This is a genomic window from Serratia sp. NPDC078593 (assembly GCF_050268245.1).
Lineage (GTDB): Bacteria > Pseudomonadota > Gammaproteobacteria > Enterobacterales > Enterobacteriaceae > JBNNGK01.
This window is the reverse complement of record NZ_JBNNGK010000013.1, coordinates 55,494-113,164: the sequence shown is the minus strand read 5'-3', so window position 1 is coordinate 113,164 and position 57,671 is coordinate 55,494. Positions and strand designations below refer to the sequence as shown.

Here is a 57,671-nt window from a genome sequence, read left to right as displayed (position 1 = left end):
TGCTATTTATGGGCGACGAAGAAGAAAACCGCACGGTCACTGCTGGCCAGCCGATGCTGCATTGATCTTTCAGAGCTGATGCATGCCGCTCTAGCCGCGGTATGCTACTACGATTTCCTTCCACCACCACTTATTCTGCTTTTCCCCGTCACCACCAGATAATTCTCGCTGTTTATGTCATTAATGGTCGATCAATAGCGACATAACTGCATAAAAAATCGATAAAAGGCGTTTTTTACTCTGGCGTATGGTGCGAATCATTTACAGCGACTATGCTGCTGACTCAGCCAAACGTGCGTGACTTCCCACATAAGTACGCAGCTTGGTCGAGAAAAAGTGTATTACATCAATCGCATGGCCATGCAAATTAACTCGCGACGATCGCGCTCAGACAACAACGGTTTTGTATCATGTGAAGATACAAATGCACTCCCCTTTATTTTGGAGGACGTTACGGATGGTTACCCAACGTAAAAAATGGTTATCGGGTGTGGTTGCAGGTTTATTGATGGCAGCCAGCGTCACCGCATCGGCGGATGAAAAAACGCTGCACGTCTATAACTGGTCCGACTATATTGCGCCGGATACCTTAGCCAAATTCCAAAAAGAAACCGGCATTAAGGTGGTGTACGACGTTTTCGATTCCAACGAAGTGTTGGAAGGGAAGTTAATGGCAGGCAGCACCGGTTTTGATCTGGTGGTGCCATCGGCCAGCTTCCTTGAACGCCAATTGTCAGCGGGGGTGTTCCAGCCGCTCGATAAAAGCCAACTCCCTAACGTTAAAAACCTCGATCCGGCGCTGTTGAAACTGGTTGCCAAGCACGACCCGGAAAATAAATACGCTATCCCTTACCTGTGGGCGACCACCGGCATTGGGTATAACGTCGATAAGGTCAAGGCCGCGTTGGGCAGCGATGCTCCCGTCAACAGTTGGGATTTGGTGTTAAAACCGGAAAACCTCGAGAAGTTGAAAAGCTGTGGTGTGTCTTTCCTGGATGCACCGAGTGAAATTTTTGCGACCGTGCTGAACTACCTTGGTAAGGATCCGAACAGCACTGACGCCAAAGATTACACGGGTTCGGCGACGGACTTACTTTTGACGTTGCGCCCGAACATTCGTTATTTCCACTCTTCGCAATACATCAACGATTTGGCTAACGGCGACATTTGTGTTGTGGTCGGTTGGGCAGGGGATGTGATGCAGGCGGCCAACCGTGCGACAGAGGCCAAGAATGGCGTACACGTGGCTTACAGTATTCCCAAAGAGGGGGCGTTGGCCTTTTTCGACGTGTTCGCCATGCCAGCCGATGCAAAAAACAGGGAGGAAGCTTACCAATTTCTAAACTTCCTGATGAAACCTGAAATTATTGCTGACATCAGCAACCACGTGTATTACGCCAACGGCAATGCTGCCGCTACGCCGCTAGTCAATGCCGATGTGCGCGACAACCCGGGTATTTATCCGCCCGCAGAGGTACGTGCCAAGATGTTTACGCTTAAGGTACAGGAGCCGAAGATTGACCGCGTCATAACGCGCGCTTGGACTAGAGTTAAAAGCGGAAAGTGATGAGGGAGCGGTTTCCTATCGACAATAGAGTGTGATTAGCAGGCGGTTGGCTCCGCCTGCATCACCCTTTTCGTTCCATGGCGACTGCTGTGGTTATGCGTTAATCCTGGCACCGGAGAACTTCGCGATTGAACGACGCGCTCACTCGACCTCAAGCTAAAGTGCAGAAGGTTTTTACCCCTTTGCTGGAAATCCGTAATTTGAGCAAAAACTTCGACGGGCAAAACGCTGTCGAAGATGTGAATTTGACCATCTACAAAGGCGAGATTTTTGCGCTGCTGGGGCCTTCTGGCTGCGGGAAATCGACGCTGCTGCGTATGCTGGCCGGTTTTGAGCGGCCGACTCTGGGGCAGATTGTGCTCGATGGGCAAGATTTAGCGCTGGTGCCACCGTATCTGCGCCCCGTCAACATGATGTTTCAATCTTACGCGTTATTCCCTCATATGACGGTGGAGCAAAATATTGCGTTTGGTTTGAAGCACGACAAAATACCGCGCGCAGAGATCAATGCTCGCGTCAGCGAAATGCTCTCTCTGGTGCATATGCAGGAATATGCCAAGCGTAAACCGCATCAGCTTTCTGGCGGGCAGCGGCAGCGCGTCGCCTTGGCGCGTCGCCTGGCAAAGCGACCAAAATTGTTGTTGCTGGATGAGCCAATGGGGGCACTGGATAAAAAACTGCGCGATCGGATGCAGCTAGAAGTCGTCGATATTCTGGAGCGTGTCGGCGCTACCTGCGTGATGGTGACGCACGATCAGGAAGAAGCCATGACGATGGCGGGGCGTATCGCCATCATGAACCGTGGCAAGTTTGTACAAATCGGTGACCCAGAAGAAATTTATGAACATCCGAATAGCCGATTCAGCGCGGAATTCATTGGTTCGGTGAATCTGTTTGACTGCGTGCTACACGAACGTCAGCCAGATGCGCTGATCTTACAAAGTCCCGGCCTGCGCCATGCGCTTAAAGTTGATCCTGATGCCTCGGTACTAGAGGGTGTACCGATTCAGATCGCGCTGCGCCCAGAAAAAATCATGCTGTGCGAAGACGTGCCGCAAGACGGCTGTAACTTCGCGGTTGGCGAGGTGGTTCATATTGCTTATCTGGGCGATTTATCGATCTATCACGTAAAGCTACTGAGTGGTCAAACGATCAGCGCCCAATTGCAAAACGGCCACCGTTTTCGTAAAGGTATGCCGACCTGGGGCGATGAAGTCCGCCTATGCTGGGAAACCGATAGCTGTGTCGTGTTGACCGTGTAGCTGAGCCGCGAGGAAAAGCTGTTATGACAATGCTTCCTGATCGAAAGCCACCGGCACCTCAGGCGGTTGGTGTAGTGAGGGCGTTTATCCGTCGTCAGCAGATGGCGCATGGCCGCAAATGGGTGATTGCGCTACCGTATTTGTGGCTGGTCTTGCTGTTCTTACTGCCGTTTCTGATCGTGTTTAAGATCAGTCTGGCCGAAATGGCACGCGCCATCCCGCCGTATAGCGATCTGGTCAGTTGGGCTGATGGGCAGTTGCAGATTGCGCTTAATTTCGCTAATTATCTGCAATTAACCGACGATCCTCTGTATATCGATGCTTATTTGCAATCGTTACAGATTGCGACGGTCTCTACGTTATGTTGCCTGGCGATCGGCTATCCGTTGGCGTGGGCGGTGGCGCACAGTAAACCTTCAACCCGTAACATCCTGCTGCTGTTGGTTATCTTACCGTCTTGGACGTCATTTTTGATCCGCGTTTACGCATGGATGGGGATCTTAAAGAACAACGGTATTTTGAATAACTTTCTGCTATGGCTGGGCGTGATCGATCAACCGCTGGTGATCTTGCATACCAATCTGGCAGTGTATATCGGCATCGTCTATTCCTATCTGCCATTTATGGTTCTGCCCATTTATACCGCACTGACGAGATTAGATTATTCGCTGGTGGAGGCCTCATTGGATCTGGGCGCTCGTCCACTCAAGACCTTCTTTAGCGTGATAGTGCCTTTGACGCGAGGCGGGATTATTGCGGGTTCAATGTTGGTGTTTATTCCGGCGGTGGGGGAGTTCGTCATTCCTGAACTATTGGGTGGGCCAGACAGCATTATGATTGGCCGCGTGTTGTGGCAAGAGTTCTTTAATAACCGCGACTGGCCGGTGGCATCGGCGGTGGCTATCGTGATGTTGCTGCTGCTGATATTACCGATCCTTTGGTTCCATAAGCAGCAGAATAAAGAAATGGGAGGGCGGGTATGAATAATTTGCCGGTCGTGCGTTCGCCGTGGCGAAAGGTGATCTTGACCGTTGGTTTTACCTTTCTCTATGCGCCAATGTTGATGCTGGTGATCTACTCGTTCAATAGTTCCCGATTGGTGACCGTATGGGCTGGGTGGTCAACACGCTGGTATACCGCGTTATTCCATGATTCGGCGATGATGAGTGCGGTAGGTCTTAGCCTGACGATTGCCGCAGCATCGGCAACGGCAGCGGTCGTTCTTGGCACTCTCGCCGCGTTCGCCATGGTGCGTTTTGGCCGCTTTCGCGGTTCAACCGGTTTTGCTTTTATGTTGACGGCACCGCTGGTGATGCCGGATGTGATCATCGGGTTGTCGCTGCTGTTGCTGTTTGTCGCAATGGGGCATGCGTTTGGTTGGCCGTCGGAGCGTGGCATGCTGACGATTTGGCTGGCGCATGTGACCTTTTGTACGGCGTATGTTTCCGTGGTTGTGAGTGCTCGCCTGCGTGAACTGGATCATTCAATTGAAGAGGCGGCCATGGATTTGGGGGCCACACCGTTGAAAGTGTTCTTCGTGATTACCTTGCCGATGATCGCGCCGGCACTGCTTTCCGGCTGGCTGTTGGCATTTACACTGTCATTGGATGATCTGGTGATTGCCAGTTTTGTCTCCGGCCCCGGCTCGACCACCTTGCCTATGCTCGTTTTCTCTAGTGTGCGCATGGGGGTAAATCCGCAAATTAACGCCTTGGCCAGCTTGATTCTGTTAGTGGTAGGAATGATAGGGCTTGTCGCGTGGTGGTTGATGGCACGCTCGGAAAAACAGCGATCGCGCGATTTACAAAAGGCCGCACGTAGCTGATCGCGCATAAACCTGCTATTTTTTGCAATTATTATTATTGTGAATGGTTTTACTGACTTCAAATGCGGCCTGTTGGCGGTATTTGTCTGGAAACGCGGCTATGTCAGATAGGCTAAACAGCAGGCAGAAAACAACGGCGGGGCAACCTGCTGCGCCGGTGTCGGTGATGGTGGCTGGCACGGCAATGGTGGCGATTAAATGCATTAGCGTCCTATTACTCTTGGGCGAGCTGGGTTTTGCCGGCACACGTGAATTTGTCAGTACCAGCGCCGAGGCGTGGGATTCAACGCTGATCTTTCTCGCGGGTCTGCTGGTGTTGTGTGTACAGGTTTCCTGTGGTTTTGCCGTGATGCGAGGCCGCAACTGGGGGCGCTGGGGGTATCTTGCCTGCCAGGGCATCGTGGTCGGCTATCTATTGTTGGCGGCCATCGGCAATTTTTTACCAGAAGTTTTCATCCTTAACGGTGAAGGCCACAAACAAAAACTGCACACCTTACTGTTTGAAAGAATGCCCGATCTGGTGATTTTGACGTTACTGTTTCTGCCCGTTGCCAGCCGGCGCTACTTCGCGGCACAGCGCTGAGATTTTAGTGGGGCAGAATGCTAGAATCTGCGCCCTTCGTTGGTTTTTTTAATTTATGGTTGTTGTTATGCATTGCGCTTTGTATACGGCGGGCACCTGCCGTTCCTGTCAGTGGTTGGAAAAGCCTTACCCGCAGCAACTGGCTGACAAGCAGCAGCATCTGCAAGCGTTGCTGGCTGAGCACCCGGTTACACAGTGGTTACCGCCGGTGATGGGGGAGCAGAGCGCATTTCGCAATAAGGCTAAAATGGTCGTCAGTGGTAGCGTTGAGCGGCCGCTGTTGGGCATGTTACATCGTGATGGTACGCCAGTAGACTTATGTGATTGCCCGCTCTATCCCGCCAGTTTTGCACCGGTATTTGCCGTACTAAAAAATTTTATTGCCCGTGCGGGCTTAACCCCCTACAACGTGGCGCGCAAGCGTGGCGAGTTGAAATATCTGCTGCTGACCGAAAGCCGGTTTAATGACGGCATCATGTTACGTTTTGTTTTGCGTTCTGAAACCAAGCTGGCACAGTTACGCGCTGAGTTGCCTTGGTTGCAACAACGCTTACCGCAACTTAAGGTCATATCTGCCAATATTCAGCCTGTGCATATGGCCATTATGGAAGGAGAGCGAGAAATCCCCCTGACCGATCGGCAAGCGCTGGAGGAACGTTTTAATCAGGTGCCGCTGTACATTCGGCCGCAGAGTTTTTTCCAAACTAACCCGCAGGTCGCGGCCGATTTGTATGCAACCGCGCGCGATTGGGTGCATGAGCTGGGCATTGACAGCATGTGGGACCTATTTTGCGGCGTGGGGGGATTTGGTTTGCATTGCGCCAAGCCGTTAACCCGGCTCACCGGCATTGAAATCAGTGCTGAAGCTATCGCCTGCGCGCGCCAGTCAGCGGCGGTGCTGGGGTTGCAGCGGGTGGATTTTCGGGCGCTAGACTCCACCGATTTTGCCACCGGTGAGGGCGAGGTGCCGCAATTAGTGCTGATAAATCCGCCGCGCCGTGGTATCGGCAAACCCTTGTGTGATTACCTGCATCGCATGGCGCCGGACTTTATTCTGTATTCAAGCTGTAACGCGCAGAGTATGGCAAAAGACGTGTCTATGCTCGTAGATTATCGTATTGCGCGTGTTCAATTATTCGACATGTTCCCGCATACCGCGCACTATGAAGTGTTAACGCTGTTGGTACGGGAACCAAAATAGGCTCGGGGAGCCCGAGCCATGCCTAGTGACCCTTTGGCCACGCCGCTGCGTATTACTGCGGGAACCATTTATCATTAATGGCTTGATAGGTGTCGTCGGCCTTGATGGCATCCAACGCGGCGTTCAGCTTGGCCAGCAATGCGTCATTGCCAGGGCGTACCGCAATACCCAAACCGGTGCCGAAGTATTGCGCGTCGGTAATATGTTCCCCAACCGGTGCCAGAGTAGGATTGCTCTTTAGCCATTCGTTAACCACGGCTGTGTCACCGAATACCCCGTCCACGCGGCCGTTCTTTAACTCCAGAATGGCGTTCTGATAACTGTCGTAAGCCACGGTGTTAATCTCAGGATGTTTATCCTGCAGGTATTTTTGATGGGTAGTGCCGTTTTCCATACCGACTCTTTTGCCTTTCAACGCCTCCAGCGATCCGTATTTACCTTTTTGCGCAATAACAATGGCCGAGTTGGCGTAGTAGGGCTGGGTGAAGCTGACCTGTTTGCTGCGCTCCGGTGTGATATCCATACCGGAAATAACGGCATCATACTTTTTGAATTTCAGTGCGGCGATCAGACTATCAAAGCCTTGATTGGTAAACGTACACTCGGTTTGCATCTGTTTACACAACGCTTTCGCCAGATCGATATCAAATCCGACAATCTGGTTATTCGCATCCAGTGACTCGAAAGGCGGATAGGTAGCGGAAGAGGCGAAGCGAAGGGTGTCGGTGGCCTGTGCGTTGAAGGTGATACTGGCCAGTACCGTAGCGGCGAGCAATAGTTTTTTCATGCATAACTCCTGACTGAGTATTTGATTGTTATTATTTCGCCATCGTTTGATTTTGCAGATGAAAACCGACGACTATCCGCGGATGGTGATGCACATAACCATGCCATTGAGTGAATTAATATGCAATAAAAATGACTGGTGATTTACAGTGACTGGCGGGGGGGAGAACCCAGCCCGGCGCTGTGCCGGGGCTGGGGGAACTCGTTAGTTTCGGCGTTCAAACGCCAGTGCGCGGCGCTCTACCAGACGCATGAGCAGTGTCAGCAGGCCATTAACAACCAGATAAACCAGACCGGCAGCGCCAAATACCATCACGTCATAGGTGCGGCCATACATCAGTTGGCTGTATCCCATGACTTCCATCAGCGTAATGGTGTATGCCAGAGAGGTGCTTTTGAACACCAGTACCACTTCGTTAGAATAAGATGACAACGCGCGTTTAAAGGCGAATGGCAGCAGGATGCGCAAGGTTTGCCGGCGCGACATCCCCAAGGCTTCACAAGATTGCCATTGCCCCGCCGGAATCGCCCTTACCGCGCCATAGAACAGCTGGGTGGTGTAGGCTGCGCTGTTGAGTGCCAACGCAATCATGGCACATAACCACGGTTGCGATAACAAACTCCATAGCCACGGATAGTCGCGGATCGCCGGAAACTGGCCGGGACCGTAGTAGATCAGGAAAATCTGCACTAACAGCGGCGTACCGGTGAACAGCGTGATGTAGATTTTCACTAACGGCGTGAGCAACGGGGTTTTCAGCGTCAGGATCACCGTAAAGATCAATGACAGAATCAACGCGACCAGCAGTGCCGCGACGGTGAGCGTCAGGCTGGTGTGCAACCCTTGGGCGATCTGCGGAATATAGTCAAGCATCAGACCAGCCCCCGCTCAAAACGTGTGGTACGCAGCTCGATGCGTTTAATGATGTATTGACTGAGCAGCGTGACCAGCAGATAAATCGCGGCGGCGATGACATACCAGGTGAACGGTTCTTGCGTGCGGGTGGCAATACTCTTGGTTTGCAGCATCAGATCGTTCACGCTAATCAGTGACACCAACGCGGTATCCTTCAGCAATACCAGCCACTGATTGCCCAGACCAGGCAGCGCGTGACGCCACATCTGCGGCATGATCAAGCGGAAGAAAATCGCCGCTTGACTCAGCCCCAGTGCCTGACCGGATTCCCATTGACCTTGCGGCACCGCTTTTAGTGCGCCGCGTAGCGTTTGTGAAGCGTAAGCCGAATACAGCAAGGCTAGCGCGATCACACCGCACAGAAACGGGCTGACTTCAAAATTTTCAATCTCGATCTGAATCGGCAATTCGAACAGGCCAACATTGAGCGTGAAGCCGTCGGACAGCATCAATAACAGTTGGGATGAACCGAAATAAATAAACAGCACCACCAGAATTTCTGGCAAGCCGCGTAACAGCGTGACCCAGGCGGTGCCGAGCCAACTGACCACTTTCCAGCGCGAAGACTCCCAGACGGCAAACAGCATCGCCAAGATCAGCCCCAGTATCAGCGCGCAAACGGCAAGGCCGACGGTCATCCCGGCGGCGCTTGCTAAAGGTTGAAATTCATTCATTGGCGTTGATTACTGCTGAAACCATTTTTTGTAGATGGTTTCGTAAGTCCCATCTTGCTTGATTTTATCCAGCGCGGCGTTGAGCTTACCCTGTAGCGCGTTATTTTTCTGACGAACGGCAATGCCCAGGCCAGTGCCGAAGTAATCTTTGTCGGTCACTTTGTCGCCCACGGCGACCAGCGTATCATTCTGCTTCAGCCATTCATTGACCACCGCCGTGTCACCGAATACGGCGTTGATACGGCCACTTTTCAGATCGAGAATCGCGTTCTGATAGCTGTCGTAAGGCACGGTGGTAATTTCTGGATGCTTATCCGTCAGGAATTTTTGGTGAGTCGTGCCATTTTGCACGCCAACTTTTTGGCCTTTCAGCGCCGTAACGTCGGTGACTTTATCTTTTTGCGCAACGAACAGCGCGGAGTTGTCGTAGTAAGGCTGAGTGAACAGGACTTGTTTTTCACGCTCTGGGGTGATGTCCATACCGGCCATTACCGCATCGAAACGCTTGAATCTCAAGCCGGGGATCAGGCTGTCGAATGCCTGATTGGTAAAGGTGCAGGTCGCTTGCATCTCTTCACACATGGCGTTAGCTAAGTCGACGTCAAAGCCTTGGATTTTGTTATCCGCGCCAACGAACTCAAACGGTGGGTAAGAGGCTTCGGTAGCGAAACGAATGGTTTCGACTGCGGAGGCGGAAACGCTGATGCCTGCCAAAACGGCGGCGATTATTAGTTTTTTCATCGCAAACTCCCCTAAAAACAGCTGGTGTAAAATCAATGTGATAAATAATTGGCAAACTCGGTCGTGCGCGGCTGTGCGAAATGGCTGGCATCGCCCTGTTCGACAATCCGGCCATTTTCCATGTAGACCACTCGGCTGGCCGTTTTACGTGCGACTTCCACCTCATGCGTCACGATCACCTGGGTAATTCCGGTGTCTGCTAACTCGCGAATGATACTGACGATCTGTGCGGTGATTTCTGGATCCAGCGCGGCCGTCGGTTCATCAAATAGCAATACTTGTGGTTCCATCATCAGCGCACGGGCAATGGCCACGCGTTGTTGCTGGCCGCCGGAAAGATGCAACGGGAAACGATCGGCAAAATCGGTGAGGCGTAAACGCGTCAGTAATTTATCGGCGCGCTCCATGGCCTGCGTTTTGCTCAAGCCCAGAACGCGGCAGGGGGCTTCGATCAGATTTTGGACGACGGTGAGGTGTGGCCACAGGTTGTATTGTTGAAAGACCATGCCAACATTTTGACGCAGTTCACGAATGGCTTTTTCACCCGGAGCGTGCGTGAAGTCGAAGTTATTCCCTGCGATCTGTAACTGGCCAGAGCGCGGCATTTCGAGCAGGTTTAGCACCCGCAGCAATGAACTTTTCCCCGCGCCGCTTGGACCCAGCAGCACTAAGGTTTCCCCTGCTGGGCAATCCAGCGTGATGTTAAACAGCGCCTGGTGCGCGCCGTAAAAGCAATTTATATCTTTTAGTTGAATACTCATGCGCCGGAATTGAATAGACATAGATGCCGCGAATGTTAACTTCCACAGAATACTTATGCAATCTTTGTGAGTTAAAATTTATTACTGCGCAGCAGGATAAGAAAAGAATAGCACAACATAGCGTACTGCAAGCGAGAAGGGGGCTTTTGTCGTGTAGTGTGTGAGATGGCTAGCGAAATTTGTTTTGTTGCTTGAAAAGCAAGCGCTAACCATGATGCTGCTGGCTGCCGACGATAACGCATCGGCAGCCAAGCACAGATTAGCGATTTTCTAAAATTTGGCGCAGCGTGCCGCTGGCGGCATGTGCAGGAACATTCAGATAACGAATATCATCAACTACCCAGCAGGTGCCTTCGCGTACCATCAGCACTTCATTTTGCCAATTTTTAGCGCTGCCACCCTCTTTTTGGTAGGTCAACGTGACGCGCAGCGGGATGTTCTTGGCATCGGTATTGGGAATGGTGGACGCGCTGGCGACTTTAGCACGGGTCGCACCTTCGACATTGCCGGTCAATAAATCGCCGCTAACCGCTGGTTTGACTGGGTTTTGATTGGCATGAGCCAATTCTTGGTACAGCACTTTGCTCAGGTAAGGCTGAATCTGTGCCAGACGGTTGCTGTCTGGCAGCGTGAGGCTACCTTGGCCAATGCGCAAATCGTAAAATTTTTGCGCCACGTTGTCAGGACCACCTTCGATGCATGCGCCAGTGCGGGTGCCGATATCCTTATAGGCAGGTTCGACGGTGGTACATGCGCTCAGTGCCAAGGCCAAAGGGAGAACCGCCGCAATCGTTTTTGTTTTCATCTCATTACCTTATGTGATGTTTTTTGAAGTTCATTAGCTTACAGTTTATACGCAGAAAACTTTACCACCAAAATACGTTTTGGTTTTTATCCAATACTGCACTTTCTGTTCATCGCAGCAGCGGTTTTTTGATTGGAAAAACCACAAACGGTTTGATTTCTTTCAACACGAACATACTTTGCATCTCTTTGATATCCGGCAAGCGCCGGATAACCGACATGGCGAACTCCGCGTAGGTGTCCAGATCTCTCGATACCACTTGAAGCAGAAAGTCGGCATCGCCGCCAATGCTGTAGCAGGCTACGACGTATTCCAGTTCACTGACCTCGTGTTCGAATTTACGCGCATCGGTTTCGCTAAGGCTGTCGATACTGACCCGCACGAACACCATCACGCCGAGGCTAATCTTGCGACGATCCAGATTGTTTAAAAACGCAGGCGCCATCATGGCAGTTGCTGCATTGGGAACGGTGATGAAAGCCGCTTGAGATAGCCCGTTAAAGGGATTGAGAACATAATGCTAAACTGGTGGTCAGATAAAAGCGATAAAGGCATTATTCAAGGAGATCACCATGCAACTTTCCACCACTCCAAGCTTGGAAGGGTTCACTATTACTGAATATTGTGGCGTTGTGACAGGCGAGGCCATTTTGGGGGCTAATATTTTTCGCGATTTCTTTGCGGGCGTGCGTGATATCGTCGGCGGCCGATCTGGCGCGTATGAGAAAGAGTTGCGTAAGGCCCGGCAGATAGCCTTTCAGGAACTGGAACAGCAGGCGAAAGAATTAGGCGCTAATGCGGTTGTGGGCATCGATATTGATTATGAAACCGTAGGTAAAGACAGCAGCATGCTGATGGTGACGGTCAGCGGCACGGCGGTGAAAGTCGGTCGTTAATCCCGAGTGGCTCGGCGCAACGTCGAGCCACACGATCAACTTGGAGGACGTGTGACAAAGTGGTTATGGATTGCCTCTGTTAGCTTACTGGCGGGTTGCCAGAGCCAACAACACTCAACCGCCATCGATCGCGGTGATTACCGCATAGAAACGGCGCATCAGGCGCAAGGTGCTGACCAGCGCGTTCGATTTTTGGTGATGCACTACACCGCCGAAGACTTCCACACCTCGCTCAAAACCCTGACAGACGAACACGTCAGTGCGCATTATTTGCTGGCCGCACAACCGATGATGAAACAAGGCAAACCTCAGGCGTATCAATTGGTGCCAGAAGCAATGCGTGCTTGGCACGCCGGGGCGAGTCAATGGCGCGGTCGCAGTAATCTGAACGATACGTCAATCGGCATTGAAATTGTTAATCAGGGCTATCAGCGGCGGATGTTGCGCCAAGCGTGGCAAGCGTATACGCCACAACAAATCGCGCTGTTAATTGCTCTTAGCCGCGACATCATTGCGCGTTATGACATTAAGCCAGTGGATGTGGTAGGGCACAGTGATATCGCGCCACAGCGTAAACACGATCCCGGTCCACTGTTTCCGTGGCAGCAATTGGCGCAGGCGGGTATTGGCGCATGGCCAGATGCGGCAGATGTTCAGCGCTATCTAGCGGGACGTGAACCGCACTCACTGGTGCCGATGCCACGCTTACTGATGAAATTAGCGCGTTATGGCTATGCCGTTGATGCCCGTTGGGATCAACGGCAACAGAAAAATGTGCTGGCGGCATTTCAGATGCATTTCCGCCCCGCTGATTATCGGGGGGAACCGGATGCAGAAAGTGAGGCAATTATTGATGCATTGTTAGATAAATATGGCGCGATGCGTTAATCATAAGCCGTGCAGCTTACCGTGCTCTTTCAACCAGCGCGCGGTACGAATAATGCCCTCATCCAATGAAACGATTGGCCGATAATTCAGCTCCTGTTGCGCTCGTGTGGTATCCAAAGTCAAATCGAAATTGAGTTTGGCCACCCCGTAGTGAGTTAATACAGGCTCTTTCTCGTCCTTACTGCCGAGCTTTTCCATGCCTCGCGCCATCATGTCGAGCATCGGGTACGGGACAGAACGAATGCGGCACTTCATGCTCAATTCGTCGATCAACTGTTGTACCACCGTGCGCAGTGGCCGTGCTTGTTGGTTGGTAATGTTATAGGCACGACCAGAGGGTGTATTCTCTTTCTGTGTCGCCAGCCACATCGCATGTGCGGCATTTTCCAGATAGGTCATATCCACCAGCGCCGCGCCACCACGGGGCAGCAGCAGGTTGCCATAATGTTTGATCATGTGCAGTAAGCGCGGCAGCATCACGTTATCGTGTGGGCCAAATAAACCTTGCGGGCGTAAAATAGTGAAGCGCGTTTGCGGGTTGGACAACGCTAATTGCTCAATGACCTGTTCGCCTGCGGCTTTGCTGCGGGCAAATTCATTGGCGTAGCGTGCCGGGCGGAATTCTTCCGTGATATTGCGATGATGGTGGTAATCGAAATAAACTGCCGATGAAGAGATATGGATAAACTGCGACACCCCGTACGCCGCCGCCCATTCGCCCAAGCGACGTGTCGCACGCACGTTGGCTAATTCGAACGCTTCTTCGGTGCCCCAAGGTGAGGTGAAACTGGAGCAGTGCCACAACACGTCCACTTCTGCCAGCATCGCTTTGGCTTGTGAAGACACCAGGTTGGTGAGATCGGCTTGGATGAATTCTGCGCCCATTTTTTCCAGTAGGCGACCCATGGATGGGTTGTTGCCGGTAGCGCGTACTTTGATCCCCTGACGACGGAGATATTCAACCGCGTTGCGGCCTAATCCACTGGTTGCACCGGTGACCAATACCTTCATAACGAACTCTATTCTCACCAAAAATCAGAATGCTGGGTGTGTTTAGCCACACCCAGCAAATAAGGTGCCATTCTTCCGTGATTTCGTGCGCTATGCAATCGGAAAGGGACGATCAACGGCAGCAAACTGTGCGGTTGATCGACAATTGAACATTGTTTACGACAAATGGTGATCGTATTGCTCCGCCAGATGAGTAATGCGTTTTGCCATGCCCCGGAAAATAAATAGATGTGCGGGCATCATAACGAACCAGTACAGCAACCCGCTGAAACCGGCAGGATGCCACCAGGCTCGCACGTCAAGCGTGCGGCGATGCCCCAGATCCTTGATACTGAACGTCAGGCGACCTAAACCGGGGGCCTTCATACCGAACAGCAACGCCAATTGACGTTCTGGTTTCAGGGTGATCACTTTCCAGCCGTCAATAACGTCGCCAACCTCCAACGTTTCGCGCGGGGGTCTGCCGTATTCCACGCCGTTGCCAATCATGTCATCCATACGGGCGCGGATCTGCCAGAGGATATTGGCGTAAAAGTAACCCTCTTTACCGCCCAATTGTTGCACTACGTGCCAGAGCGCGGCGGCGGATGCCTGAGTGTCGAGCGTGCAGCCAGCCTGTTTAGGATAAAAACCGTAGCCGGGGCGCCAACGGGCGCGAGCCTCAGGATCATAGCCCCAGTCGGCGGAGTCGACCACGTCGTTTTCACGTCGCAGGGTTTCTTTGACCGCCTCGTCGAACGTTTTTAGCTGCTGTGGGATTAAGGTTTGCAACGGTTTGCCATCGGCCGGTAAATCGTGGTTCAGCCCTTGAATGAGCGCCTTGGCGATGGAGGTCGGCACCGAAGTGATCATGCTGATGAACCACACCGAAATAAAACGCGTCGGTAAGGGAATGGGGATCAGCCAGCGTTTTTTGCCACTGATCGCAATGAAACGTTCGAACAGGGTTTGATAACTGATGTACTCCGGGCCGGCCACATCAAAAATACGGTTTTCGTTGGCCGGATGCTGCAACAGCTCGACCAAGTATACCAGTAGGTTTTCTAGCGCGACCGGTGAGGATTTTGAGCGCACCCAGCGCGGTGGCGTGAGGATGGGCAGATTGTAAACCATGTCGCGCATCACTTCGAATGCCGCCGAACCCGGCCCGACAATGATGCTGGCGCGCAGCTCGGTGAGCGGAATGCCGCTTTGGCGTAAAATCTCACCGGTCAATTTACGGGCGATTAAATGCGCGGAGCTTTTACCGGCTGGCTGTAACGCGCCCAAAAAAATGACCTGCTTAACCGTAGAGTTACGCAAGGCATCACGCAAATTTTCCGCAGCCTGGCGTTCCTTTTCGATAAAGTCATCACCGTCACCCATGCCGTGAATAAGATAGTAAACGGCATCAATATCCCATAGCGCCGCCGCCAGCGTTTCAGGTCGGTACACGTCGACATATTGGCAATTGACCTGGGGCCAATGTTGCTCTTGCAGCCATTCGATACGGCGTGCCGCCGCCGTAATCTTGTGACCTTGCGCCGCTAACAGGGGAATCAGGTTTTGCCCGATATAACCGCTGGCGCCGAGAACTAATACACGTTGGGGAATCATCAGCACGACCTTATGCAATATACACGCCATACTTTAAGCAACGGGTAGCGTGGCGCTTTTCGTTGAGTGGCCGGGGTTGGCCCAGTGCTCAGCGTTGTGTTGCCAACGGCCTGTGACTTGAAATGTGGCGGGTATCGATTTCAATGAATATAGCGTAACCCTACCATGCCGACCTGATGGTATAAATGCACTTTTTGTAAGGGTAATGAAGGGTTGCAAGGTTATCTCGACGGCGTCACACTAGCGGCCGTTTGTGGGGGCAGGGTTTACCCATTTGTTATCTGCCAGCTTAACTTTCATCTCCGCGAGATTCGCCGTTAGGCGTTGCCGTAAGCCTTATTTTCCGCCTCAATGTAATTCGAATTATTCAGGGTATTTTTTATGCGACTCAACCTGGCGTGTTATTTGCTGCTGATGTTGGCGTTTGTTGCCAGTTGGTTTTTCCTACATCCGGTTTGGATGTGGTTACTGTTTGTGAACCTGCTGACGTTGGTGATCTATGGCGTGGACAAATTGGCGGCGATCAAAGCTTGGTCACGCGTGCCGGAAATCACGCTGTTGGTATTTGGGCTGGTGGGCGGTTGGCTCGGCGCGCTGTGCGGCCAGCAGGTGTTCCGGCATAAAACGCAGAAACAGCCGTTTAAAACCTGGTTTATTCTCAGTGTGGTGCTCAATTTAGCCGCGCTTATCGCCATTTGGTATGCGATATATGGTCGATTTTTATCGCTATAGTGCCGGTAAGGCAACCCCCCAACGCCATGGTTAACCCTGCGTTGGGGGCAATCGTCTCGTACGTGGTTAACCGTCGTCGAATTCTGTCAGAGCTGTCTTGTGTGCTGGCAGATCAGGGGTGTTGTTGTAAAAATGCTTGCCACAATGTCACCACTTTCTGCAAATCCTGACGGTTGACGTTCAAGTGGGTAATAATGCGTGTCAGTGGGCCGCTGCTGAGCAACACGCCATGCTCGCGCATCCACGGGCCAAGTTGGGCAGCCCGTTCAGCCGGTTGCCGCAGATAGAGCACATTGGTTTGGGCGCCGGGTTCAACGATGTCTACACCGATACCGCGTAGTTGTTGTTCCAACCATTTAGCATTGTCGTGATCTTCCTGTAAGCGTTCGACATGGTGTTCCAACGCGTACAATCCCGCAGCTGCCAGAATACCGGCTTGACGCAGGCCGCCACCGGTCATTTTGCGCCAGCGGTTGGCGCGCTGAATAAATTCGGCGCTGCCGCACAGTAACGAACCTACCGGTGCGCCCAACCCTTTAGACAGGCAGATAGTGAACGTATCGCAGAATTGAGCGATCTCTTTCAGTGGTACGCCCAGCGCTACGGCCGCATTGAAGATGCGAGCGCCGTCAATGTGTAATGCCAACTGATGCTCGCGGCTGAATTCCCATGCTTGTTGCAGATAGGACAGTGGCAATACTTTGCCGCTGATGGTGTTTTCCAGGCTGATTAACCGGGTGCGGGCAAAGTGAATATCGTCAGGCTTGATAGCCGCTTTCACTTTATCCAGTGGGAGGGTGCCGTCGTCGTTGGCCTCCACCGGTTGTGGTTGAATACTGCCTAATACCGCGGCGCCGCCCGCTTCGTATTTATAATTGTGCGCCTGTTGACCCACGATGTATTCATCACCGCGCTGGCAGTGGCTCAGCAACGCCACCAAATTGGCCTGGGTACCGCTTGGCAGGAAGAGGGCGGCTTCTTTTCCGGATAGCCGAACCGCTTCGGCCTGTAACGCGTTGACCGTCGGATCGTCACCATAAACGTCATCCCCGACCTCTGCATTGGCCATGGCGCTGCGCATTGCGGAAGTGGGCTGGGTGACGGTATCACTGCGTAAATCAATCGGCATGGGCATTCCTTACAGGAGAATTAGAGGTTTCATCATAACCGGAATGGCGAGCGGGAAAAGCGAAAAATGGGTGTGGCGGGCACCACACCCGATGGGGCGTTAACGTAGCCAGTTGGTTTTGGCTAATTCGATGACTTCATCACCGCGGCCGTTAATGATTGCGCGCAACATATACAGGCTGAAACCTTTGGCCTGTTCGAATTTGATTTGTGGCGGCATCGCTAATTCCTGTTTGGCGGTCACCACATCTAGGAGCGCAGGCCCAGGATGCGCCAGTATTTCCTGTAAAGCGGCATCGAGCTCGGAGGCTTTCTCGACGCGAATCCCTTTGATCCCGGCGGCGTTGGCGATCGCGGCGAAATCAGGATTGCGGAGATCGGTGCCATCGGTCAGGTAACCACCGGCTTTCATTTCCATGGCCACAAACCCCAACACGCTGTTATTGAAGACCACCACTTTGACCGGCAGCTTCAGTTGCGCCAGTGACAAGAAATCGCCCATCAACATGGTAAAACCGCCGTCGCCACACATCGCGATTACTTGTTTGTTCGGTTCGGTAGCCTGGGCACCGATGGCCTGCGGCATGGCGTTAGCCATCGAACCGTGGTTAAACGAGCCCAGCAGGCGGCGTTTGCCGTTCATCTTCAGATAGCGTGCGGCCCAAACTGTCGGCGTACCCACGTCGCAGGTGAATATTGCCTCATCGCTGGCGAGCTGGCTGATTTGTTGTGCCAGATATTGTGGATGAATGGGTTGCTCGTCATTGCAGGTCGCCAAACCATCGAGATCGTTGCGTGCGTTACGGTAATGTTCGAGCGCCTTATCAAGGAATTTACGATCGCTCTTCGGTTCTAATTGCGGTAACAGTGCGCTGAGCGTGGTTTTGATATCACCGACCAGCGCGGTATTGACCGCACAGTGGGCGCCAATGTGACCCGGATTAATATCGATCTGGATAATATTGGCATCAGTCGGGTAAAACGCACGGTAGGGGAATTGAGTGCCGAGCAAGATCAGTGTATCGGCGCTCATCATGGCGTGATAACCCGAAGAGAAACCAATTAGCCCGGTCATGCCGACGCTGTAAGGATTGTCCCATTCGATATGTTCTTTACCGCGCAGCGCATGCACAATCGGTGCTTGCAGCAATTCTGCCAGTTTTACCACGTCATCATGTGCACCGGCACAGCCGCTACCACACATGAGGGTGATGTTCTTAGCTTGGTTCAAGGTTTCTGCCAGCTTGTTTAACTCACTCATCGGCGGCTGAACTAACGGCAAAGCGGGCGTTTGCCAGACGATACCGGCCTCTTCTGGCGCCATGCGCAGCGCAATATCGCCCGGTAACACAATCACCGATACGCCGCGGTTAAGGATCGCGTTACGCATGGCGATTTCCAAAATCCGTGGCAGTTGTTCCGGGTTGGAAACCAGTTCGCAGTAGTGGCTACACTCGCGAAAGAGTTCTTGTGGGTGGGTTTCTTGAAAATAACCGCTGCCAATTTCGCTGGACGGAATGTGGGCGGCGATCGCCAAAACGGGCACTTGATTGCGATGGCAGTCGAATAACCCATTAATCAGATGCAAATTGCCTGGCCCGCAAGAGCCCGCGCACACCGCGAGGTTTCCGGTCAATTGCGCTTCGGCCCCGGCGGCAAAGGCGGCGACTTCTTCATGACGCGTGCCGAGCCACTCGATAGTGCCCATGCGATGCAAGCTATCGCTGAGGCCATTTAATGAGTCACCGGTGACACCCCAGATGCGTTTCACACCGGCTTGCTCCAAGGTTTTGGCGATTAACGTGGCTATCGTTTGCTTCATGGTTCCCCCAAATATGGTAAAGATTCCCTTTATCTTTCCGTCGCGGTCGGGTTGACGGCAGCGTGAAGTCCATTGGGTATCGCTTATTGAGTATTTTCAGATGAACGCAGTAACACGAATGGAACAAATAAAAGTGTAGAGGGGCATGAGCGGCGATGCTTGCTGATAAATGCCCCATCGTGATGATGGGGCGTGACGGCTTAAGCGAGAGTCACGTCGCCGTGCAGTTGGCAGCTACAGGCCAGCACGTAACCTTGTTCAATCTCGGCAGGGGTTAGCGTCATGTTGCTGGTGGTGGTGTATTGACCGGATAACACACGGGTTTTACATGAGCCGCATACGCCAGCGCGGCAGGCGGCGGTGACTGGCAGGTTATTCGCCTCGAGTGCCGCCAGCAGCGTACTGCCGACGGGCACGCGAAACTCTCGTAGTGGCTGCCCGATGCGCAGCGCCAGCGTGTTTTGGCTTGCGGCATCGGTTTCCGCTGGGGTGTGGAATTGCTCTTTGTGGAATTGTGCGGCAGGAACACCAAGCTCGCCACACAACAATTCTACCTGTGCCATATAGGGCGCGGGGCCGCAGGTCATGACGGTTCGCTGAGGGAGATCGGGCACGGTCTGCTGGAGTACCTGAGCGTTGATGCGTCCGCTGAGGAAACCGGGCGGGGCATCCTGTTCAGCCATTAGCGTAAGGTGCAGTTGTGGGTAGGTGGCGCAGAGTTGCTGCCATTGGTCGGCGAAGATGACGTCGGCCGGGCTACGCACGTTAAAAATGACCTGCACATCGCACTGGGGGCGGTTGGCGGCCAACCAACGGCTCATTGAGATAATCGGCGTCACGCCGCAGCCAGCGGCCAGCAGCAGATAACGATCGCTTGGGTGTTGCACGCAGCTAAACTTACCTTGAGCATCGGACAGCCAAAGTGTGTTACCGGGTTTAACCTCCTGCGTCAGCCAGCGCGAACCGATACCGTCCGGCAGGCAACGCACGCTGATGCTGATAAAACGGCTCAGGCCGGGTGAGGACGACAGCGTGTAGGCGCGCAGCGTGTCTTCGCTATTGTGGATGCTCACCAGCGCGAACTGGCCGGGCTGATAGGGATAAAAATCAGCGTTAATCAGGTTCAGCGTCCAGACGTCGGCGGTTTCTTGCTGGATCGAATGCACCTGCATGCGGTTCGGGCATAATGGGCTGGGTTGGGTCATAAGGCACCTCAATACAAACGGGGCTGCGCCAGGCAGCCCCGAAAAAATGCGGAATTAGCCGAGAATGGCGTGCAGATCCTGCTCAACGTCGGTAATCGGGCGCATACCGAATTTTTCGTTAAGGATCGCCAGCAGGTTATCGGTCAGGAATGCTGGTGCGGTTGGGCCGGTAAAGATATTCTTCACACCCAGCGACAGCAGCGTCAGCAGAATGACAATCGCCTTTTGCTCAAACCACGACAGCACCAGACTCAACGGTAAATCATTCACCGTACAACCCAGTTTCTCGGACAGTTTCACTGCCAGCATGATGGCCGCATAGGCATCGTTACATTGGCCGACGTCCAGCAGACGTGGCAAGCCTTCCAAGGTGCCGAAGTCTAATTTATTAAAGCGGTATTTACCGCAAGCCAGCGTCATGATCAGGCAATCTTGCGGTACGGCACGGGCGAAATCGGTGTAGTAACTGCGTTCGCCACGGCTACCGTCACAGCCACCCACCAAGAATACGTGGCGCAGTTTTTTCTGGCTGACCAGATCGATCACCGTATCGGCCGCGTTGAGCAACGTTTGACGGCCAAAACCAACGGTGATCAGATGTTCAATTTCGCTGTAGGGGAAACCCATCATATCTTGAGCTTGTTGAATAATGGCGGAGAAATCGTCCCCCTCCAGATGGTTTACGCCCGGCCAACCGACGATGCTGCGCGTCCAGATGCGGTCGCCGTAGTTGCCAACGTTTGGATCGATGATACAGTTAGAGGTCATCACGATCGGACCGGGGAACTTGGCAAACTCAACCTGTTGGTTCTGCCAGCCGCTGCCGTAGTTACCTACCAAATGTTTAAATTTTTTCAGTTCCGGGTAGCCGTGTGCGGGCAACATCTCACCGTGGGTATACACGTTGATGTCTTGGCCTTCGGTTTGCTCAAGCAGCATACGCAGGTCTTTCAAGTCGTGGCCGGAGATCAGAATCGCTTTACCTGCCACCGGACGAACGTTAACCGAGCTTGGCTGAGGGTCACCGTAAGCCTGCGTTTCGCCCCGATCCAAAATCGCCATGATGTTGAAGTTCATTTTGCCGATAGCCATGGCATTGTTCAGCAGCGTATCCACGTCACGTGGCTGGGTGCCGAGCCAAGCCATTAATGCGTGGTAGTCGGCGTAGATTTGTTCGTCGAACTGGCCCAAGACATGCGCGTGTTCCATGTATGCGGCGGCACCTTTCAGGCCATAGAGACACAACATGCGCAGACCGTGAACATCGTCGCCGACTTCAGCTTGGTCGCTGTTCAACGCGAACTGAGCGGCCTGTTGCACTAACGTATCGATGTCGTCACCGGCCAATTGCAGCGCTGCAAGGGGATGATCAACCTGAACGGATGCGTCCAGCAATCGGCAACGCGCCGCCAGTGATTCGCGCAGGGCAATGGTTTCACGCGCGTAGCCAATAATGCGTTCGGAGTCGAAGTTAACGTTCGTCAGGGTTGAGAAGAAGGCGCGTGGAGCAAAGCTATCAATATCATGATCGATAATGCCCAAGGCGCGCGCCTGCAACGCCCAAGCGGAGAGCCCTTGTAAGGCGGCGACCAACAGATCTTGCAGGTCGGAGGTTTCCGCTGTTTTTCCGCACATTCCCTGCGCATAGGCGCAACCGTTACCGGCTGGGGTGCGGATAGTTTGTTCACATTGCACACAGAACATAATCGCTTCCTTTTTAAAGTTGCATTTAAAATGCTTGTTTAAAAGCATAGATCGGCAACCGCAGTTGAAAAAGCATTTTGTCGGGTAATGTGGGGTAACTTTGATTTAGCGCAACATTGGCTGCGGATGCGAATTATTTCGGGGGCTAACCCCCGAAAATGATCATGAGAACAGGGCGATGAATATCGGGGCGAGCAGGCTCAGTAAGAAGCCGTGGACGATGGCCGGCGGCACGATTTCCAGCCCGCCGCTACGTTGCAGAACCGGCAGGGTAAAATCCATTGAGGTTGCGCCGCACAGCCCTAATGCGGATGAGCGGCTACGGCGTACCAGCGTTGGGATCAGCATGATGGCGACCAGTTCGCGCGCTAAATCGTTAAAGAAGGCCGAACTGCCGAGAACCGGGCCATAGGCATCGGTAATCAGGATGCCTGAAAGTGAATACCAGCCGAAGCCTGAGGCCATTGCCAGCCCGGTTTTGAGCGGCAGCCCAAGGATCAGCGCCGCCAGCGCGCCACCGGCCAATGCACTAAGCCCCACCACAATGCCGACCATCATTCCGCGGCGGTTAATGACGATTTGTCTTAACGTCATGCCGCTATTACGCAATTGAATACCGACTAACAGCAGCAAAAATATCAATGCATATTCGCTGCCGAGTGCGGCATGTTTGAGTGGCGGCCATTGTGTTAGCCCCAAGGCAAAACCCCCCAACACCACGCCGCAAAGCTTAAGCGATTCGAGCGCCATATGTAGGCGTGACGGGAGTCTTTCCTGTTTATGGCTGTTGCGCCACGGTTTTTTGCGTTCCAGCAGAGACAGTGCCAGCAGGTTGGCAAAAAAAATACACAGGAAGAAGACGACGGAGTACTGGAAAATCAGCAATAAATTGCTGCTGAGATCGTCAATGAACGCCAGGCTAATGCCCATAAAGAACAAAATGACATACACCATCCAGCTGAGTAAGCGATTGATAGTTTGGAGCAGCGTTTTACTGCGTAGCGGGATGAGATAGCCGATAATCAACGGCAAGAGGATAATCAGCAGACCTGAATACATGGCGAAATCTATTTCCTTGAATTGAGTGCCGGCTCCAAGGCTGGCGAGGGCAATACGCTAACCAAAACCTGGGCTGGAGTAAAGCAGCAGATTTAAGCGTGTTCGCTTGACCTGTAAGGGGTTTTTTGACCATGCTCTGGAGGTCACCTCATTCAGGATGGTGATGGTTCGCACGGGAGGCGACAGATGTACTTAGAACGCGTTGAGATTGTAGGTTTCCGCGGCATTAATCGGCTGTCGCTAACGCTGGATGACAATACGGTGCTGCTGGGTGAAAACGCCTGGGGTAAGTCGAGTCTGTTAGATGCGTTGACGTTGTTGTTGGCACCGGAGCAACCGTTATACCGTTTTGAAACGCACGATTTCCATTTTCCGCCGGGTGACGAAGCGGCCAAAGAGCGGCATTTACAGATCATTTTCACCTTTTGCGAAAAAGACATCGGGCATGCCCATTTACCACGTTATCGCCATTTATCGCCGTTATGGATCAAAGGCGAGGACGGCCTCAGTCGCATTCACTATCGCTGTGAAGGGGAATTAGCCGATGATGGTACGGTGTGTACCTGGCGAGGATTTCTCGATGCCGATGGCAATCCGTTGCAATTGCATCATATTGATCAACTGGTGCAGGCCATAATTCGTATTCACCCGGTGTTGAGATTGCGCGATGCACGCTTTATCCGCCGTTTGCGTCCCAGCAGCCTGAGCGATCGGTTGCCGGTAGATAATCAGGCAATGGTGCAGCAGTTGAACCAACTGACACGCGAGTTGGTGCGCAATCCGCAAAAATTGACCAATGGTGAGTTGCGCCAAGGGTTGTCGGCGATGCAACAATTGCTGGAACACTATTTTGCTGAGCAAGGATCGCAGATTGCCGGGGCACCGCGTCGCCGCCGTTTGCAGCAGGAACAGCAGGCATGGCGTTCGCTTGACAGTATTAACCGGATGATCGCAGAACCCAATAGTCGCAGTATGCGGCTGATTTTATTGGGCATGTTTTCCACGCTGTTACAGGCTAAAGGCAATGTTACGCTCGATCCGCACGCGCGCCCGCTGTTGCTGGTTGAAGACCCGGAAACGCGTTTGCATCCTATCATGCTATCGGTAGCGTGGGGGCTGCTCAACCAACTACCGTTACAGCGGATCACCACGACTAACTCCAGCGAACTGGTTTCGCTGGTGCCTGTTGCGCACGTGTGCCGATTGGTGCGTGAGTCCAGCCGGGTTGCGGCCTATCGATTGGGCGTGCGCGGGATGGGGCAAGAAGATGCGCGCCGAATCGCGTTTCATATTCGTTTTAACCGCCCCTCCTCGTTATTTGCTCGCTGTTGGTTATTGGTGGAAGGGGAAACGGAAGTTTGGTTGCTCAATGAGCTGGCGCAGCAATGTGGTTACCACTTTGAAACCGAAGGCGTGCGGGTGATTGAGTTTGCGCAGTGCGGCCTCAAGCCGTTGTTAAAGTTTGCCCGTCGGATGGGGATCCAATGGCATGTCTTGGTTGACGGGGACGAAGCCGGTAAGAAATACGCCAATACGGTGCGCAGTATGCTCGATAATCATGACGATACCGAACGCGATCGTTTGACTGCGTTGCCAGCCATGGATATGGAACAGTTTATGTATAAGGAAGGTTTTAGTTCGGTCTATCATCGCGTGGCATCGGTACCGGCGAATGCACCGATGCCAATACGTAAAGTGATACTGAAAGCGGTGCATCATTCGTCAAAGCCGGATTTAGCGATTGAGGTGGCCATGCAGGCTGGGGAGTGGGGCACGGATTCCGTGCCGCCCCTGTTGAAAAAAATGTTTTCACGCGTGCTTTGGTTGGCTCGCGGCCGGGCGGATTAGTCTCTGCCCCGTTATCTATTGTGGGAAGTGAGCGGTGAAGCCCTGTTCCAGCTCATCGAGCAGTTGGTAGCGGCGGCGGTATTCCGCACGTTTCTTACTGGCGATCTCTTCCAACGGTTTGCGTGCAATACGCTGTGACAGCAGGAAATAGCCGCTAGCCAAAGGCGTGCCACCGATCGATAGCCAAAATTGATCGTAATCTGCGTGTAGTTTGTCCTGTTTCTTCGCTTTATAACGCCAATTTTGGTAGATATGAGTGCCGTTACCCACCGCGACTAAACGATTGATACCCAGATGGCGCGCCAAATGGCCGACCCCCTCCAGCACCAGCCGTTTCGGGAATAAACCGTGGCAGGCTTTGGTCGTCTGCTGTATTTCCGCATGCGGTACGCCGTGCTCTGCCCCTTGCAGTCCGCCGATAAACAGCGTTGGTTGTTGCTGATAGTGCATCAGCGTAAAGGTAATCTCCGCTAGCATCACGCCGTGGGCGTTACGCAGCAGCAGCGTGGCTTCACCTTCTTTATTCAGTTTGTCGATCGCCGCCAGTTCCAGTGTGATGCGCTCTCCGTTTTTGTCTGTTGCCTGGCTGAGTACCAATGGTGTTTGGCTCCAATGCGCAATGCGCATCTTTAACGGCATACGTTGCGTAATCAGATCATAGTGATCGCGGAGTGCAAACAGGCAATCGAGCTTGTTCATGTTGGCGGCCAGATAAGGACGATGCAGCTTGCAGGGAAGGTTCGGCTGGGCGCGCAAAATCTCTTCTAACAGGGGATTGCTGGCTAACGTGTTCATCAGCCCGTGAGTGGTGCGCCAATGTAACAACGAGCGGCTCAGAAACTTCAGGCGAAAAGCGGTTTTACGCCAGGCTTTGCTGGGCGTCATGTCGCCGTTAAGCAGCGCCGCCATCAGGTGTAAGCCACTTGGTGGCTGAGTCGAAACGAACGGGTAGCTGAGCTGTGACATGATGAAATCCTTGGCTGATATCGAATGCGCTTATTTCATCAATGCGTCACTAAACGAGAGTTCAATACTGTAGTCTGAAAAGGGTGAAGCTTGCATAATGTTTAGCTTAGGTTTAGTTATTCCGCCGTTGGCATGATAATTTAGCCGCCGCTGCCAGCGTTGGCAGTGTCATTTGGTATAGGTAGGAACAAACATTGACGTGGTTTAAAGGACATAAACGGCGCTGGGTTTTCATCATGGCAATCTTCGCGATAGTGGCGATATTGGCCTATCAGCATGTTAGTCATCCAGCGACGACAAACTTCAAAACGGTCAGCGTAGCCAAACGAGATTTGCAGCAGACGGTGCTCGCTACGGGGCAATTGGATGCTGTGCGCAAAGTTGACGTTGGCGCGCAGGTCAGCGGTCAGCTAGAAAGCCTGACCGTTGAGATTGGCGACAAAGTGAAGAAAGGCCAACTGTTAGGCGTGATTGATCCGCAACAGGCGCAAAACAACATTCGTGAAAGCGAGGCGACGCTGCGTGAACTGCATGCACAATTGCAACAGGCGCAGTCTGAACGGCAGTTAGCGGCAGTGACGCTGCAGCGCAACCGCCAGTTGTCCAAGGTTCAGGCCGTGTCTCGGCAGGATTTAGACAAGGCGACGACTGAGCTGGCGGTAAAAAAAGCGCAGATAGAGAGCATTCGCGCACAAATCGCCAGGAATCAGGCCAGTTTGGATACTGCCAAAACGAATCTGACGTATACGCGCATTGAAGCACCCATGGACGGTGATGTGGTACAAATCACCACGCTACAAGGCCAAACGGTGATTGCGGCGCAGCAGGCGCCAAATATTCTGACGCTGGCCGATCTCAGCACCATGCTGGTGAAAGCACAAGTCTCAGAAGCCGATGTGATCCATTTAAAACCGGGGCAGAAGGCGTGGTTCACCGTGCTGGGCGATCCGACAAAACGTTTTGACGGCGTGCTGAAAGACATTCAACCGACGCCTGAAAAAGTGAACAACGCTATTTTCTATTATGCGCGCTTTGAAGTGCCTAACCCTGATGGATTGCTGCGTTTGCAGATGACGGCGCAGGTGCATATCCAGCTTGGCGGCGTCAACCAAGCCACGGTGATCCCACTGGCGGCGTTGGGTGAGCAGATTGCCGATAATCGGTATCAGGTCGCGGTCGTCGTGCAGGGGAAAGAAGAAAAGCGCGAAGTCACGATTGGCATGCGCAATAACGTCGATGTGCAAATTCTCAGCGGACTTAACCTCGGCGATGAGGTGATCCTCAGCCGTGGCGGCGTGGAGACCCACTGATGGCGGCGCTGTTAGAGCTTAACGGTATTCGTCGCAGTTATCAGTCGGGTGAACAGACGGTAGACGTACTGAAAGACGTGACGCTAACGATCAATGCCGGTGAGATGGTGGCGATAATGGGCGCGTCCGGCTCGGGTAAATCGACGCTGATGAATATTCTCGGCTGTTTGGATATACCGAATTCGGGTACCTACCGGGTGGCCGGGCAGGATGTGGCAACGCTGAATAGTGATGCCTTAGCGGCACTGCGGCGCGAGCATTTCGGTTTTATCTTTCAGCGTTACCATCTGTTACCGCATCTTAGTGCTGCACATAATGTTGAAGTGCCAGCCGTGTACGCCGGTCTGGGCAAGGCGGCGCGCCGTGAACGGGCCGAGTCGTTATTACAGCGGCTTGGGTTAGGCGAGCGCGTTAACTACCGCCCCAGCCAGCTTTCTGGTGGGCAACAGCAGCGCGTCAGTATCGCACGTGCGCTGATGAACGGTGGGCAAGTGATCTTAGCGGATGAGCCGACCGGTGCGCTTGATAGTCATTCTGGCGAAGAGGTGATGGCGATCCTCAAGCAACTGCGTGAGCAGGGGCATACGGTGATCATTGTTACCCACGATCCGCTGGTGGCGCAGCAGGCTGAGCGCATTATCGAAATCCGCGACGGCGAAATTATTGCCGATTCCCGGCCGTCGCAAACGCATAATCCGCGGGCGAAGTCGCTGGAGCTGGCGACACCCGTCGCGTCATGGCGGCAAATGGGTGGGCGTTTTCGTGAGGCGCTGGTAATGGCCTGGCGTGCGATGGTGGCCAATAAAATGCGCACGGCGTTGACCATGCTCGGCATTATTATCGGTATTGCATCGGTCGTCTCGATCCTGGTGATTGGCGACGCGGCCAAACAGATGGTGTTGGCCGATATTAAATCCATCGGCACCAATACGGTGGATGTCTTCCCGGGTAAGGATTTTGGCGATGACGATCCCATTTATCGCCAGTCGCTAAAATATGACGATCTGGACGCGCTGCATGAACAGGCTTATGTGAGTGCGCTGTCACCGACGATTGGCAGCAACATGCGTTTGCGGTTGGGCAACGTCGATGTGGCCGCTAACGTGACCGGCGTCAGTGAGCAGTATTTTCGCGTCTATGGTATGAATTTCAGTGAGGGAGCGGGGATTGATCCGATCCAGGTGCAATCGCAGGCGCAGATCGTGGTGATCGATGCCAATACCCGTCGCCGTTTATTCCCGCATCAGAAAAGCGTGGTCGGCGAGGTGATTTTGGTGGGCAATATGCCTGCGACGGTGGTGGGGGTGGCGCAAGAGAAGCAGTCAATGTTCGGCAGTAGTAAAACGCTCAATGTCTGGGTACCGTACACCACCATGGCGAATAGGTTGATGGGCAATGCCTATTTTGATTCGATCACCGTGCGTATTCGTGACGGCTATAACAGTCAGGAGGCCGAACAGCAACTCTCGCGTCTGTTGACGTTACGCCATGGTAAGAAGGATTTCTTCACCTACAACATGGATAGCTTGGTGCAAACGGCCGAGAAAACCACGCGCACATTGCAGTTGTTTCTGACGCTGGTCGCAGTGATTTCGCTGGTGGTAGGCGGTATTGGCGTAATGAATATTATGCTGGTTTCGGTAACGGAGCGCACCCGCGAGATCGGTATTCGTATGGCGGTCGGTGCCCGCTCAGCTGACGTGCTACAGCAATTTCTGATTGAGGCGGTGCTGGTGTGTCTGGTGGGGGGCGCGTTGGGGATCACACTGTCGTTCGCCATCGGGCTATTAGTGCAGCTGATACTTCCAGGCTGGCAAATCAGCTTCCCTCCGGCCGCATTGGTGAGTGCTTTCCTGTGTTCAACCGGCATTGGTGTGGTGTTTGGCTATTTGCCTGCGCGTAACGCGGCGCGTTTGAACCCGATTGACGCCTTGGCGCGGGAATAATCAATAACCTGATGAAATGCCAGTCAAACTGCGGCTGGCATGATTAACTAGGTTGTGCGGATTTGACTGACTTAGTGTGAATGGTTTAGGCCAGCGCTTCGTTTTCCAGCGGCACAATAAGGCTGGCATGATTCCCTTTTGGGCCTTGATGCACGTCAAACCTGACATATTGGCCTGCCTTTAGCGTCCTGTAGCCATCCATCTTAATTGTTGAATAATGGGCGAAAATATCTTCGCCACCGCCCTCAGGACAGATAAAACCGAAACCTTTGGCGTTATTGAACCATTTAACAGTACCCGTCTCCATGCTTCTACATCCCTCGCGACACTATTATAAGTGAGATGAATAACTGAACTTTGGTGAGCGCGGAGTGGTTAAAAGACCAACAGCCCACGAATTTACACTCTAGAGCAAATGATCATCACGTCAAGCGATCGGCTTTTGTCTGGCGAAAGCAGTTCGTCAAAGTTTGAAGCAGGTAACGCTATTGACATAGTTTGGTAACAAATAGCCGAGGCTATCTTCAACCGTTTCGCTGCGGCGTAACCGAGCCGAAGATGATAAAATAGTAACAGTCCTTGTTTGAATAACCTGAATACGACCCCATATCTGGGGGTACACAAGAGAAGATAAGCAGCGATGGGCAATAGCAACGACTGGCTAAACTTTGAACACTTAGCCGAAGAAAAACAAATCGATGAGGTAAAACCGCCGTCAATGTATAAAGTTATACTTAACAACGACGATTACACACCGATGGAATTTGTGATTGACGTTCTGCAAAAGTTCTTTTCTTATGACATTGAACGTGCAACGCAATTGATGCTCACGGTTCACTATCAAGGCAAGGCGATTTGTGGTGTTTTCACCGCCGAGGTGGCGGAAACCAAAGTTGTCCATGTGAACCGCTACGCAAAGGAGAACGAGCATCCGTTGCTTTGTACGCTGGAAAAAGCCTGAACAGGCGATTTATTGGGGAGGTGCCTATGCTCAATCAAGAACTGGAACTCAGTCTCAACATGGCTTTCGCCAGGGCGCGTGAGCACAGACACGAGTTTATGACCGTGGAGCACCTGTTGCTGGCATTACTCAGCAACCCTGCCGCGCGAGAAGCGCTTGAGGCATGCACGGTGGATCTGGCGGCATTACGTCAGGAACTGGAAGCCTTTATCGAACAAACCACACCCACGCTGCCCGTCAGCGAAGAAGAGCGTGACACACAGCCTACGCTCAGCTTCCAGCGCGTGCTGCAACGTGCGGTATTTCATGTGCAATCCTCCGGCCGCAGTGAGGTTTCCGGCGCTAACGTGTTAGTGGCGATCTTCAGCGAGCAGGAGTCACAGGCGGCTTATCTGCTACGCAAGCATGACGTGAGCCGTCTCGATGTTGTGAACTTCATTTCGCACGGTACACGCAAAGACGAGCCGGGCCAGGAACCGAATTCGGAAACCCCGGTAAACGAAGAGCAGTCTGGAGGGGAAGACCGTATGGAAAACTTCACCACCAATCTCAATCAGTTGGCCCGGGTAGGCGGTATCGATCCTTTGATCGGCCGCGACCGAGAGCTGGAACGTGCTATCCAGGTACTGTGCCGCCGCCGTAAGAATAACCCGCTGTTGGTGGGGGAATCGGGTGTGGGTAAAACCGCGATCGCGGAGGGGCTTGCCTGGCGTATCGTACAGGGTAGCGTCCCTGATGTGATGGCGGATTGTACACTGTACTCTTTGGATATTGGTTCACTGCTGGCGGGTACCAAATACCGCGGCGATTTCGAGAAGCGCTTTAAAGCGCTGTTAAAACAGTTGGAACAGGATCAGAACAGCATTCTGTTCATTGATGAAATCCATACCATTATCGGTGCTGGCGCCGCTTCCGGTGGGCAAGTTGATGCCGCCAACCTGATAAAACCGCTGCTTTCCAGTGGCAAAATTCGGGTAATGGGCTCGACGACCTATCAGGAATTCAGCAGTATTTTTGAGAAAGATCGCGCGTTAGCGCGTCGCTTCCAGAAAATTGATATTACTGAGCCGACGCCGGAAGAAACCGTACAAATTATTAATGGTTTGAAGACCAAGTACGAAGCGCACCACGACGTCCGTTACACCGCCAAAGCGGTGCGGGCGGCGGTTGATCTGTCAGTGAAATATATCAACGATCGCCACTTGCCGGATAAGGCAATTGATGTGATTGATGAGGCGGGCGCACGCAGCCGTTTGGTACCGGTGAGCAAGCGTAAAAAAACCGTTAATGTGGCGGATATTGAATCTGTCGTTGCGCGTATCGCGCGGATCCCAGAAAAAACCGTCTCCGCCAGCGATCGCGACGTGTTGAAAAACTTGGGCGATCGCCTGAAGATGCTGGTATTCGGCCAGGATCAGGCGATTGAAGCGTTGACCGAGGCAATCAAGATGAGCCGTGCCGGTTTGGGGCATGAGCGCAAACCGGTCGGTTCATTCCTGTTTGCTGGCCCAACCGGCGTGGGTAAAACGGAAGTGACCGTGCAGTTGGCGAAGGCGATGGATATCGAGCTGTTGCGTTTTGATATGTCCGAATACATGGAACGCCATACCGTTAGCCGCTTGATTGGTGCCCCTCCGGGTTACGTGGGTTACGACCAAGGTGGGTTATTGACCGATGCGGTGATCAAGCATCCACACGCGGTGGTGTTGCTGGATGAAATTGAGAAGGCGCACCCGGATGTGTTCAATTTACTGTTACAGGTGATGGATAACGGGACGCTGACCGATAACAACGGCCGTAAAGCAGACTTCCGCAATGTGATCTTAGTGATGACCACTAACGCCGGGGTGCGCGAGACTGAACGTAAGTCGATCGGTTTGATAGAGCAAGACAACAGCACTGACGCGATGGAAGAAATCAAGAAAGTGTTCACGCCGGAATTCCGCAACCGTCTGGACAATATTCTTTGGTTCAACCACTTGTCTACTGCTGTTATCCAGCAGGTTGTTGATAAATTTATCGTCGAACTGCAGGCCCAGCTTGATGCGAAAGGCGTATCGCTTGAAGTGAGTGATGAAGCGCGCGATTGGTTGTCGATAAAAGGCTATGACCGTGCGATGGGCGCGCGGCCGATGGCGCGTGTTATGCAGGAAAACTTGAAGAAACCGCTGGCTAATGAACTGCTGTTCGGTTCACTGGTTAATGGCGGCTCGGTCAAAGTTGAACTGGACAACGATACTCAGAAATTGACGTATCATTTCCTCAGCGCATCGATGCGTAAAGCGGATGAGGGCGTGCATTAAGCCGTACGCCACTCGCAATGCTTTAGCATTGCTTCAGACAGCTGACAAACGTTATTAGGGAAAGCGTGGCGGTGGGGTCGTAGTGGCATAAGCCACCGGAGCGCCCCTCGCTACGCTATGCCCGAGTATATCGGGTTATCAGGCGACTTCGTCATCAAGCTCAAGCGATGCTCAAGCATCGCTTTTTTTGCGCCCAAAATGAGTGAGCCCTCTCAGTTTACCTACGCACTTGCAACTCAATGTTGAACGCTGCGGCGGGGGTAAACGGAAAGGGCTCTGGAGGGATTTACATCCTCAATGTCGCCAGTGGCTGGCGACGGGTTAGCCGATTAACGGCTACGGAAGACAATGCGGCCTTTGCTCAGGTCGTACGGGGTCAGCTCTACAGTGACTTTGTCGCCCGTCAGGATGCGGATATAGTTTTTACGCATTTTACCGGAGATATGAGCGGTTACCACGTGCCCGTTTTCCAATTCTACGCGGAACATGGTGTTCGGCAGCGTATCAAGAACGGTGCCCTGCATTTCAATATTGTCTTCTTTGGCCATCGAATCCTCTAGGTGTAACTACCTTAGTTTTTAACCGGCAAGATAATGCCGAAAAACCCACATTATGTAAAGATGTGTCGGTGAACATTGCACCGTTTCCGCAAAATTAGTTTGTTGGGGAGGGTGGTTCAGCCTGCTGTGGGGGTATGACTTGTGGCACCCAGCATTCTGTCGCTAATGGTCGACGTTGAAGCTGGCTAAGGTGCTGCAAAAATTGGCGGCGGGGTATTTCACGCGCACCAAGGCGGGAAGTGTGCGCGTTAAGCACCTGACAGTCAATCAATTCACCGCCAAAAGCGGCAAAATGCTGGCAAAAAGCCATCAATGCGCATTTTGAGGCGTTGGTGGTGCGGCTAAACATGGATTCACCACAAAATAATGCGCCTTGCGCTACGCCATACATCCCGCCTACCAGTTGTTCATCGTGCCAAACCTCGACCGAGTGGGCGTAACCGAGTGTATGCAACTGGAGATAGGCTCGCTGTACGTCGGGGCCAATCCACGTGCCTTCCTCTGGTCGATCGGCACAGGCGGCAATGACCGACGCAAAGTCATGGTTTAACGTAATGCGAAACGGGTGAGTACGTAAGAAACGCTTAAGGCTGCGACTGATGTGGCGTTCTGCCGGGAATAGTACCGCGCGTGGGTCCGGTGACCACCATAGAATCGGTTCTCCGGGTGAGAACCACGGGAAGATACCGTGCTCATAAGCCGCTAACAATCGCTGTGCACTTAGGTCGCCACCGATAGCCAACAGGCCATTAGGATCGCGCAAGGCGCCCTCAGGTGACGGGAACGCTAATGAGTGCGGTGAAAGCTTAATAATGCGCATAAAACTCCTTAGCGGCCTTTACAGCGCGGATTACGGCAGCTTATGGCTGATGCGTTGACAGAACTGAGCGTATCGCCCTTGCTGATTGAGCAGGGTGGTGTGATCGCCTTGTTCAACAATCTGACCGCCATCCATCACGCAGATACGATCCATATGTTCAAGCCCATGCAGCCGATGGGTAACGACAATTAACGTCTTATCTCGGCAGTGCTCACGCAATAACGTCAGAATCTGCTGCTCGGTTTCTGCATCCAACCCTTCGGTTGGTTCATCTAACAGCATCAGCGGTGCCGGGTGCAGCAGCGCACGAGCGATGCCCAGACGACGTTGCTCACCGCCGGAGAGCTGCCTGCCACCGTCACCCAGCCAAGCGTTCAACCCTTCATTTTCCAGTAGCTTATCCAAGCCGACGCGTTGCAATACGCTTTTTAGTGCGTCGTCATTCGCGGTTGGCGCCGCCAGCAACAGGTTTTCGCGCAGTGTGCTGCTAAAGATATGCACACGTTGGCTAACGACCACGGTCATGGCACGTAATGTACTTTCATCATAATTCGCCAGCGGTATGCCGTTGAGGTGGATTTCGCCACTGTCGGCATTCCAAGCGCGGGTCAATAATTGCAACAGAGTCGATTTACCACAACCGGTACGCCCTAACAGCGCAATGTGTTGGCCTGCGGCGATGTCCAGCGTTACGTCACGTAGCACGGGTTGCGGTTGTCCTGGATAGGTAAAACTGACGTGTTGCAAGCGCAGTGCCGCGTGGGGAGCGCTCGCAGGGCCAGCCGCAGGGAAGGTGACTTCTGGTTGCTGTTGAATCAATTGATTAACGCGTGTGGCGGAGGCGATCACTTGGCCAAGATGCTGGAAGGCACCGGCCACGGGCATTAATGCTTCAAAAGACGCAAGCGTCGCGAAAGCGAATAGCGCAATCAGCGCGCCGGGTTGGCTGTTTTCCCCGACGCCGTTGGCGGCCAGCCATAGCAGCAGTGTTACCGTTAAACCGCTTGAGAGGATCATCAAAGCCTGCGCCATGCCGCCCAGCGAAGCCTGTTGCCATTGGCGACGTTGCCAATGCTGTTCGGTAGTGACAAGTGCGGCGCGGTAACGGTTGACCGCGCCGAAGACCACCAGCTCTGCTTGCCCTTGCAGCCAGGCGGTAAGATCGGTGCGATAGTGGCTGCGTAAAGCAGTCAGTTCACCCCCGATGGGCTTACCGGCGTAATAAAATACCGGCGGCACCAGCAACAGCAATAACAGCAGAATTCCGCCTAAGGTCAGAGCCAAGGTACTGTCGAGGAAGCTTAAACCGAACGTCACCACGGCGATAACCACCGCAGCGCTAACCAGTGGTGAAATGACCCGCAGATACAGATGATCCAACGTATCGACATCCGCAACCAGTCGGTTTAGCAACTCTGCCTGGCGGAAGCGTGCTATGCCGCCCGGGGATAGCGGTAGGATTTTTTGGAAGGTAAAAACGCGCAGATGCGATAACACGCGGAACGTTGCATCGTGGCTGACCACACGCTCAGCATAGCGTCCGGCGGTGCGAAAAATTGCTGCACCGCGTACGCCCGCGGCTGGCAACATGTAGTTGAAGGTATACAGCCCCGCTAGCCCGGCCAGCGATGATGCAGCGAGGAACCAGCCAGACAGAGTCAATAGCCCAATGCTGGCTAGCAGTGTCACAATGGCCAGTAGGATACCCAAGGAAATGAGCAATGAGTGGCGACGATACAACGCCAAAAACGGTAGCAAAACGCGCATGATTAGAGCTCCCCACTGCGGTGTGCGATCAGAGTGGCAAACAGCCCAGGCTGGCTACTCAGCGTTGCGTAATCGCCTTGTTGGACGATCTGCCCGTTATCCATCACCCAAATCTGATCAAAATCTTCGGTATCTTCCAATTGGTGAGTCACCAATAGCGTAGTTTGTTGATGAGAGGCAACATTCAACGCTTGCATAACCCGTTGCTCGCTGTGCGCGTCCAGACTGGCGGCAGGCTCATCCAGCAATAACAATTGACGTGGGCTGATGAGCGCCCGGGCGACGGCTACCCGCTGGGCCTGCCCAACCGACAGGCGTGCTGCGTTGTCGCCCAATACGGTATCCACCCCTTCGGGTAGCTGAGCAAGAAATTCGCTGATGTAGGCCTGTTCTACCGCCTGTTGCAACTGTTGTTCATCGGCCTGAGGATGACCAAGCAGAATGTTGTCACGCAGGGTCTGCGCCGGTAAATGCGGGTTTTGCCCGACCCAGCCCAGCCGTTGCCGCCAATGTTCTGCATCGAGCTCACGCAGTTCGATACCGTTAATCTGTAAAGAACCACGATAAGGTAGAAAACCGAGCAGCAGGTTTAGCAGTGAACTTTTCCCCGCCCCGCTTAAGCCGACTAGGGCAATACGCTGATTGGCTGGCAGAGTGAAGTTCAGTGGACCGGCCAGTACAACGCCCTGTGGCGATAGGATCTCGACATCACAGGCTGCCAACGTCAGCGGGGTGGCATCGTCCAGCGTTAAGCTACCGTTGCCGATGCTTTCACCTTTAGCGTTGAGAAAGGTTTCCAATGCTTCTGCGGCACCTATCGCTTGCGCTTTAGCATGATAAAACGCGCCTAAATCGCGCAGCGGCTGGAAGAATTCCGGTGCCAGTATTAACACCAGGAAACCAGCAAACAATGTAACGCCCATGCCATAGCTGCCAAAGTTCAGCTCGCCAAGATAGGAAAAACCAAAGTAAACCGCGACCACCGCAATGGAGATTGAAGCGAAAAACTCCAGTACAGCCGAAGAGAGAAATGCCATCCGCAAGACTTCCATGGTTCGCCGGCGGAAATCTTCGGAGGATTTCGCGATATGATCGGTTTCTGCCTGACCGCGATGGAAGAGACGCAATGTCTCTAAGCCACGTAACCGATCGAGAAAATTACCGCTTAGGCGAGCCAGCGCGACGAAGTTACGCCGGTTGGCATCGGCAGCCCCCATGCCGACCAACGCCATAAACAGCGGAATAAGCGGCGCGGTGGCCAACAAAATCACGCCGGCAGCCCAGTTAATTGGGAATACGGTGATTAATATCAACAGGGGAATAAAGACCGCCAGATACATTTGCGGCAGGTAGCGCGAGTAATAATCCTGCATATCTTCGATCTGCTCAATAATGATCGAGGCCCAACTGCCGGCCGGTTTACCCTGAACCCACGCAGGGCCAAGCTGTTGTAGCTTATCCAGCACCTGACGGCGCATCTGCTGACGAATAACTTTGCCGCAGATAAAACCCACGTATTCGCGCAACCAGCTCAGCAGCGCGCGTAACGCAAACGTGGCGGCCAGCCAGAGAAACGCAGAGATAAGTTCTTCGCGAGGTGTCTGTTCAATGATCAGTGCATGGAGCAGGGCGGCCAACAGCCAAGCCTGCGTCACAATCAAAATGCCGCTGAACAATCCTAATAACATTGAAAGGCGTAGCCAACGTTTCGCAAGAGCGCTCTGCGTTTTAAGCCACTGGGTTAACTGGTGCTGTCTGGTTTTTTTCATCAGAAGTGTCTGCGTCGCCGACGCCTGTCGCAACAGGCCAAGTTAACATACTGTTAAAAAAAGTGTTTGCCCCATCCGGAAGCGCACAAGTGAGGGGTAATGTTACCTCGTGACTGCGCCGGCTGAAAAGAAATAAGGCGGCGATTTGGCTTGAGTTAAAGATATTTTCTCAGTTCTACGGATGTTTCGGGACGTTATCAATACGGCAAGACGCCAAAGCGTCGATCCGTATAACTACGGCGTGACGGTGCGGGAGGCGATGGCATTAAGAAGGACACAGCTGAGGTGCTCCGGTCACGGCACCGAGAGTTGGCCTGAGCGGTCGCAAGGGGAGTCAGACTTCGCGGAATATTCTGATGAGGTTGGCGTCGTAGAAGCGAAAATGCCGCTCAGATTTAACTGGACGGCATTCGGTTTTAGGATGTTTTATTTGTCAGTGGAGGACAGCACAGAATGGTTTATCGCGCTGTCGCCTGAGCAATACCGTCGAGGTAGCGCTCAGCATCCAGTGCCGCCATGCAGCCTGTACCGGCTGAGGTGATGGCTTGACGATAGATGTGATCCATAACGTCACCCGCAGCAAATACGCCAGGAATACTGGTTTGGGTCGCATTACCTTGGATGCCGGATTGCACTTTGATGTAGCCGTTCTCCAGCGCCAGTTGATCACCGAAGATCTGGGTGTTAGGGCTGTGGCCGATGGCGATAAACACGCCAGCAACCGCCAGATCGGTGGTTTCACTCTCGTTTTTAGTGCTGCGCATGCGAACGCCGGTAACGCCCATCTCGTCGCCCAGCACTTCATCCAAGGTACGATCGGTGTGCAGAACGATGTTGCCATTTTTCACCTTGTCCATCAGCCGATCGATCAGGATTTTTTCTGAGCGGAAGCTGTCACGGCGGTGAATCAAATGCACTTCAGCGGCGATATTAGACAAATACAGCGCTTCTTCAACCGCGGTGTTACCGCCGCCGACGACGGCAACTTTTTGGTTACGGTAGAAGAAACCATCGCAAGTGGCACAGGCGGAAACGCCTTTACCTTTGAACTCCTCTTCGCTCGGTAAGCCGAGATAGCGTGCGGATGCGCCGGTAGCGATGATCAATGCGTCGCAGGTATATTCGCCGCTGTCGCCAAACAGACGAAACGGACGATTTTGCAAGTCAACGCTGTTGATATGATCGAAAACGATTTTCGTTTGGAATTTCTCTGCGTGTTCATGCATGCGTTCCATGAGCCGCGGGCCCGTCAGGCCCTCCGCATCACCCGGCCAGTTTTCCACTTCGGTGGTGGTGGTCAACTGACCGCCTTGTTCGATACCGGTAATCAACACCGGGTTCAGGTTTGCACGCGCGGCATAAACCGCAGCGGTGTAGCCAGCCGGACCGGAGCCCAGAATCAATAACTTGCTATGTTTAGCCGTGCCCATGAATGACCTCTTTTCCCACAATGGCGGACAATGGCATCGATTGTAGGGAAAATAGCGCAGTAAAAAAAGCGCCAGCGCGTGTTGTTAACGATTTGTTTGATAGCTATCGCCGATTAATCGATGCGTGACGGAGTGTGATGGCGAAAAATGTCGCAGTAATGATGAGAGGGTAAGAGCACGTTCGGTCGCTCAAGATACATGAGCGTGGCACAGCGCGAGGGCTAGGACGGATTGGCGTGAGTCTGAATTGTGTTGAGACGGATAATCGGAGAAAGAATAAACGGTAATGAATGAAAACCCTCACTCTTGACGGCTTTATGCGGCTATCTGCCCGGTATTTTTACCCAGCGAATCATCATTAAAAATGCGGTGCTAACTTTTATTAACGGCACGTTCTTCTGATTTTGCTTCTTTTACTTTGACAATCCGCTACGCATTTGCGAAAACATCACAGGAAGAACAAATTATCCACGCGCGCGGGGATTAGACAGACAGACCGTGCAACGGGAAATTGGTTAGTGAAGAAGCACTAATGTCGTTAATCCCCTGTGGAAATTAGCGGCAGATAACAGGCATCGGGTCTTCGCTTGGATCGAACCCTTAAAACAGTGATGTTGGCGAGGGTGTGGCAAGTGCAAGGAAGAAAATAAGAGAGACAATAATAATGGCAGACAATAAGAAACGCCCGGGTAAAGATCTCGATCGTATCGATCGCAACATCCTGAATGAACTCCAAAAGGATGGCCGCATCTCGAACGTCGAGCTTTCGAAGCGCGTGGGTTTATCCCCAACACCTTGTTTGGAGCGTGTGCGTCGTCTTGAGCGTCAAGGTTTCATCCATGGTTATACCGCATTGTTGAATCCGCATTATCTGGATGCATCGCTGCTGGTTTTTGTAGAGATCACGCTGAACCGTGGTGCGCCAGATGTGTTTGAGCAGTTCAATACTGCGGTACAAAAACTGGAAGAAATTCAGGAGTGTCATCTGGTTTCCGGTGATTTCGACTACTTGTTGAAAACCCGCGTACCGGATATGTCGGCTTATCGTAAACTGCTGGGAGAAACGTTGCTGCGTCTTCCAGGTGTTAATGACACCCGCACTTATGTAGTGATGGAAGAAGTGAAACAGAGTAACCGTCTGGTTATCAAAACACGGTAAGGTGCAGGTGCAAAACCTGATTAAATTCGTTACACTCCTGTTTATTCATACAGTCTTGGCGCCGGGGCAACCTCTCGGCGCTGTTACGTTATCAGCTAACAGGAACCTGGAGAGCCTTTCTTGAGCCAGGAATATACAGAAGATAAAGACGTTACCTTGAAAAAACTCAGCAGTGGCCGACGGTTACTGGAAGCTGTGTTGATCGTGGTGGCGATTTTCGCCGTTTACCTCATGGCTGCTTTGATCAGTTTCAATCCGTCTGATCCTAGCTGGTCGCAAACTGCATGGCATGAGCCGATCCATAATCTAGGTGGTGGTGTGGGCGCCTGGATGGCCGACACATTACTGTTTACCTTCGGGGTGCTTGCATACGCGATCCCGCCGATCATGATTATCCTATGCTGGGCAGCCTACCGTCAGCGTGATACCGGTGATCACATCGACTATTTTGCACTCTCACTGCGCTTAATTGGTACGTTGGCGCTGGTGCTGACTTCATGTGGTTTGGCGGCACTCAATATTGATGATCTCTATTACTTTGCCTCTGGTGGTGTGATCGGCAGTTTGCTGAGTAATGCCATGCTACCGTGGTTTAATGGTATTGGTGCCACCTTGGCGTTGTTGTGCGTGTGGGCTGCTGGCCTGACGCTTTTCACCGGCTGGTCTTGGTTGGTGATTGCTGAGAAAATTGGCGCAGCCGTACTGGGCGTAGCGACGTTGATGACCAATCGTTCACGGCGTAACGAGGGTTATTACGATGATCGGTATCGTGATGAACCGGCGCTGACAGAAAAAGAGACGGCGAAAGAAGCTGCCGTTGACCCTGCAATCGATAGCGACGATGTGTTGTTCACGGCTCCTTCCGTCGGGGAGAGCACGCAACAGGCGCAAGCGACTGAAGAGGTGGCTGCTGCTGCGTCGCTCAGCAGTTTGCGAGCGACTCGCGATGAGAGTGAAGACTTAAGCCAGACTGCGGTTCAGCCGTCAGAGGAGGTTCAAGTTACTGAGCCTGTTGTGCCTGTTGAAGCGATTGCTGCGATGAAACCGGCAGCACCGGCGGTGACTACCGCACCAAGTGCGCCGACTTCTGTCAACCAGCATCCGATGAACACGCAATCTGATAACGGTGGCACGCCGCCACTGTATTCATTTGAAGTGCCAGAAGAAACGCCAACGCCAAAAACAACGCGAGTTGTCGATTCTCATCATGATGATGAACCGCAATTAGGGAATTGGCGTTCTACGACGCCGCCGCAGCGTGATCCTTCACCGTTCGATTTCTCTGCGACAACACCGCATGAGAGCAGCGAGGTTAGCGACGCCAGCGGTTTTGCAGCCGGTGATGCAGCGGCGTCGCTCAACAATGCCAGACCGTCGGCGGATACATCGGCTGCTGGCATTGCTGCCGCAACGGTTGCCAGTAATACGTTTATGCCAGCATTTAGTGCCACCAGCGAAGCTAATTCTCAAGTAAAACAAGGTATAGGCCCGGAACTACCGCGTCCAAATCCGGTGCGTATCCCTACCCGCCGTGAATTGGCCTCTTACGGTATTAAGCTGCCTTCGCAGCGCATGGCCGAACAGGAACAGCAAAGCCATAGCGGTGAGCCGCAACCTGGCGTTAGCCTCAATCCGCAGGAAGAAGATGAAGCGTTGCAAGAAGCGGCACTAGGACGGGCATTCGCCGAGCAGCAAACTCAGCGCTATGGTGAGTCGTATTCACAAGACGATGAAGATGCGTTGCAAGAGGCCGCATTGCGTCAGGCCTTTGCTGAACAACAGCAGGCGCGTTACGCGGATACCCCGTTGGCAGACACCTCGCGCGCTGTCGATACCCGCAATGCGTTTAGTTTCTCACCGATTGACGATCTGGTTGACGATGGCCCAAGTGAGCCATTATTTACCCTCTCGCCGCAACCGGAAGAGGAGACAAGCGCACCGCAACCGGTTCAGCAGCCTCAACAGCAAACACCTTCGCCGTCGGTGCAGCCGCTACATCAGCCAGTACAACCTCAGCAACCCGTGCAGCCGCAGCAACCGGCCGAACCGGCACAAGCCGCAGCGCCGCAACAGCCGGCGATGGACAGTTTGATCCATCCGTTCCTGATGCGTAACGATCAGCCGTTGCAGAAACCGACCACGCCGTTGCCGACCTTAGACTTGCTGACGGAAGCGCCGAAAGAAGTTGAGCCGATCGATTCGTTCGCGCTGGAGCAAAAAGCGCGTTTAGTGGAAGCCAGCCTGGCGGACTATCGGGTGAAAGCCGATGTTGTCGATATTTTACCCGGCCCGGTCATTACACGATTCGAACTGGATTTGGCACCCGGCGTTAAAGCCGCGCGGATTTCCAATCTATCACGCGATCTAGCACGTTCGCTTTCGACACCCGCGGTGCGGGTGGTTGAGGTTATTCCGGGCAAACCTTACGTCGGTCTTGAGTTACCGAATGCCAAGCGTCAAACGGTTTATCTGCGGGAAGTGTTGGATTGCCCGGCATTCCGTGATAATCCGTCACCGCTGTCGATCGTGTTGGGTAAAGATATCTCCGGTGAACCGGTCGTCGCGGATCTGGGTAAAATGCCACACTTGCTGGTGGCGGGTACGACCGGCTCGGGTAAATCGGTCGGCGTTAATGCCATGATCCTGAGTATTCTGTATAAAGCCACGCCGAAAGAAGTGCGCTTTATCATGATCGATCCGAAAATGCTTGAACTGTCGGTGTATGAAGGTATCCCACATCTGTTAACCGACGTGGTTACTGATATGAAAGACGCTGCCAATGCATTGCGCTGGTGCGTAGCGGAAATGGAACGCCGCTACAAACTGATGTCTGCGCTGGGGGTGCGTAATATTGCCGGTTACAACGAGCGTGTCGATCAGGCTGAAGCGATGGGCCGCCCGATTCCCGATCCGTTCTGGAAACCCTCCGACAGCATGGACATAACACCGCCGGTGTTGGAGAAAGAGCCGTATATCGTGGTGATGGTCGACGAATTCGCCGATCTGATTATGACGGTGGGTAAGAAAGTCGAAGAGTTGATTGCTCGCCTGGCGCAGAAAGCGCGTGCGGCGGGGATCCACTTGGTATTGGCAACTCAGCGTCCTTCTGTGGATGTGATTACCGGGTTGATCAAGGCTAACATCCCAACGCGTATTGCATTCACCGTATCGAGCAAGATTGATTCGCGCACCATTCTCGATCAAGGTGGTGCAGAGTCCTTACTTGGGATGGGTGATATGTTGTACTTGGCACCGAACTCTTCTATCCCAGTGCGTGTTCACGGGGCCTTTGTGCGCGATCAGGAAGTGCACGCGGTGGTCAAGGATTGGAAAGCGCGTGAGCGGCCCCAATATAAAGAGGGTATCGTTAGCGCCGGTGACGACGGTGAAGGTGGCGGCATTGACGGTGACGAAGATCTTGACCCGTTGTTCGATCAAGCCGTGGAGTTTGTGGTGGATAAGCGCAGAGCCTCCATTTCCGGTGTCCAGCGCCAGTTCCGTATTGGCTACAACCGTGCCGCGCGCATCATCGAACAGATGGAAGCGCAAGGTATCGTGAGCGAGCAAGGGCATAACGGTAACCGTGAAGTACTGGCTCCGCCGCGGCATGAATGATGGTTGTCCATTGATATGATTAATCAAGAGCCGCTTTGCGGCTCTTCAGACGGGTGAAAAAGCCTGTTATGAGGGAAAGTGCGCCAACAATGTCGTGGTGGCGGCTTGCCGCCTGAGTGTCCCTTTGTGCGTTAGGTTCGCGTATCTCGGGTTAAAGGTAACGTTGTCATTAACCATAAAGGCCGCTCTGCGGCCTTTATGCAAAGAAGCGTAAACCCGTAGCTTCTCAGAATATTGGTCGTTTTGCCTCAGTTCGGCTTCCGGTAGAGTGTGAGATGTTACGGGATAATCGATCCGCTGGCATTACTCTGCGGTAAACGCATTTCATAAGGTATTTGGAATAATGAAAAAACTGTTAGTTGCTTGTTGCCTGCTTTCAGGGTTTGCTTCTGCCTCTGTGTTGGCAAATGCAGAACGGGATCTACAAACGCGCTTGGCAAAAGTGAATACGTTCCATGCGAGTTTTACCCAGACTGTCACTGGTAGCGACGGCTCCGCGGTACAGCAAGGGGAAGGCGAGCTGTGGGTTAAGCGGCCGAACCTGTTTAACTGGCATATGACGTCACCGGATGAAAGCGTATTGGTTTCTGACGGGACAACGCTGTGGTTCTATAATCCCTTTGTAGAACAGGTGACGGCGACGTGGTTGAAAAGTGCCACCGGTAATACGCCATTCATGCTGATCACGCGTAATAACCCGAATGATTGGAAACAGTACAACATTAAACAGCAAGGCGATGATTTTGAACTGACGCCGAAATCACGCAACGGTAATCTGAAGCAGTTTGCGATTTCGGTGACCAACAGTGGCACAATCAAGAGTTTTGCAGCGGTGGAGCAAGATGGTCAACGCAGCGCTTATGCGTTAAAAAGCCAACAAAATACGGCTGTTGACGCCAGCAAATTTAAATTTACCCCGCCAGAGGGGGTGACGCTGGACGACCAGCGCCAGTGAGGTTTGCGTGAGTAATAATCTGTCTCTCGACTTTTCTCAGAATGAATTCCAACCGTTGGCCGCACGTATGCGGCCAACGACGTTGGCACAGTACATTGGTCAGCAGCATTTATTGGCGCCGGGTAAACCGTTGCCGCGCGCTATTGAGGCAGGACAGCTGCATTCGATGATTCTGTGGGGGCCGCCTGGTACCGGGAAAACGACATTGGCAGAACTGATCGCTCACTATGGCCAGGCCGACGTCGAGCGCATCTCTGCCGTGACTTCCGGGATTAAAGAAATCCGGGAGGCGATCGAGCGTGCACGTCAAAATCGTCATGCGGGTCGCCGTACCATTTTGTTTGTTGATGAGGTACACCGCTTTAATAAAAGTCAGCAGGATGCCTTCTTGCCCCATATTGAAGATGGCACCATCACTTTTATTGGGGCGACCACCGAAAACCCCTCATTTGAATTAAATTCAGCGTTACTGTCACGGGCTCGCGTCTATCTGTTGAAAGCGCTCACCACTGAGGATATCAGCCAGGTGTTGGAGCAGGCGATGCACGACAGCCATCGCGGCTTCGGTGGGCAACATATTGAGCTGCCGCAAGAAACACGGCGTATGTTGTCGGAGTTGGTCGGTGGTGATGCCCGGCGGGCGCTGAACAGTCTTGAAATGATGGCCGACATGGCGGAGATCAACGAGAAAGGCTGGCGAGTATTGACGCCAGAATTATTGAAAGAAGTCTCGGGTGAACGCAGTGCACGTTTTGATAACAAAGGCGATCGCTATTACGATTTGATCTCGGCCCTGCATAAGTCGGTTCGCGGTTCGGCACCAGATGCGGCGCTCTATTGGTATGCGCGCATTATTACCGCGGGTGGCGATCCATTGTATGTTGCTCGTCGTTTGCTGGCGATCGCCTCTGAGGATGTCGGCAATGCCGATCCTCGCGGTATGCAGGTAGCGCTCGCGGCTTGGGATTGCTTTACCCGCGTTGGTCCGGCCGAAGGCGAACGCGCGATTGCTCAAGCGATTGTTTATTTAGCCTGTGCGCCGAAAAGCAATGCCGTGTATACCGCTTTCAAAGCGGCAATGCGTGATGCGAAAGAAATGGCGGACTACGACGTGCCAGAGCATCTGCGCAATGCGCCGACGAGCTTAATGAAAGAGATGGGCCTGGGCGCAGAATACCGTTACGCGCACGATGAACCCCATGCCTATGCTGCCGGTGAGAACTACTTCCCGCCTGAAATGGCCAACACACGCTATTATCAACCGACGGCTCGTGGGTTGGAGGGTAAAATTAACGAAAAGTTGGCTTGGCTCGCTGAACAGGATCAAAATAGCCAGACAAAACGCTACCGCTAGCGTTGCCGTTGCGGTAAGGTTAGCAGCTATCACTCTTCCTTTATGCGGCTTTTCATTAGCGGCATAGAACGACAGATTTTCTTTCAATAACAACAAGCACAGGACTAGCATGCTCGATCCCAATCTGCTGCGTAATGAGCTAGACGCAGTCGCCGAAAAACTGGCTCGCAGAGGCTTTAAACTCGATCTGGATTTGTTGCGTTCACAAGAAGAACGCCGCAAAGTTCTGCAGGTAGAAACTGAACAACTGCAGGCAGAACGTAATTCCCGATCGAAATCCATCGGCGCGGCGAAAGCGCGCGGGGAGGATATTGAGCCGCTGCGTCGCGAAGTGAACGAGCTGGGTGATAAGCTGGATGCGGCTAAGGCGGAACTGGATACGTTGCTGAGTGAAATCCGCGATTACGCTCTGACACTGCCCAACCTGCCAGATGATTCTGTGCCTAACGGTAAAGATGACAGCGAGAACCAAGAGGTCAGCCGTTGGGGGGAGCCACGTACCTATGATTTCCCGGTGCGCGATCACGTTGACTTAGGCGAGATGGCGGGGGGGTTAGATTTTGCCGCCGCGGTAAAACTGACGGGCTCACGTTTTGTGGTCATGAAAGGGCAAATTGCGCGCATGCACCGTGCGCTGGCGCAATTCATGCTGGATCTGCACACCGAACAGCATGGCTATCTGGAAACCTATGTCCCGTATTTGGTTAACCATGCCACGCTTTACGGTACGGGGCAGTTACCTAAGTTTGGTGATGACCTGTTCCATACCAAGCCGCTGGAAGAAGAGTCTGAAAGCAGCCATTATGCGCTGATTCCGACGGCGGAAGTTCCGGTAACCAATCTGGTGCGCGACGAAATTCTGGAAGAAGAAGCACTGCCGCTGAAAATGACTGCGCATACGCCGTGCTTCCGTGCTGAAGCCGGTTCTTATGGGCGTGATACCCGTGGTTTGATCCGTATGCACCAGTTCGATAAAGTTGAAATGGTTCAGATCGTGCGTCCAGAAGAATCGATGAACGCGTTAGAAGAGCTCACCGGTCACGCTGAAAAAGTGTTGCAATTGCTGAATCTGCCTTATCGTAAAGTGCTGCTGTGCACCGGCGACATGGGCTTTGGCGCCTGCAAAACTTACGATTTGGAAGTGTGGCTACCGGCGCAAAATACCTACCGTGAAATTTCTTCTTGTTCCAATATGTGGGATTTCCAAGCGCGCCGTATGCAGGCTCGCAGCCGTAGCAAAACGGAGAAAAAACCGCGCTTGGTGCATACACTGAACGGTTCAGGCTTAGCGGTGGGGCGTACCTTGGTCGCGGTGTTGGAGAACTATCAGCAAGTTGATGGCCGCATTCAGGTGCCAGAGGTATTGCGTCCATACATGGGTGGCCTTGACTATATTGGCTAAATAACACCGATTCTATAAAAGCGCCTTAGGGCGCTTTTTTTGTTTGCATCGTGTCACTACAAATTTCCTCGCTTTATTGATAGCAGACAAAGTTTGCTACTCACTTATAGGTAATATCCCTCGTCATGGAGGGGTAATTCTATTCCAATAATCTCGCAGATAATTTGCGGCTCTCCTCCAGACAGGCTTTGAACTCTCGGTTATAGCCTGCCCCATGTTGGGATAAGTTTTGGAGCGAGTGTATGTCGAACATAAAATCACCATTGCTGGGCGGGGAAATCAGCCGCCGAACATGGATAAAAGCCAGTGCGGCAGTAGGACTGACGATGGCCGCCGGCGGTATCACATTACCCTTCAGTCAGCGAGCACTGGCCGATTCGGTGCGTGCCGCCAGACAAGCGGCAGCGGAAGACAAAGTTGTGTGGGGCGCCTGTTCCGTTAACTGCGGTAGCCGCTGTGCACTACGTTTGCACGTACGTGATGACGAAGTCTATTGGGTTGAGACGGATAACACCGGCGCAGACATTTATGGTAATCATCAAGTTCGTGCCTGTTTGCGTGGCCGCTCCATCCGTCGCCGCATGAATCATCCTGAACGTCTTAATTATCCGATGAAGCGAGTAGGAAAACGCGGCGAAGGTAAGTTTAAACGTATTAGCTGGGAGGAAGCCTACAGCGAAATTGTCAGTAACTTGCAACGTATTGTTGAAAAGTACGGCAATGAAGCGGTGTACATCAATTACACCTCTGGCATCGTTGGGGGAAATATCACCCGCTCATCACCGTACGCATCATTAGTCGCGCGTTTGATGAACTGTTACGGCGGTTTTCTTAGCCATTATGGTACGTACAGTACCGCGCAGATTGCCTGCGCTATGCCCTATACCTACGGGAGTAATGAAGGGAATAGCACGTCGGATATTGAAAATAGCAAACTGGTGGTGCTGTTTGGCAATAACCCCGCGGAGACGCGCATGAGCGGCGGCGGGATTAGCTATTACTTGGAACAGGCGCGCGAACGTTCCAATGCGCGAATGATTGTCATCGATCCCCGTTATACCGACACGGCAGCAGGGCGTGAAGATGAATGGATACCGATCCGGCCTGGCACTGATGCGGCGTTAGTTGCGGGTTTGGCTCATGTGTTGATCAGTGAAAATAGGGTCGATCAGGCATTTCTGGATACCTACTGTGTGGGGTACGACGAAAAAACATTACCCGCAGGCGCGCCAGCTAATGGACATTATAAAGCCTATATTCTGGGTTACGGTGATGACGGAATTGAAAAAACACCGTTATGGGCGTCGAAAATTACCGGTATCCCGGCCGATCGCATCATCAAACTGGCGCGTGAGATCGGCAGTACGAAACCCGCCTATATTTCACAAGGTTGGGGGCCGCAGCGGCAGGCCAATGGTGAGCTGACTTCTCGGGCTATTGCGATGCTGCCCATTTTGACCGGTAACGTCGGCATTAACGGTGGCAACAGCGGAGCGCGTGAGTCTACCTACACCATTACCATCGAACGTATGCCGGTGTTAGACAATCCGGTGAAAACCCAGATATCCTGTTTTAGCTGGACCGATGCCATTGTGCGTGGGCCGGAAATGACCGCCAAACGTGACGGCGTACGTGGTAAAGAACGGCTGGACGTCCCCATCAAGTTCATTTGGAACTATGCCGGTAACACCCTGATAAACCAGCATTCAGACATCAATAAAACCCACGATATTTTACAGGATGACGCGCAATGCGAGATGATCGTGGTGTTGGAAAACTTCATGACGGCGTCGGCTAAATATGCCGATATTCTGTTGCCAGACCTGATGACCGTTGAGCAAGAGGATATCATTCCTAATGATTACGCCGGCAATATGGGGTATCTGATTTTCATCCAGCCCGCAACATCCGCCAAGTTTGAACGTAAGCCGATTTATGAGGTGATGAGTGAAATAGCGCGTCGCTTAGGGCCAGAGGTTTATCAGACGTTCACCGAAGGGCGCTCGCAGGCGCAATGGCTGCAACACCTCTATGCCAAAATGCGGGAAAAAGATCCTCAGTTGCCGTCCTACGAAGCATTACGTCAGATGGGGATTTATAAGCGCAAAGATCCCAATGGTCATTTTGTCGCCTATCAACAATTCCGCCAACACCCCGAGACTCACCCGCTGAATACCCCTTCCGGCAAGATTGAGATCTACTCCGCTCGTTTGGCTGAAATTGCTGCAACGTGGGATCTACAGCCCGATGAAACCATCAGCCCGTTACCCATTTACGCGTCAACTTTTGAAGGCTGGGACGATCCGCTGCGCAAAGATTATCCGTTGCAAATGTTCGGTTTTCACTACAAGGCACGCACGCATTCAAGCTACGGCAATATTGACGTTTTGCAGGCGGCTTGTCCGCAGGAGGTGTGGATTAACCCGCTGGACGCCGAAGCGCGCAGCATCGTGCAGGGAGACACGGTTCGAGTGTTTAACGCGCGTGGTGAAATACGCGTAGCCGCTAAAGTGACGCCGCGTATCATGCCGGGTGTGGTCGCTATGGGGCAGGGAGCCTGGCATCAAGCCAATATGCGGGGCGATCGGATCGACCACGGTGCTTGTATGAATACCCTGACCACGCATCGCCCTTCGCCACTGGCGAAAGGTAATCCGCAACATACCAATCTCATTCAAATCGATAAGGTGTGATCAGAGCGCTGAGTCAACCTCATAACTTATTGTTGCCGCCGCAGGGTTGGGCGGCAAGTTGAAGCAACCCAGAGTGATATCATTATGAGCAAAAAAGAAACAAAAACGCGGACTGATTTTGCCTGCTCCCGACGCAAATTGATAAAGAGCGCTGCCATCGGCAGTTTGGCAGTGTCGGCAGGTGGTTTTGCATTGCCGTTTACACGCCAGACTCACGCACAGGCATCAATGGCACCCGTAGCCTCTCAATCCGATGAGAAGGTGGTTTGGAGCGCCTGTACCGTCAACTGCGGTAGCCGTTGTCCATTACGTATGCATGTAACGGATGGCGAAATACGCTATGTCGAAACGGATAATACCGGTGACGATGCGTATGAAGGGCTGCATCAGGTTCGTGCCTGTCTGCGTGGTCGTTCGATGCGCCGTCGGGTATATAACCCGGATAGGCTGAAGTATCCGATGAAGCGCGTAGGCAAACGTGGCGAGGGTAAATTTAAGCGTATCAGTTGGGATGAAGCCTTCACGCTGGTGAGTGATAACCTCAAGCGAATCATTAAAGATTATGGCAACGAAGCCATTTATCTAAATTATGGCACGGGTACGTTAGGCGGTACCATGACCCGCTCGTGGCCACCGGGTGCCACGTTGATCGCGCGCTTGATGAACTGTTGCGGTGGCTATCTCAATCATTATGGTGACTACAGTTCGGCGCAGATCGCCGCCGGGCTTAATTATACCTATGGCGGTTGGGCTGATGGTAACAGCCCGACAGATATTGAAAACAGTCAGTTGGTGGTGATGTTCGGTAATAATCCGGGCGAAACCCGTATGAGCGGCGGTGGCGTGACGTATCTGCTGGAGCAAGCACGGGAGCGTTCAAATGCGCGGCTGATCATTATTGATCCACGCTATACCGATACGGCGGCAGGGCGTGAAGATGAGTGGATTCCCATTCGCCCTGGCACCGATGGCGCATTGGTTGCCGGTTTAGCGCATGTCTTGATCACAGAAAACCTCGTCGATCAGCCATTTTTGGATAAATACTGTGTGGGTTACGATGAAAAAACGCTGCCTGCAGGTGCGCCAACCAACGGCCATTACAAAGCCTATATTCTTGGGCAGGGTGATGATGGTATCGAGAAAACCCCCGCCTGGGCCGAGAAAATCACGGGTATTCCAGCGGCACGTATCATTCAGTTGGCACGTGAAATAGGTAGCGCGAAACCGGCTTATATCTGCCAGGGATGGGGACCACAACGGCATGCTAATGGTGAAATAGCCACGCGGGCTATCGCAATGCTGCCGATTCTTACTGGCAACGTTGGGATCAATGGCGGCAATAGCGGTGCCCGAGAAGGCTCTTACAGTTTGCCGTTCGTCCGTATGCCGACATTGGAAAACCCAATCAAAACCAGCATTTCGATGTTCCTTTGGACAGACGCGATTGCACGTGGGACGGAAATGACGGCTAAGCGCGATGGCGTGCGCGGTAAAGATAAGCTCGACGTGCCGATCAAATTCATCTGGAACTATGCCGGTAATTGCCTGATTAATCAGCATTCTGATATTAACCGGACTCATGACATTTTGCAGGATGATAAACAGTGCGAAATGATCGTGGTGATTGATAACCACATGACCGCTTCAGCTAAATATGCCGATCTCATTTTGCCCGATTGTACGGCATCAGAGCAGATGGATTTTTGTCTTGATGCCTCAAGCGGCAATATGGGGTACGTGATTTTTGCTAATCAAGCGATAACACCGCGCTTTGAATGCAAAACCATTTATGACATGACCAGCGAGATTGCCCGGCGTATGGGGGTTGAGCAACGTTTTACTGAAGGGCGTGACCAAGAGCAGTGGTTGCGGTACCTCTATCAACAGTCGCGTGAAAAGCTCCCGGGATTACCGAGCTTTGAGCAATTCTTGGCGCAGGGCATCTACAAACAGCGCGATCCCGACGGGCATCACGTTGCTTATCGTGATTTTCGTGCCGATCCGGCGGCAAACCCACTGACTACGCCGTCGGGGAAAATTGAAATCTACTCAACGGCCTTGGCTGAGTTGGCCGCAATCTGGGAACTCGATAAAGATGATGTGATTCATCCCTTGCCCGTCTATGCGGCAGGGTTTGAAAACTATAACGATCCGCTTGCTAGCCAATATCCTCTGCAACTGACCGGCTTCCATTATAAAGCGCGTACCCACTCTACCTACGGCAATGTTGATGTCTTAAAAGCGGCGTGTCGACAGGAAATGTGGATCAACCCGATCGACGCCGCACAGCGCAACATAACCAACGGCGATTTAATTCGCATTTTTAACGATCGTGGCGAGGTACGGATCAACGCCAAAGTCACGCCGCGGATGCGGCCGGGTGTTGTGGCGCTGGGGGAAGGTGCCTGGTATACGCCGGATGGTAGTCGTATCGACCATGCAGGCAGCATCAACGTACTTACCACCCAACGGCCGTCGCCATTGGCGAAAGGTAACCCGTCTCATACCAACCTGGTGCAGGTTGCCAAGATTTAAGGAGTAGTGGATGACTACGCAATACGGATTTTTTATTGATTCAAGCCGCTGCACCGGCTGTAAAACGTGTGAGCTGGCCTGTAAAGACTACAAAAACCTGACGCCTGACGTCAGCTTTCGCCGCATTTATGAATATGCCGGTGGGGATTGGCAGCAGGATGGTGATGGCTGGCACCAGAATGTGTTTGCTTACTATCTGTCGATTGCTTGTAACCATTGTGAAGACCCAGCCTGTACCAAAGTGTGTCCGAGTGGCGCGATGCATAAACGCGATGATGGGTTTGTGGTCGTCAATGAAGAGGTTTGCATTGGGTGCCGTTACTGCCATATGGCTTGCCCATATGGTGCTCCGCAGTATAACGCGGCAAAAGGGCACATGACCAAGTGTGATGGCTGCCATGAGCGCGTCGCCGACGGTAAAAAACCGATCTGTGTGGAGTCTTGCCCATTACGGGCTTTGGATTTTGGCCCGATTGACGAGTTACGTCAGCAGCATGGCACCTTAGCGCAGGTTGCGCCGTTGCCTGCGGCGCATTTCACCCAACCGTGCATTGTGCTTAAACCTAACGCCAATAGCCGCCCAACCGGCGACACCACCGGCCATCTGGCCAATCCAAAGGAGGTATAACATGGGTATGGGATGGCATGAATGGCCACTGATGTTGTTTACGGTATTAGGTCAATGCGTAGTGGGGGGGGTGATCGTGATGGGGTTGGCGCTGATGAGCGGTAATCTGACCGATCGTGAACGCCAAGCGGTGCATCGCTCGATGTTTTTTCTATGGTTATTGATGGGGATTGCGTTTATTGCCTCCGTTTTGCACTTGGGCTCACCACTGCGGGCGTTCAACTCGTTAAACCGCATCGGGGCCTCGCCGCTAAGTAATGAAATTGCCAGCGGTTCACTGTTTTTTGCCGTTGGCGGTATTTATTGGCTATTGGCCATGTTTAACAAGATACCCTCAGCCTTGGGTAAACTGTGGTTGATGGTGATCATGTTATTGGGTTTGCTGTTTGTGTATGCAATGACGCGCGTATATCAAATAGATACGGTGCCAACTTGGCATAACAGCTACACTACGCTGGGCTTTTTCTTGACGGTGTTTATTGGTGGGCCAATGCTGGGCGTTTTATTGTTGCGCGCGGCTGGATTGACGGTTGCCAAGCGTAACGCCTTGATCATGGTCAGTGTGATAGCGTTGCTGGTGAGTCTGGGGGCGGCAATCATGCAGGGCAGCGAACTGGCGACAATCAGCAGCTCGGTGCAGCAAGCATCTGCGCTCATTCCTCAGTATGGGCAGTTGATGGTTTGGCGTTTAGTGCTGGTGGTATTAGGCCTTGGCTGTTGGATCTGCCCTCAGCTGCGGCGTGGTAACGCGAATGTCATGGGGTTGACGCTCGGCTTTATATTCGTGGTCGCCGGGGAGTTGATCGGCCGCGGTGTCTTTTACGGCCTGCATATGACCGTCGGTATGGCGGTGGCAGGCTAATGTTAATGATGAGTATCGTTATCTCTCATCAATTTTAAACTGTCGTGGGGCGATAATTGACGGAGCCCCGGCGCTGTGTTTTCAGAAGCCGGGGTGAATGCCAACAGCCAAGCAAGATATAGCCCCAATGCTGATAACAACGGTTTGAAAGAGGATGGGAAGGCGCTGCTAAGATGGAAAATTGATGTTATGAAGCTTGAGAATATTGCGTTAACTGGCCGCGTACTCGGGGTGTTGTTGTATGCACCGCCGGAAAGCGATGAATGTCGTACCTTATTGGCGGCCATGAGCGATCCTGCCTGGTTGGCGGAGTGGCCTTATGACGAGAACCAATCTGCCGCACAGATCGCCGAAGGTATCAAAGACCAACAGTCAGAGACGCTATCGCAAGCGTATCAACGGCTGTTTGTCGGGCCTTATGCTTTGCCCGCGCCACCGTGGGGATCGGTCTATCTGGATAAAGAAAGTGTACTGTTTGGTGACTCGACCTTGCGTCTGCGTAAATGGTTACGCAATAACGGCATCGATACTCAACGTGAGCAAAACGAGCCGGAAGATCATATAGGGACGTTGTTGATGATGGCTGCTTGGTTGGCAGAAGAACAGCAGGGTAAGTTGTTGCAAAGCTTATTGGCCCAACATGTTTTACCTTGGGCACCGCGCTTTTTGGCTCTGTTGGAACAATATGCGGCGCATCCATTCTATCTAGGATTGGCGCAGTTGGCACAAAGCACGTTGAACGCGTGGGCACAAGAGTGTACGGAACCAGTAGCCGAATTGGAGCTGTATTTCTAATGGAAAATGAACAGTCTCTGAGTGCTGAAGGCCGTCAGCGTCGGCGGCTGTTTACCCATTGGGTTGCGCGTGTTAAGCAACCGCTAAATACCGAAGGTAAAGACGTGCCACCTATTGTTGCACGTCCACCGCAGGCGTTACCAGAGCCCCTTTTCAGCGCTGCGTGTAACGGCTGTGGTGATTGCCTTAACGTCTGTCCATACGGTTTATTGACCTTGGAAAACGATAAAGCCACGCTTAACGTTGAATTTACCGAGTGTGATCACTGCACCCAATGTACTTCAGCCTGCCGGACCGGCGCATTACGAACCCACATGCCCTGCGATACCACGCTGCGCCCGCAAATCAGTGCGAGTTGTCTGGGGCGGCAGGACAGTTGCCGAATATGTATCATCAGTTGCCCACAACAGGCGTTGTCATTGGGCCAAACGGCACAAGGCGATCGTCAATTACAATGTAATGAGCTGCAATGTAACGGCTGCGGCTTGTGCAAGTTATCTTGCTTTCACGGCCATATTTCGCTGGCCGCGACCGGAGAGAGAGCACTGCCAGCACGGCTTTGAACGTCTCCTCAAAAATTTAATCAACATATTGTGCTATTCCCCTGAGTTAGCCAATTGACTTTTTTATCGCCAGTGGCATGATGCGCACACCTTCATTGCGTGTTCGGTTTCTATTTCATTATGTCCGCATATTCCCGCCCAGTGCTACTGCTGCTCTGTGGCTTATTGTTGATCACGGTTTCCATTGCCGTATTGAATACGTTAGTCCCTCTTTGGTTAAATCATGCCCAGCTGGCAACCTGGCAAGTTGGCATGGTCAGTTCTTCTTACTTTACGGGTAATTTAGTCGGCACGTTGGTTGCCGGTAAACTGATTAAACGTATCGGCTTCACGCGCAGTTACCACGTTGCCTGCTTGGTTTTTGCGGTGGCTACCGCCGGTATGGTGTTATCACTCGATTTTTGGAGTTGGATGGGGTGGCGCTTCTTTGCCGGCATGGGGTGCGCTTGGATATGGGTCATTGTAGAAAGTGCGCTATTACGCAGTGGTAATCTGAGTAACCGTGGTCAACTGCTGGCGGCTTACATGATGGTTTACTATCTCGGGACGGTAGTGGGGCAATTGTTACTGGGTATGGTTTCTACCCAGTTACTCAGCGTACTGCCGTGGGTGACCGCTTTGGTGGTTATCGCAATGTTGCCAATGCTATTTGCGCGTGTTAACCGTGCGGAAGATGAGCCGCCACAGGCCGCCGTTTGGCCCATGCTGAAACGCCGAGGTGCTCGGCTCGGCATTAACGGTTGTATTATTTCTGGTATTGTCTTGGGATCGTTATATGGATTGATGCCGTTATATTTATCGCATCAAGGGTTTAGTGATGCCAATGTGGGTTACTGGATGGCGTTGTTAGTCAGCTCAGGCATCATTGGACAATGGCCTGTCGGGCGCATGGCCGATCGCTACGGTAGATTGCTGGTGCTACGCATTCAGGTCTTCGTGGTGATTCTGGCTAGTGTGGCGATGTTGAGCCATTATGCGATGGCGCCGACGTTGTTCATTCTTGGCTGCGCGGGCTTTACCTTATATCCGGTGGCTATGTCTTGGGCCTGTGAGAAAGCATTACCACATGAATTGGTGGCAATGAATCAGGCTCTGTTGATGAGTTATACCATCGGCAGTTTAGTTGGCCCATCCATGACAGCGATGTTGATGCAGAATTATTCTGACCATGTATTGTTTGTGATGATTGCTGCCGTTGCACTGGTGTATTTGGTGATGTTGTTAAAAAGACCCGATCATCATCACACGCCATTGGCTGCCGCGTAATGAAAGTGGTTTTTCGAGCCTAATAAAAATGCCACTCGGATTTAACCGAGTGGCATCAGTCTCTGGCCGAGATCGCCGAAAGTTAATAAATCACGTGGTGACCATAACTTTCCAAGATTCCTTTTACCCGCTCCATGGTTTCCGCTTTTGGCGGATGGACGCCATCTAGCTTGTATTCTTCGCCCATCGCTACCCATTTATGTTTGCCTAACTCATGGTAGGGCAACAATTCGATCTTTTCGATGTTGGTCATGTCTTTGGTGAACTCACCCAGCAAATGCGCGGACTTATCATCATCTGACCATCCCGGGACGACCACATAGCGGATCCACGTGCGTTGATTGCGCTTCGCTAAATAGCGAGCGAATTCCAGCGTACGGTGATTAGAAACCCCGACCAGATTCTGATGAATGGCATCATCCATTTGTTTCAGATCGAGCATGACAAGATCGGTGGTATCTAATAGCTCGTCAATCACCGGATCGTAACGACGTACAAACCCATTGGTATCCAAACAGGTATTGATCCCTTCTTCGTGGCAAGCACGGAACCAATCGCGTACAAACTCAGCCTGCAGAATAGCTTCACCACCGGACGCGGTAACGCCTCCGCCAGATGCATTCATAAAATGACGATAGGAAACAGCATCTTTCATCAGTTCTTCAACGGTGACTTCTTTCCCGCCGTGCGTATCCCAAGTATCACGGTTGTGGCAATACAGGCAGCGCATCAGGCAGCCCTGGAAGAAAACAATAAAGCGGATACCTGGGCCATCAACGGTGCCACAGGATTCGAAGGAGTGAATGCGACCTTTCACTGACATTGCGGGGTTTTCTCCAATATTGACTGTCAAACGCAGCCTAAAAATAGGTGTATAGCCGCCAGTCAGGTATCAGCGATGCGGTAATAGGGCAGCGCCCAATACCAGAGTGGAAAGATGCCTGTTGGCCGGCTATTTACCGGATAACTGTTTTGCCGGATATCCATCGATTATAGACGTCT

At 52.7% G+C, this 57,671-nt stretch carries 48 protein-coding genes and 1 pseudogene (1 of these 49 only partly in view); 27 read left to right on the top strand and 22 right to left on the bottom strand.

All coding sequences use genetic code 11. The features are described 5' to 3' along the window. From ACQKDS_RS15115 to rlmC, 7 genes are all read left to right on the top strand, one after another. Positions 1–65, top strand: the final stretch of a protein-coding gene (locus tag ACQKDS_RS15115; RefSeq protein ID WP_399672201.1) for a YbjN domain-containing protein. 415 nt of this gene lie to the left of the window's left edge; 65 of the gene's 480 nt are visible here — the last part of the coding sequence; the start codon falls outside the window, past its left edge; its stop codon occupies positions 63–65. A gap of 392 nt (positions 66–457) precedes the next feature. After that, positions 458–1,567, top strand: coding sequence for a spermidine/putrescine ABC transporter substrate-binding protein PotF (gene potF / locus ACQKDS_RS15110; protein WP_399672199.1), 1,110 nt, complete (start codon positions 458–460; stop codon positions 1,565–1,567). A 128-nt stretch (positions 1,568–1,695) separates the two neighbouring features. Further along, positions 1,696–2,829, top strand: coding sequence for a putrescine ABC transporter ATP-binding subunit PotG (gene potG / locus ACQKDS_RS15105; protein ID WP_399672197.1), 1,134 nt, complete (start codon positions 1,696–1,698; stop codon positions 2,827–2,829). 23 nt (positions 2,830–2,852) lie between these two features. Beyond that, positions 2,853–3,812 carry a putrescine ABC transporter permease PotH gene (potH, locus tag ACQKDS_RS15100; protein WP_399672195.1) on the top strand — a complete coding sequence of 320 codons (960 nt, stop codon included), beginning with the start codon at positions 2,853–2,855 and terminating at the stop codon, positions 3,810–3,812. Then, positions 3,809–4,654, top strand: coding sequence for a putrescine ABC transporter permease PotI (gene potI, locus ACQKDS_RS15095; protein WP_399672193.1), 846 nt, complete (start codon positions 3,809–3,811; stop codon positions 4,652–4,654). The genes potH and potI overlap by 4 nt, the downstream gene beginning before the upstream one ends. A 100-nt stretch (positions 4,655–4,754) precedes the next feature. Then, positions 4,755–5,237 carry a YbjO family protein gene (locus tag ACQKDS_RS15090; protein WP_399672191.1) on the top strand — a complete coding sequence of 161 codons (483 nt, stop codon included), beginning with the start codon at positions 4,755–4,757 and terminating at the stop codon, positions 5,235–5,237. 67 nt (positions 5,238–5,304) lie between these two features. Further along, positions 5,305–6,438 carry a 23S rRNA (uracil(747)-C(5))-methyltransferase RlmC gene (rlmC, locus tag ACQKDS_RS15085; protein ID WP_399672189.1) on the top strand — a complete coding sequence of 378 codons (1,134 nt, stop codon included), beginning with the start codon at positions 5,305–5,307 and terminating at the stop codon, positions 6,436–6,438. A 52-nt stretch (positions 6,439–6,490) separates the two neighbouring features. On the opposite strand, the gene artJ (ACQKDS_RS15080) is transcribed toward rlmC, so the two are convergent. From artJ (ACQKDS_RS15080) to ACQKDS_RS15050, 7 genes and pseudogenes are all read right to left on the bottom strand, one after another. Then, positions 6,491–7,225 (bottom strand): arginine ABC transporter substrate-binding protein, encoded by a 735-nt coding sequence (gene artJ / locus ACQKDS_RS15080; RefSeq protein ID WP_399672187.1) that lies wholly within the window; start codon positions 7,223–7,225, stop codon positions 6,491–6,493. Between the two features lie 204 nt (positions 7,226–7,429). Then, entirely contained in the window at positions 7,430–8,098 is a 669-nt protein-coding gene (gene artM / locus ACQKDS_RS15075) for an arginine ABC transporter permease ArtM (RefSeq protein WP_399672185.1), read from the bottom strand. Beyond that, positions 8,098–8,814 (bottom strand): arginine ABC transporter permease ArtQ, encoded by a 717-nt coding sequence (artQ, locus tag ACQKDS_RS15070; protein ID WP_399672183.1) that lies wholly within the window; start codon positions 8,812–8,814, stop codon positions 8,098–8,100. Before artQ ends, artM begins: the two co-directional genes overlap by 1 nt. Before the next feature lie 9 nt (positions 8,815–8,823). Further along, the gene (gene artJ, locus ACQKDS_RS15065; RefSeq protein WP_399672181.1) at positions 8,824–9,555 is read right to left on the bottom strand and encodes an arginine ABC transporter substrate-binding protein; all 732 of its coding nucleotides are present in this window, start codon (positions 9,553–9,555) and stop codon (positions 8,824–8,826) included. A gap of 32 nt (positions 9,556–9,587) precedes the next feature. After that, positions 9,588–10,316: an arginine ABC transporter ATP-binding protein ArtP gene (gene artP, locus ACQKDS_RS15060; RefSeq protein WP_399672219.1), complete on the bottom strand. Its 729-nt coding sequence runs from the start codon at positions 10,314–10,316 to the stop codon at positions 9,588–9,590. A gap of 259 nt (positions 10,317–10,575) precedes the next feature. Next, on the bottom strand, positions 10,576–11,121 hold the full coding sequence (locus tag ACQKDS_RS15055) for a lipoprotein (protein ID WP_399672179.1): 546 nt from the start codon (positions 11,119–11,121) through the stop codon (positions 10,576–10,578). Between the two features lie 109 nt (positions 11,122–11,230). Next, a pseudogene (locus tag ACQKDS_RS15050) lies at positions 11,231–11,542 on the bottom strand (Lrp/AsnC family transcriptional regulator); the annotation flags it as partial. A 151-nt stretch (positions 11,543–11,693) separates the two neighbouring features. On the opposite strand from ACQKDS_RS15050, the gene ACQKDS_RS15045 reads away from it, so the two are divergent. Further along, entirely contained in the window at positions 11,694–12,017 is a 324-nt protein-coding gene (locus ACQKDS_RS15045; protein WP_399672177.1) for a heavy metal-binding domain-containing protein, read from the top strand. A gap of 51 nt (positions 12,018–12,068) precedes the next feature. Further along, entirely contained in the window at positions 12,069–12,905 is an 837-nt protein-coding gene (locus ACQKDS_RS15040) for an N-acetylmuramoyl-L-alanine amidase (RefSeq protein WP_399672175.1), read from the top strand. On the opposite strand, the gene ACQKDS_RS15035 is transcribed toward ACQKDS_RS15040, so the two are convergent. After that, positions 12,906–13,916 carry an NAD-dependent epimerase/dehydratase family protein gene (locus ACQKDS_RS15035; RefSeq protein WP_399672173.1) on the bottom strand — a complete coding sequence of 337 codons (1,011 nt, stop codon included), beginning with the start codon at positions 13,914–13,916 and terminating at the stop codon, positions 12,906–12,908. A gap of 156 nt (positions 13,917–14,072) precedes the next feature. Next, positions 14,073–15,512, bottom strand: a complete 1,440-nt coding sequence (locus ACQKDS_RS15030; RefSeq protein ID WP_399672171.1) for a DUF2867 domain-containing protein — start codon at positions 15,510–15,512, stop codon at positions 14,073–14,075. A 381-nt stretch (positions 15,513–15,893) separates the two neighbouring features. On the opposite strand from ACQKDS_RS15030, the gene ACQKDS_RS15025 reads away from it, so the two are divergent. Continuing rightward, positions 15,894–16,244, top strand: coding sequence for a DUF1294 domain-containing protein (locus ACQKDS_RS15025; RefSeq protein WP_399672169.1), 351 nt, complete (start codon positions 15,894–15,896; stop codon positions 16,242–16,244). Between the two features lie 112 nt (positions 16,245–16,356). On the opposite strand, the gene ltaE is transcribed toward ACQKDS_RS15025, so the two are convergent. The 5 genes from ltaE to ACQKDS_RS15000 all read right to left on the bottom strand — a co-directional run bounded on the left by ltaE (position 16,357) and on the right by ACQKDS_RS15000 (position 23,162). Further along, on the bottom strand, positions 16,357–17,373 hold the full coding sequence (gene ltaE, locus ACQKDS_RS15020) for a low-specificity L-threonine aldolase (protein WP_399672167.1): 1,017 nt from the start codon (positions 17,371–17,373) through the stop codon (positions 16,357–16,359). A 99-nt stretch (positions 17,374–17,472) separates the two neighbouring features. Then, entirely contained in the window at positions 17,473–19,194 is a 1,722-nt protein-coding gene (poxB, locus tag ACQKDS_RS15015) for a ubiquinone-dependent pyruvate dehydrogenase (RefSeq protein ID WP_399672165.1), read from the bottom strand. A gap of 200 nt (positions 19,195–19,394) precedes the next feature. Next, entirely contained in the window at positions 19,395–20,399 is a 1,005-nt protein-coding gene (gene hcr, locus ACQKDS_RS15010) for an NADH oxidoreductase (RefSeq protein ID WP_399672164.1), read from the bottom strand. 54 nt (positions 20,400–20,453) lie between these two features. After that, entirely contained in the window at positions 20,454–22,103 is a 1,650-nt protein-coding gene (gene hcp / locus ACQKDS_RS15005; protein WP_399672162.1) for a hydroxylamine reductase, read from the bottom strand. A gap of 162 nt (positions 22,104–22,265) precedes the next feature. Then, a complete protein-coding gene (locus ACQKDS_RS15000; protein WP_399672160.1) occupies positions 22,266–23,162 on the bottom strand; it encodes a lysine exporter LysO family protein in 897 nt (298 codons plus the stop codon). A 186-nt stretch (positions 23,163–23,348) separates the two neighbouring features. On the opposite strand from ACQKDS_RS15000, the gene ACQKDS_RS14995 reads away from it, so the two are divergent. After that, positions 23,349–25,010 carry an ATP-dependent endonuclease gene (locus tag ACQKDS_RS14995; protein WP_399672158.1) on the top strand — a complete coding sequence of 554 codons (1,662 nt, stop codon included), beginning with the start codon at positions 23,349–23,351 and terminating at the stop codon, positions 25,008–25,010. A 15-nt stretch (positions 25,011–25,025) separates the two neighbouring features. Here ACQKDS_RS14995 and ACQKDS_RS14990 read toward each other — a convergent pair whose 3' ends face one another. After that, positions 25,026–25,976: a VirK/YbjX family protein gene (locus ACQKDS_RS14990; RefSeq protein WP_399672157.1), complete on the bottom strand. Its 951-nt coding sequence runs from the start codon at positions 25,974–25,976 to the stop codon at positions 25,026–25,028. Between the two features lie 194 nt (positions 25,977–26,170). On the opposite strand from ACQKDS_RS14990, the gene macA reads away from it, so the two are divergent. Both macA and macB read left to right on the top strand, forming a co-directional pair. Further along, positions 26,171–27,286, top strand: coding sequence for a macrolide transporter subunit MacA (gene macA, locus ACQKDS_RS14985; protein WP_399672155.1), 1,116 nt, complete (start codon positions 26,171–26,173; stop codon positions 27,284–27,286). Continuing rightward, positions 27,286–29,232, top strand: a complete 1,947-nt coding sequence (gene macB, locus ACQKDS_RS14980; protein ID WP_399672153.1) for a macrolide ABC transporter ATP-binding protein/permease MacB — start codon at positions 27,286–27,288, stop codon at positions 29,230–29,232. Before macA ends, macB begins: the two co-directional genes overlap by 1 nt. Before the next feature lie 85 nt (positions 29,233–29,317). Here the strand turns inward: macB and cspD are convergent, their stop codons facing one another. Next, on the bottom strand, positions 29,318–29,539 hold the full coding sequence (gene cspD, locus ACQKDS_RS14975) for a cold shock-like protein CspD (protein WP_399672151.1): 222 nt from the start codon (positions 29,537–29,539) through the stop codon (positions 29,318–29,320). A gap of 333 nt (positions 29,540–29,872) precedes the next feature. On the opposite strand from cspD, the gene clpS reads away from it, so the two are divergent. Together clpS and clpA are read left to right on the top strand one after the other, a co-directional pair. Next, positions 29,873–30,193 carry an ATP-dependent Clp protease adapter ClpS gene (gene clpS / locus ACQKDS_RS14970; RefSeq protein WP_399672150.1) on the top strand — a complete coding sequence of 107 codons (321 nt, stop codon included), beginning with the start codon at positions 29,873–29,875 and terminating at the stop codon, positions 30,191–30,193. Between the two features lie 26 nt (positions 30,194–30,219). Continuing rightward, on the top strand, positions 30,220–32,496 hold the full coding sequence (gene clpA / locus ACQKDS_RS14965; protein ID WP_399672148.1) for an ATP-dependent Clp protease ATP-binding subunit ClpA: 2,277 nt from the start codon (positions 30,220–30,222) through the stop codon (positions 32,494–32,496). A 329-nt stretch (positions 32,497–32,825) separates the two neighbouring features. Here the strand turns inward: clpA and infA are convergent, their stop codons facing one another. The 5 genes from infA to trxB form a co-directional block, all read right to left on the bottom strand. Beyond that, positions 32,826–33,044: a translation initiation factor IF-1 gene (gene infA, locus ACQKDS_RS14960; RefSeq protein WP_002211347.1), complete on the bottom strand. Its 219-nt coding sequence runs from the start codon at positions 33,042–33,044 to the stop codon at positions 32,826–32,828. Positions 33,045–33,150: 106 nt separating this feature from the next. Beyond that, a complete protein-coding gene (gene aat / locus ACQKDS_RS14955) occupies positions 33,151–33,876 on the bottom strand; it encodes a leucyl/phenylalanyl-tRNA--protein transferase (protein ID WP_399672146.1) in 726 nt (241 codons plus the stop codon). Positions 33,877–33,906: 30 nt separating this feature from the next. Further along, positions 33,907–35,643, bottom strand: a complete 1,737-nt coding sequence (gene cydC, locus ACQKDS_RS14950) for a heme ABC transporter ATP-binding protein/permease CydC (protein WP_399672144.1) — start codon at positions 35,641–35,643, stop codon at positions 33,907–33,909. A gap of 2 nt (positions 35,644–35,645) precedes the next feature. After that, on the bottom strand, positions 35,646–37,412 hold the full coding sequence (cydD, locus tag ACQKDS_RS14945) for a heme ABC transporter permease/ATP-binding protein CydD (RefSeq protein WP_399672142.1): 1,767 nt from the start codon (positions 37,410–37,412) through the stop codon (positions 35,646–35,648). Positions 37,413–37,870: 458 nt separating this feature from the next. Continuing rightward, complete coding sequence (gene trxB, locus ACQKDS_RS14940; RefSeq protein WP_399672140.1) at positions 37,871–38,842, bottom strand: thioredoxin-disulfide reductase; 972 nt, start codon at positions 38,840–38,842, stop codon at positions 37,871–37,873. Between the two features lie 664 nt (positions 38,843–39,506). Here trxB and lrp point away from each other — a divergent pair. From lrp to ACQKDS_RS14880, 12 genes are all read left to right on the top strand, one after another. Next, positions 39,507–40,001, top strand: coding sequence for a leucine-responsive transcriptional regulator Lrp (gene lrp, locus ACQKDS_RS14935; RefSeq protein ID WP_399672138.1), 495 nt, complete (start codon positions 39,507–39,509; stop codon positions 39,999–40,001). A 120-nt stretch (positions 40,002–40,121) separates the two neighbouring features. Further along, on the top strand, positions 40,122–43,616 hold the full coding sequence (locus ACQKDS_RS14930; RefSeq protein ID WP_399672136.1) for a DNA translocase FtsK 4TM domain-containing protein: 3,495 nt from the start codon (positions 40,122–40,124) through the stop codon (positions 43,614–43,616). A 343-nt stretch (positions 43,617–43,959) separates the two neighbouring features. After that, positions 43,960–44,571: an outer membrane lipoprotein chaperone LolA gene (gene lolA, locus ACQKDS_RS14925; protein ID WP_399672134.1), complete on the top strand. Its 612-nt coding sequence runs from the start codon at positions 43,960–43,962 to the stop codon at positions 44,569–44,571. Between the two features lie 67 nt (positions 44,572–44,638). Next, positions 44,639–45,925 (top strand): replication-associated recombination protein A, encoded by a 1,287-nt coding sequence (locus ACQKDS_RS14920; RefSeq protein WP_399672217.1) that lies wholly within the window; start codon positions 44,639–44,641, stop codon positions 45,923–45,925. Between the two features lie 109 nt (positions 45,926–46,034). Then, positions 46,035–47,327 carry a serine--tRNA ligase gene (gene serS / locus ACQKDS_RS14915; RefSeq protein ID WP_399672132.1) on the top strand — a complete coding sequence of 431 codons (1,293 nt, stop codon included), beginning with the start codon at positions 46,035–46,037 and terminating at the stop codon, positions 47,325–47,327. A 242-nt stretch (positions 47,328–47,569) separates the two neighbouring features. Beyond that, complete coding sequence (gene ynfE, locus ACQKDS_RS14910; RefSeq protein WP_399672130.1) at positions 47,570–50,020, top strand: selenate/tellurate reductase subunit YnfE; 2,451 nt, start codon at positions 47,570–47,572, stop codon at positions 50,018–50,020. 84 nt (positions 50,021–50,104) lie between these two features. Further along, the gene (gene dmsA / locus ACQKDS_RS14905) at positions 50,105–52,555 is read left to right on the top strand and encodes a dimethylsulfoxide reductase subunit A (RefSeq protein ID WP_399672128.1); all 2,451 of its coding nucleotides are present in this window, start codon (positions 50,105–50,107) and stop codon (positions 52,553–52,555) included. A 10-nt stretch (positions 52,556–52,565) separates the two neighbouring features. Next, entirely contained in the window at positions 52,566–53,183 is a 618-nt protein-coding gene (locus tag ACQKDS_RS14900) for a DMSO/selenate family reductase complex B subunit (protein WP_399672126.1), read from the top strand. Position 53,184: 1 nt separating this feature from the next. After that, the gene (locus ACQKDS_RS14895; protein ID WP_399672124.1) at positions 53,185–54,045 is read left to right on the top strand and encodes a dimethyl sulfoxide reductase anchor subunit family protein; all 861 of its coding nucleotides are present in this window, start codon (positions 53,185–53,187) and stop codon (positions 54,043–54,045) included. Positions 54,046–54,234: 189 nt separating this feature from the next. Continuing rightward, positions 54,235–54,840, top strand: coding sequence for a Tat proofreading chaperone DmsD (gene dmsD, locus ACQKDS_RS14890; RefSeq protein WP_399672122.1), 606 nt, complete (start codon positions 54,235–54,237; stop codon positions 54,838–54,840). Beyond that, positions 54,840–55,403, top strand: a complete 564-nt coding sequence (locus ACQKDS_RS14885) for a 4Fe-4S dicluster domain-containing protein (protein ID WP_399672120.1) — start codon at positions 54,840–54,842, stop codon at positions 55,401–55,403. Before dmsD ends, ACQKDS_RS14885 begins: the two co-directional genes overlap by 1 nt. Before the next feature lie 120 nt (positions 55,404–55,523). Next, positions 55,524–56,669 carry an MFS transporter gene (locus ACQKDS_RS14880; RefSeq protein WP_399672118.1) on the top strand — a complete coding sequence of 382 codons (1,146 nt, stop codon included), beginning with the start codon at positions 55,524–55,526 and terminating at the stop codon, positions 56,667–56,669. A gap of 82 nt (positions 56,670–56,751) precedes the next feature. On the opposite strand, the gene pflA is transcribed toward ACQKDS_RS14880, so the two are convergent. After that, positions 56,752–57,492 (bottom strand): pyruvate formate lyase 1-activating protein, encoded by a 741-nt coding sequence (gene pflA / locus ACQKDS_RS14875; RefSeq protein ID WP_399672116.1) that lies wholly within the window; start codon positions 57,490–57,492, stop codon positions 56,752–56,754. Between the last annotated feature and the right edge of the window lie 179 nt (positions 57,493–57,671).

Excerpts from the sequence above, each read along its gene's own strand:
- ACQKDS_RS14995 (WP_399672158.1), top strand. The coding sequence starts at position 23,349 with ATGTACTTAGAACGCGTTGAGATTGTAGGTTTCCGCGGCATTAATCGG.
- artM (WP_399672185.1), bottom strand. The coding sequence starts at position 8,098 with ATGCTTGACTATATTCCGCAGATCGCCCAAGGGTTGCACACCAGCCTG.
- aat (WP_399672146.1), bottom strand. The coding sequence starts at position 33,876 with ATGCGCATTATTAAGCTTTCACCGCACTCATTAGCGTTCCCGTCACCT.
- ACQKDS_RS14900 (WP_399672126.1), top strand. The coding sequence starts at position 52,566 with ATGACTACGCAATACGGATTTTTTATTGATTCAAGCCGCTGCACCGGC.
- artQ (WP_399672183.1), bottom strand. The coding sequence starts at position 8,814 with ATGAATGAATTTCAACCTTTAGCAAGCGCCGCCGGGATGACCGTCGGC.
- ACQKDS_RS15025 (WP_399672169.1), top strand. The coding sequence starts at position 15,894 with ATGCGACTCAACCTGGCGTGTTATTTGCTGCTGATGTTGGCGTTTGTT.
- cydD (WP_399672142.1), bottom strand. The coding sequence starts at position 37,412 with ATGAAAAAAACCAGACAGCACCAGTTAACCCAGTGGCTTAAAACGCAG.
- ACQKDS_RS15035 (WP_399672173.1), bottom strand. The coding sequence starts at position 13,916 with ATGAAGGTATTGGTCACCGGTGCAACCAGTGGATTAGGCCGCAACGCG.
- dmsD (WP_399672122.1), top strand. The coding sequence starts at position 54,235 with ATGAAGCTTGAGAATATTGCGTTAACTGGCCGCGTACTCGGGGTGTTG.
- ACQKDS_RS15055 (WP_399672179.1), bottom strand. The coding sequence starts at position 11,121 with ATGAAAACAAAAACGATTGCGGCGGTTCTCCCTTTGGCCTTGGCACTG.
- hcr (WP_399672164.1), bottom strand. The coding sequence starts at position 20,399 with ATGACCCAACCCAGCCCATTATGCCCGAACCGCATGCAGGTGCATTCG.
- hcp (WP_399672162.1), bottom strand. The coding sequence starts at position 22,103 with ATGTTCTGTGTGCAATGTGAACAAACTATCCGCACCCCAGCCGGTAAC.
- potH (WP_399672195.1), top strand. The coding sequence starts at position 2,853 with ATGACAATGCTTCCTGATCGAAAGCCACCGGCACCTCAGGCGGTTGGT.
- artP (WP_399672219.1), bottom strand. The coding sequence starts at position 10,316 with ATGAGTATTCAACTAAAAGATATAAATTGCTTTTACGGCGCGCACCAG.
- potF (WP_399672199.1), top strand. The coding sequence starts at position 458 with ATGGTTACCCAACGTAAAAAATGGTTATCGGGTGTGGTTGCAGGTTTA.
- pflA (WP_399672116.1), bottom strand. The coding sequence starts at position 57,492 with ATGTCAGTGAAAGGTCGCATTCACTCCTTCGAATCCTGTGGCACCGTT.
- trxB (WP_399672140.1), bottom strand. The coding sequence starts at position 38,842 with ATGGGCACGGCTAAACATAGCAAGTTATTGATTCTGGGCTCCGGTCCG.
- artJ (WP_399672187.1), bottom strand. The coding sequence starts at position 7,225 with ATGAAAAAACTATTGCTCGCCGCTACGGTACTGGCCAGTATCACCTTC.
- infA (WP_002211347.1), bottom strand. The coding sequence starts at position 33,044 with ATGGCCAAAGAAGACAATATTGAAATGCAGGGCACCGTTCTTGATACG.
- ACQKDS_RS14885 (WP_399672120.1), top strand. The coding sequence starts at position 54,840 with ATGGAAAATGAACAGTCTCTGAGTGCTGAAGGCCGTCAGCGTCGGCGG.
- serS (WP_399672132.1), top strand. The coding sequence starts at position 46,035 with ATGCTCGATCCCAATCTGCTGCGTAATGAGCTAGACGCAGTCGCCGAA.
- clpS (WP_399672150.1), top strand. The coding sequence starts at position 29,873 with ATGGGCAATAGCAACGACTGGCTAAACTTTGAACACTTAGCCGAAGAA.
- ACQKDS_RS14920 (WP_399672217.1), top strand. The coding sequence starts at position 44,639 with ATGCGGCCAACGACGTTGGCACAGTACATTGGTCAGCAGCATTTATTG.
- ACQKDS_RS15090 (WP_399672191.1), top strand. The coding sequence starts at position 4,755 with ATGTCAGATAGGCTAAACAGCAGGCAGAAAACAACGGCGGGGCAACCT.
- potI (WP_399672193.1), top strand. The coding sequence starts at position 3,809 with ATGAATAATTTGCCGGTCGTGCGTTCGCCGTGGCGAAAGGTGATCTTG.
- cydC (WP_399672144.1), bottom strand. The coding sequence starts at position 35,643 with ATGCGCGTTTTGCTACCGTTTTTGGCGTTGTATCGTCGCCACTCATTG.
- ACQKDS_RS14880 (WP_399672118.1), top strand. The coding sequence starts at position 55,524 with ATGTCCGCATATTCCCGCCCAGTGCTACTGCTGCTCTGTGGCTTATTG.
- ynfE (WP_399672130.1), top strand. The coding sequence starts at position 47,570 with ATGTCGAACATAAAATCACCATTGCTGGGCGGGGAAATCAGCCGCCGA.
- lolA (WP_399672134.1), top strand. The coding sequence starts at position 43,960 with ATGAAAAAACTGTTAGTTGCTTGTTGCCTGCTTTCAGGGTTTGCTTCT.
- cspD (WP_399672151.1), bottom strand. The coding sequence starts at position 29,539 with ATGGAGACGGGTACTGTTAAATGGTTCAATAACGCCAAAGGTTTCGGT.
- ACQKDS_RS15045 (WP_399672177.1), top strand. The coding sequence starts at position 11,694 with ATGCAACTTTCCACCACTCCAAGCTTGGAAGGGTTCACTATTACTGAA.
- lrp (WP_399672138.1), top strand. The coding sequence starts at position 39,507 with ATGGCAGACAATAAGAAACGCCCGGGTAAAGATCTCGATCGTATCGAT.
- poxB (WP_399672165.1), bottom strand. The coding sequence starts at position 19,194 with ATGAAGCAAACGATAGCCACGTTAATCGCCAAAACCTTGGAGCAAGCC.
- ACQKDS_RS14895 (WP_399672124.1), top strand. The coding sequence starts at position 53,185 with ATGGGTATGGGATGGCATGAATGGCCACTGATGTTGTTTACGGTATTA.
- rlmC (WP_399672189.1), top strand. The coding sequence starts at position 5,305 with ATGCATTGCGCTTTGTATACGGCGGGCACCTGCCGTTCCTGTCAGTGG.
- ACQKDS_RS15030 (WP_399672171.1), bottom strand. The coding sequence starts at position 15,512 with ATGATTCCCCAACGTGTATTAGTTCTCGGCGCCAGCGGTTATATCGGG.
- ACQKDS_RS14990 (WP_399672157.1), bottom strand. The coding sequence starts at position 25,976 with ATGTCACAGCTCAGCTACCCGTTCGTTTCGACTCAGCCACCAAGTGGC.
- ACQKDS_RS15000 (WP_399672160.1), bottom strand. The coding sequence starts at position 23,162 with ATGTATTCAGGTCTGCTGATTATCCTCTTGCCGTTGATTATCGGCTAT.
- macB (WP_399672153.1), top strand. The coding sequence starts at position 27,286 with ATGGCGGCGCTGTTAGAGCTTAACGGTATTCGTCGCAGTTATCAGTCG.
- artJ (WP_399672181.1), bottom strand. The coding sequence starts at position 9,555 with ATGAAAAAACTAATAATCGCCGCCGTTTTGGCAGGCATCAGCGTTTCC.
- dmsA (WP_399672128.1), top strand. The coding sequence starts at position 50,105 with ATGAGCAAAAAAGAAACAAAAACGCGGACTGATTTTGCCTGCTCCCGA.
- clpA (WP_399672148.1), top strand. The coding sequence starts at position 30,220 with ATGCTCAATCAAGAACTGGAACTCAGTCTCAACATGGCTTTCGCCAGG.
- ltaE (WP_399672167.1), bottom strand. The coding sequence starts at position 17,373 with ATGCCGATTGATTTACGCAGTGATACCGTCACCCAGCCCACTTCCGCA.